Source organism: Pseudomonas saxonica, from assembly GCF_007858365.1.
Taxonomy (GTDB): Bacteria; Pseudomonadota; Gammaproteobacteria; order Pseudomonadales; family Pseudomonadaceae; genus Aquipseudomonas; species Aquipseudomonas saxonica.
Window position 1 is genome coordinate 173,015 of sequence record NZ_VFIO01000002.1, and the last position, 57,671, is coordinate 230,685.

General features: G+C 57.9%; 45 protein-coding genes, 2 tRNA genes and 1 riboswitch (1 of these 48 cut by a window edge). Of the genes, 17 read left to right on the forward strand and 30 right to left on the reverse strand.

From position 1 onward, the window contains the following. Positions 1 to 66: 66 nt before the first annotated feature. Both rlmB and rnr read right to left on the reverse strand, forming a co-directional pair. Complete coding sequence (gene rlmB / locus FJD38_RS07970) at positions 67 to 834, reverse strand: 23S rRNA (guanosine(2251)-2'-O)-methyltransferase RlmB (protein ID WP_122785066.1); 768 nt, start codon at positions 832 to 834, stop codon at positions 67 to 69. Beyond that, a complete protein-coding gene (rnr, locus tag FJD38_RS07975) occupies positions 831 to 3,500 on the reverse strand; it encodes a ribonuclease R (RefSeq protein ID WP_122785067.1) in 2,670 nt (889 codons plus the stop codon). Before rnr ends, rlmB begins: the two co-directional genes overlap by 4 nt. A 224-nt stretch (positions 3,501 to 3,724) precedes the next feature. Here rnr and FJD38_RS07980 point away from each other — a divergent pair. The 8 genes from FJD38_RS07980 (at position 3,725) to FJD38_RS08015 (ending at position 12,471) form a co-directional block, all read left to right on the forward strand. Continuing rightward, positions 3,725 to 3,811: transfer RNA gene (locus tag FJD38_RS07980), tRNA-Leu, on the forward strand. Between the two features lie 165 nt (positions 3,812 to 3,976). Next, positions 3,977 to 4,063, forward strand: a tRNA-Leu gene (locus tag FJD38_RS07985). 207 nt (positions 4,064 to 4,270) lie between these two features. Further along, positions 4,271 to 4,777, forward strand: a complete 507-nt coding sequence (locus FJD38_RS07990; protein WP_122785068.1) for a sigma-70 family RNA polymerase sigma factor — start codon at positions 4,271 to 4,273, stop codon at positions 4,775 to 4,777. Next, entirely contained in the window at positions 4,770 to 5,744 is a 975-nt protein-coding gene (locus FJD38_RS07995; RefSeq protein WP_146384763.1) for a FecR family protein, read from the forward strand. The genes FJD38_RS07990 and FJD38_RS07995 overlap by 8 nt, the downstream gene beginning before the upstream one ends. 143 nt (positions 5,745 to 5,887) lie before the next feature. Beyond that, positions 5,888 to 8,665, forward strand: coding sequence for a TonB-dependent receptor (locus FJD38_RS08000; protein WP_146384765.1), 2,778 nt, complete (start codon positions 5,888 to 5,890; stop codon positions 8,663 to 8,665). Further along, complete coding sequence (locus FJD38_RS08005; protein ID WP_146384767.1) at positions 8,662 to 9,771, forward strand: cytochrome-c peroxidase; 1,110 nt, start codon at positions 8,662 to 8,664, stop codon at positions 9,769 to 9,771. Before FJD38_RS08000 ends, FJD38_RS08005 begins: the two co-directional genes overlap by 4 nt. Before the next feature lie 121 nt (positions 9,772 to 9,892). Then, positions 9,893 to 10,918: an iron ABC transporter substrate-binding protein gene (locus FJD38_RS08010; protein ID WP_122785072.1), complete on the forward strand. Its 1,026-nt coding sequence runs from the start codon at positions 9,893 to 9,895 to the stop codon at positions 10,916 to 10,918. After that, positions 10,918 to 12,471 carry an ABC transporter permease gene (locus FJD38_RS08015; RefSeq protein WP_122785073.1) on the forward strand — a complete coding sequence of 518 codons (1,554 nt, stop codon included), beginning with the start codon at positions 10,918 to 10,920 and terminating at the stop codon, positions 12,469 to 12,471. Before FJD38_RS08010 ends, FJD38_RS08015 begins: the two co-directional genes overlap by 1 nt. A 129-nt stretch (positions 12,472 to 12,600) precedes the next feature. On the opposite strand, the gene FJD38_RS08020 is transcribed toward FJD38_RS08015, so the two are convergent. The 12 genes from FJD38_RS08020 to FJD38_RS08075 form a co-directional block, all read right to left on the reverse strand. Continuing rightward, the gene (locus tag FJD38_RS08020; protein ID WP_146384769.1) at positions 12,601 to 14,535 is read right to left on the reverse strand and encodes a methyl-accepting chemotaxis protein; all 1,935 of its coding nucleotides are present in this window, start codon (positions 14,533 to 14,535) and stop codon (positions 12,601 to 12,603) included. A 135-nt stretch (positions 14,536 to 14,670) separates the two neighbouring features. Next, positions 14,671 to 15,966 carry an adenylosuccinate synthase gene (locus tag FJD38_RS08025; RefSeq protein ID WP_122785075.1) on the reverse strand — a complete coding sequence of 432 codons (1,296 nt, stop codon included), beginning with the start codon at positions 15,964 to 15,966 and terminating at the stop codon, positions 14,671 to 14,673. 54 nt (positions 15,967 to 16,020) lie between these two features. Then, a complete protein-coding gene (locus tag FJD38_RS08030) occupies positions 16,021 to 17,208 on the reverse strand; it encodes an ATP phosphoribosyltransferase regulatory subunit (protein WP_122785076.1) in 1,188 nt (395 codons plus the stop codon). A gap of 325 nt (positions 17,209 to 17,533) precedes the next feature. Next, on the reverse strand, positions 17,534 to 18,412 hold the full coding sequence (hflC, locus tag FJD38_RS08035) for a protease modulator HflC (protein WP_146384771.1): 879 nt from the start codon (positions 18,410 to 18,412) through the stop codon (positions 17,534 to 17,536). After that, a complete protein-coding gene (hflK, locus tag FJD38_RS08040; protein WP_122785078.1) occupies positions 18,412 to 19,593 on the reverse strand; it encodes an FtsH protease activity modulator HflK in 1,182 nt (393 codons plus the stop codon). Before hflK ends, hflC begins: the two co-directional genes overlap by 1 nt. 66 nt (positions 19,594 to 19,659) lie before the next feature. After that, positions 19,660 to 20,991, reverse strand: coding sequence for a ribosome rescue GTPase HflX (hflX, locus tag FJD38_RS08045; RefSeq protein ID WP_146384772.1), 1,332 nt, complete (start codon positions 20,989 to 20,991; stop codon positions 19,660 to 19,662). Between the two features lie 21 nt (positions 20,992 to 21,012). Then, a complete protein-coding gene (hfq, locus tag FJD38_RS08050) occupies positions 21,013 to 21,273 on the reverse strand; it encodes an RNA chaperone Hfq (protein ID WP_122785080.1) in 261 nt (86 codons plus the stop codon). A gap of 89 nt (positions 21,274 to 21,362) precedes the next feature. Next, positions 21,363 to 22,343, reverse strand: coding sequence for a tRNA (adenosine(37)-N6)-dimethylallyltransferase MiaA (gene miaA, locus FJD38_RS08055; RefSeq protein ID WP_146384774.1), 981 nt, complete (start codon positions 22,341 to 22,343; stop codon positions 21,363 to 21,365). Further along, on the reverse strand, positions 22,343 to 24,256 hold the full coding sequence (gene mutL / locus FJD38_RS08060; RefSeq protein WP_146384776.1) for a DNA mismatch repair endonuclease MutL: 1,914 nt from the start codon (positions 24,254 to 24,256) through the stop codon (positions 22,343 to 22,345). Before mutL ends, miaA begins: the two co-directional genes overlap by 1 nt. After that, positions 24,256 to 25,677 (reverse strand): N-acetylmuramoyl-L-alanine amidase, encoded by a 1,422-nt coding sequence (locus FJD38_RS08065; protein WP_208727509.1) that lies wholly within the window; start codon positions 25,675 to 25,677, stop codon positions 24,256 to 24,258. Before FJD38_RS08065 ends, mutL begins: the two co-directional genes overlap by 1 nt. Positions 25,678 to 25,679: 2 nt before the next feature. Continuing rightward, the gene (tsaE, locus tag FJD38_RS08070; RefSeq protein ID WP_122785084.1) at positions 25,680 to 26,150 is read right to left on the reverse strand and encodes a tRNA (adenosine(37)-N6)-threonylcarbamoyltransferase complex ATPase subunit type 1 TsaE; all 471 of its coding nucleotides are present in this window, start codon (positions 26,148 to 26,150) and stop codon (positions 25,680 to 25,682) included. Beyond that, positions 26,138 to 26,998, reverse strand: a complete 861-nt coding sequence (locus FJD38_RS08075; RefSeq protein WP_146384778.1) for an NAD(P)H-hydrate dehydratase — start codon at positions 26,996 to 26,998, stop codon at positions 26,138 to 26,140. Before FJD38_RS08075 ends, tsaE begins: the two co-directional genes overlap by 13 nt. Before the next feature lie 62 nt (positions 26,999 to 27,060). Here FJD38_RS08075 and queG point away from each other — a divergent pair, with 62 nt between their 5' ends. Then, positions 27,061 to 28,164, forward strand: coding sequence for a tRNA epoxyqueuosine(34) reductase QueG (gene queG, locus FJD38_RS08080; protein WP_122785086.1), 1,104 nt, complete (start codon positions 27,061 to 27,063; stop codon positions 28,162 to 28,164). A gap of 70 nt (positions 28,165 to 28,234) precedes the next feature. Here the strand turns inward: queG and FJD38_RS08085 are convergent, their stop codons facing one another. Next, entirely contained in the window at positions 28,235 to 28,846 is a 612-nt protein-coding gene (locus tag FJD38_RS08085) for a trimeric intracellular cation channel family protein (protein ID WP_122785087.1), read from the reverse strand. A gap of 79 nt (positions 28,847 to 28,925) precedes the next feature. Continuing rightward, the gene (gene orn / locus FJD38_RS08090; protein WP_122785088.1) at positions 28,926 to 29,468 is read right to left on the reverse strand and encodes an oligoribonuclease; all 543 of its coding nucleotides are present in this window, start codon (positions 29,466 to 29,468) and stop codon (positions 28,926 to 28,928) included. Positions 29,469 to 29,574: 106 nt separating this feature from the next. Between orn and rsgA the strand changes: the two genes are divergently transcribed. Further along, a complete protein-coding gene (gene rsgA / locus FJD38_RS08095; protein WP_122785089.1) occupies positions 29,575 to 30,606 on the forward strand; it encodes a small ribosomal subunit biogenesis GTPase RsgA in 1,032 nt (343 codons plus the stop codon). A gap of 144 nt (positions 30,607 to 30,750) precedes the next feature. On the opposite strand, the gene motB is transcribed toward rsgA, so the two are convergent. Further along, on the reverse strand, positions 30,751 to 31,776 hold the full coding sequence (gene motB, locus FJD38_RS08100; protein ID WP_122785090.1) for a flagellar motor protein MotB: 1,026 nt from the start codon (positions 31,774 to 31,776) through the stop codon (positions 30,751 to 30,753). Positions 31,777 to 31,779: 3 nt separating this feature from the next. Then, a complete protein-coding gene (gene motA / locus FJD38_RS08105; protein ID WP_122785091.1) occupies positions 31,780 to 32,631 on the reverse strand; it encodes a flagellar motor stator protein MotA in 852 nt (283 codons plus the stop codon). Positions 32,632 to 32,794: 163 nt separating this feature from the next. Here motA and FJD38_RS08110 point away from each other — a divergent pair, with 163 nt between their 5' ends. Genes FJD38_RS08110 through asd form a run of 3 tightly spaced genes read left to right on the forward strand, consistent with a single transcriptional unit; the run spans position 32,795 to position 36,079 of the window. Beyond that, positions 32,795 to 34,333: an HDOD domain-containing protein gene (locus FJD38_RS08110; protein WP_146384780.1), complete on the forward strand. Its 1,539-nt coding sequence runs from the start codon at positions 32,795 to 32,797 to the stop codon at positions 34,331 to 34,333. A 42-nt stretch (positions 34,334 to 34,375) separates the two neighbouring features. Beyond that, positions 34,376 to 35,203 carry a thiosulfate sulfurtransferase gene (rhdA, locus tag FJD38_RS08115; protein ID WP_146384782.1) on the forward strand — a complete coding sequence of 276 codons (828 nt, stop codon included), beginning with the start codon at positions 34,376 to 34,378 and terminating at the stop codon, positions 35,201 to 35,203. A gap of 9 nt (positions 35,204 to 35,212) precedes the next feature. After that, entirely contained in the window at positions 35,213 to 36,079 is an 867-nt protein-coding gene (gene asd / locus FJD38_RS08120; protein WP_146384784.1) for an archaetidylserine decarboxylase, read from the forward strand. A gap of 160 nt (positions 36,080 to 36,239) precedes the next feature. Here asd and serB read toward each other — a convergent pair whose 3' ends face one another. Next, a complete protein-coding gene (serB, locus tag FJD38_RS08125; protein ID WP_167654254.1) occupies positions 36,240 to 37,454 on the reverse strand; it encodes a phosphoserine phosphatase SerB in 1,215 nt (404 codons plus the stop codon). 132 nt (positions 37,455 to 37,586) lie between these two features. On the opposite strand from serB, the gene FJD38_RS08130 reads away from it, so the two are divergent. Beyond that, on the forward strand, positions 37,587 to 39,119 hold the full coding sequence (locus tag FJD38_RS08130; RefSeq protein WP_146384788.1) for an AhpA/YtjB family protein: 1,533 nt from the start codon (positions 37,587 to 37,589) through the stop codon (positions 39,117 to 39,119). A 404-nt stretch (positions 39,120 to 39,523) separates the two neighbouring features. On the opposite strand, the gene FJD38_RS08135 is transcribed toward FJD38_RS08130, so the two are convergent. The 9 genes from FJD38_RS08135 to FJD38_RS08175 form a co-directional block, all read right to left on the reverse strand. After that, positions 39,524 to 40,231, reverse strand: a complete 708-nt coding sequence (locus tag FJD38_RS08135) for a PqiC family protein (RefSeq protein ID WP_122785097.1) — start codon at positions 40,229 to 40,231, stop codon at positions 39,524 to 39,526. A 170-nt stretch (positions 40,232 to 40,401) separates the two neighbouring features. Next, positions 40,402 to 42,666, reverse strand: coding sequence for a DNA topoisomerase IV subunit A (parC, locus tag FJD38_RS08140; protein ID WP_122785098.1), 2,265 nt, complete (start codon positions 42,664 to 42,666; stop codon positions 40,402 to 40,404). An 11-nt stretch (positions 42,667 to 42,677) separates the two neighbouring features. Beyond that, the gene (locus FJD38_RS08145; RefSeq protein ID WP_122785099.1) at positions 42,678 to 43,199 is read right to left on the reverse strand and encodes a retropepsin-like aspartic protease family protein; all 522 of its coding nucleotides are present in this window, start codon (positions 43,197 to 43,199) and stop codon (positions 42,678 to 42,680) included. After that, positions 43,196 to 44,176 carry an esterase-like activity of phytase family protein gene (locus FJD38_RS08150; RefSeq protein ID WP_146384790.1) on the reverse strand — a complete coding sequence of 327 codons (981 nt, stop codon included), beginning with the start codon at positions 44,174 to 44,176 and terminating at the stop codon, positions 43,196 to 43,198. Before FJD38_RS08150 ends, FJD38_RS08145 begins: the two co-directional genes overlap by 4 nt. After that, positions 44,176 to 46,080, reverse strand: coding sequence for a DNA topoisomerase IV subunit B (parE, locus tag FJD38_RS08155; protein ID WP_122785101.1), 1,905 nt, complete (start codon positions 46,078 to 46,080; stop codon positions 44,176 to 44,178). The genes FJD38_RS08150 and parE overlap by 1 nt, the downstream gene beginning before the upstream one ends. 51 nt (positions 46,081 to 46,131) lie before the next feature. Then, positions 46,132 to 46,740, reverse strand: coding sequence for a YqiA/YcfP family alpha/beta fold hydrolase (locus FJD38_RS08160; protein WP_122785102.1), 609 nt, complete (start codon positions 46,738 to 46,740; stop codon positions 46,132 to 46,134). A gap of 95 nt (positions 46,741 to 46,835) precedes the next feature. After that, the gene (gene cpdA / locus FJD38_RS08165) at positions 46,836 to 47,651 is read right to left on the reverse strand and encodes a 3',5'-cyclic-AMP phosphodiesterase (RefSeq protein ID WP_146384792.1); all 816 of its coding nucleotides are present in this window, start codon (positions 47,649 to 47,651) and stop codon (positions 46,836 to 46,838) included. A 53-nt stretch (positions 47,652 to 47,704) separates the two neighbouring features. Next, positions 47,705 to 48,157 (reverse strand): DUF1249 domain-containing protein, encoded by a 453-nt coding sequence (locus FJD38_RS08170; RefSeq protein WP_122785104.1) that lies wholly within the window; start codon positions 48,155 to 48,157, stop codon positions 47,705 to 47,707. Further along, positions 48,148 to 48,765, reverse strand: coding sequence for an NUDIX domain-containing protein (locus tag FJD38_RS08175; protein WP_122785105.1), 618 nt, complete (start codon positions 48,763 to 48,765; stop codon positions 48,148 to 48,150). The genes FJD38_RS08170 and FJD38_RS08175 overlap by 10 nt, the downstream gene beginning before the upstream one ends. Positions 48,766 to 48,987: 222 nt before the next feature. On the opposite strand from FJD38_RS08175, the gene FJD38_RS08180 reads away from it, so the two are divergent. Then, positions 48,988 to 49,725 carry an RsiV family protein gene (locus FJD38_RS08180; RefSeq protein ID WP_122785106.1) on the forward strand — a complete coding sequence of 246 codons (738 nt, stop codon included), beginning with the start codon at positions 48,988 to 48,990 and terminating at the stop codon, positions 49,723 to 49,725. Positions 49,726 to 49,843: 118 nt separating this feature from the next. Here FJD38_RS08180 and cytX read toward each other — a convergent pair whose 3' ends face one another. Together cytX and thiC are read right to left on the reverse strand one after the other, a co-directional pair. Then, the gene (gene cytX, locus FJD38_RS08185) at positions 49,844 to 51,106 is read right to left on the reverse strand and encodes a putative hydroxymethylpyrimidine transporter CytX (RefSeq protein WP_208727505.1); all 1,263 of its coding nucleotides are present in this window, start codon (positions 51,104 to 51,106) and stop codon (positions 49,844 to 49,846) included. A gap of 187 nt (positions 51,107 to 51,293) precedes the next feature. Further along, on the reverse strand, positions 51,294 to 53,183 hold the full coding sequence (gene thiC, locus FJD38_RS08190) for a phosphomethylpyrimidine synthase ThiC (protein WP_122785108.1): 1,890 nt from the start codon (positions 53,181 to 53,183) through the stop codon (positions 51,294 to 51,296). A gap of 154 nt (positions 53,184 to 53,337) precedes the next feature. Beyond that, positions 53,338 to 53,443, reverse strand: a riboswitch (TPP riboswitch). Positions 53,444 to 53,645: 202 nt separating this feature from the next. On the opposite strand from thiC, the gene FJD38_RS08195 reads away from it, so the two are divergent. Continuing rightward, complete coding sequence (locus FJD38_RS08195; RefSeq protein ID WP_122785109.1) at positions 53,646 to 55,082, forward strand: TolC family outer membrane protein; 1,437 nt, start codon at positions 53,646 to 53,648, stop codon at positions 55,080 to 55,082. Positions 55,083 to 55,207: 125 nt separating this feature from the next. Continuing rightward, on the forward strand, positions 55,208 to 57,671 hold the 5' portion of the coding sequence (locus tag FJD38_RS08200) for a dermonecrotic toxin domain-containing protein (protein WP_146384795.1). It continues 2,222 nt past the right edge of the window; 2,464 of the gene's 4,686 nt are visible here — the first part of the coding sequence; its start codon is at positions 55,208 to 55,210; its stop codon lies beyond the right edge, outside the window.

Consider the following 57,671-nt stretch of genomic DNA (forward strand, 5'->3'; position numbering starts at 1 on the left):
CTCGGCTTGACGGTTCAAGCTTGAAGGCCTGCGGCCTTAACGCAGCCTGGGGCAGCGGATAGATGATTACTTCTTCTTGGCTGGGGCCTTGGCTTTCACGCTGCGCTGGCGCAGGGCTTCGAACAGGCAGACGCCCGTCGCCACCGATACGTTCAGGCTGCTGACGCTACCGGCCATAGGCAGGCGCACCAGGTAATCGCAATGCTCACGCGTCAGACGACGCATGCCTTTGCCTTCGGCACCCATGATCAAGATGGTCGGGCCGGTCAGGTCTTGCTCGTACAGCTCCTGCTCGGCTTCGCCGGCAGTACCGACAACCCACAGACCGCGCTGCTGCAGTTTTTTCAAGGTCGCAGCGAGGTTAGTCACCGCCACCAAAGGAATCACTTCCGCAGCGCCGCAGGCTACTTTTCGTACAGTCGGAGTCAAGGTCGCTGACTTGTCCTTCGGCACGATGACCGCCAACGCACCGGCCGCATCGGCAGTACGCAGGCAAGCACCCAGATTATGCGGGTCGGTCACGCCATCCAGCACCAGAATCAACGGCGCGCCTTCGGTGCGATCCAGCAGCTCATTGAGCATCGCCTCGCCCCACACCTGGCTTGGGCTTACATCCGCCACAACACCTTGGTGAACGCCTTCAACCCAGACGTCCATCTCACGACGCTCGGCATTGCCCACCGGCACACGGCTTTCATCAGCCAGCGCGATCAGGGTTTGAACGCGAGGATCGCTACGACCCTCAGCCAACCACACTTGCTTCACGCGCTTGGGGTGATGACGAAGCAACGCTTCTACGGCGTGAATGCCGTAGATTTTTTCCAACTGACTCATGACTTGGCCTTAGGTTTGCGCGACCCGCTGCTTTTGGCAGCAGGCGCGGCGCCCGTTTTTGGCGGGCCTTTACGATGTTTGCTCGGCTTGGAAGGCTTGCCTGCATCTTTAGCAGGTGCCGCCCTACCCGACTTTCCCGGCTCCGATGTCCGACCGCCGCTTTTCGATTCGGCCAGCAGCGCCTGTTTCAATTCACGACTTTTGCGCAGCTCGGCATTTTTTGCCGCTGCATCGCCCGGGCGATAAGTCTCGTCCGTATTTTTTGCAGGCTTTTTGGCCGGCGCACTACGACGACTGGTTTTTGCTGGCTCAGCCGGCTTTTCAGTGTCATAACCGCTTGGCTTGCCTGCCGGCTTGGTCTTGGCTGCCGGTTTGTCAGTGCCACGATTCTTGCGACCAATCGGTGCGCTGAGGGTTTTCTCAGCCATTTCGAAGTCGATTTTGCGCTCGTCGAGATCGACACGCATCACACGCACTTCAACGGTATCGCCCAAACGGAAGCTACGGCCGGTACGCTCACCCGCAAGGCGGTGATGCACAGGGTCGAAGTGGTAGTAGTCACCCGGCAAGGCGGTGACGTGCACCAGACCTTCAACATAAATGTCGGTCAGCTCTACAAACAAGCCAAAACCGGTAACTGCGGTCACAACACCCGGGAACGACTCGCCAACGCGGTCCTTCATAAACTCGCACTTGAGCCAGTTGGTCACGTCACGCGTGGCTTCGTCGGCACGGCGCTCGCTCATGGAGCACTGCTCGCCGAGCTGCTCCAACGCAGCTTCGTCATACGGATAGATGCGCGCTTTCGGAATGGTCATCGCGCCAGCACGGCGAACGTGCGGGGTATCCATTTTGGAATGGATAACACTGCGAATCGCCCGGTGCGTGAGCAAGTCCGGATAGCGACGAATCGGCGAAGTGAAGTGGGTATAGGCTTCATAGTTCAGGCCGAAGTGGCCCTGGTTATCAGCACTGTACACAGCCTGGCTCAACGAACGCAGCATCACGGTCTGGATCAGGTGGAAGTCCGGACGGTCCTTGATGCTGGCCAGCAACGCCTGGTAATCCTTCGGCGACGGGCCGTCCTTGCCTTTATGCAGGCTCAGACCCAGCTCACCGAGGAAGGCGCGGAGCTTCTCAAGGCGCTCAGGTGGCGGACCATCGTGAACACGGTACAGCGCAGGAATTTCGTGCTTCTTGAGGAACTCGGCGGTGGCCACGTTGGCCGCCAGCATGCATTCCTCGATCAGCTTGTGCGCATCGTTACGAGTGGTTGGGCGAATTTCGGCGATTTTGCGATCGGAGCCGAAGATGATTCGGGTTTCCTGAGTTTCAAAATCAATCGCGCCACGGGTGTGACGAGCCGCCAGCAACACCTTGTACAGCGAGTAAAGCTGCTTGAGATGCGGCACCACATCAGCGTATTCGCTGCGCAGTTGCTTGGCTTCAGCAGTTTTTGGCTGCTCCAGAATGGTGCTGACCTTGTTGTAGGTCAGACGCGCCTGGGAGTGAATCACCGCCTCATAAAACTGGTAGTCGGTCATTTCGCCGGTTTTGGAGATAGTCATCTCGCAAACCATGGCCAAACGGTCAACGTGCGGGTTCAGCGAGCACAGCCCGTTGGACAGTTCCTCGGGCAGCATCGGAATCACGCGCTCAGGGAAATACACCGAGTTGCCACGCACTTGCGCTTCGGTATCCAGCGCCGAACCGATTTTCACGTAGCTGGACACGTCGGCAATTGCCACATAGAGCTTCCAGCCACCGGAGAACAAGCGCAGCTTGCCCGGCTTGGCTTCACAGAACACCGCATCATCGAAGTCGCGCGCATCTTCGCCGTCAATGGTGACGAACGGAAGGTGACGCAGGTCGATGCGTTTCTCTTTGTCTTTTTCTTCGACTTCAGGCTTCAGGCGACGCGCTTCCTTGACCACGGCTTCTGGCCAAACATGCGGAATGTCGTAGGTACGCAGAGCGATGTCGATCTCCATGCCCGGCGCCATGTAGTTGCCCACGACTTCAAGCACATCACCTTGCGGCTGAAAGCGCGGCGTCGGCCAGTGAGTAATCTTCACTTCAACAAACTGGCCAATCTTGGCGCCGGCATTGCGACCCGGCGTGACCAGCACTTCTTGCTGAATCTTCGGGTTGTCGGCCACGACAAAACCGATGCCGCCTTCTTCAAAGTAACGACCCACGATGGTTTCGTGAGCACGCGAAACCACTTCAACGATCACGCCTTCACGACGACCACGGCGATCAAGCCCCGAAACACGGGCCAAAGCACGGTCGCCATCGAACACCAGACGCATTTGCGACGGGCTCATAAACAGGTCGTCACTGCCGTCGTCCGGGATCAGGAAGCCGAAGCCATCGCGGTGACCGCTGATGCGACCCAGGATCAAGTCGAGCTTGTCGACCGGGGCATAAGTGCCGCGGCGGGTGTAAATAAGTTGGGCATCACGCTCCATCGCACGCAGGCGACGGCGCAGGGCCTCAATTTGGTCTTCAGTCGTCAGACCAAACTCTTCCACCAACTGTTCACGAGCAGCAGGCGAGCCACGCTCGGCCAGATGCTGAAGGATCAGTTCGCGGCTAGGGATAGGGTTTTCGTATTTTTCCGCTTCACGTGCGGCCTCGGGATCGAGGGTCTGCCAATCGGCCATTAGATAGTTTTCACCTTGTCTATATGCGGGTTAGTTTGGCATACGCGTATTGAAACGGGAAATTTCGGACTCACTCAGAGCCTTAATAGTCCTTTCTGACACGCTTTGACACTGCCGCCCCACCGTTCGCGAAATATTTTCAATATTTTTAATCACAACGCTTTACAGGTCAAAGGGTCATCCGTATAGTGCGCGCCATCGACAACGGCAACGTTGAAGATGCTGCCCAGATGGTGAAATTGGTAGACACGCCAGCTTCAGGTGCTGGTGATCGCAAGGTCGTGGAAGTTCGAGTCTTCTTCTGGGCACCAATTTAGAGTTGTAGATTAGTACAATCTTCACACTCACACAAAAACCCGCGAAAGCGGGTTTTTGCGTTCTAAGCCGCTGATTTAATAAAACTAAAACAGGGGTTTACAGATTTAAAACCTGTCCGTATAGTGCGCCACATCAACAGCGGCAACGTTGCTGATACTGCCCAGATGGTGAAATTGGTAGACACGCCAGCTTCAGGTGCTGGTGACCGCAAGGTCGTGGAAGTTCGAGTCTTCTTCTGGGCACCAATTCAGGTTACTCACCAACAGGTGACTGACCACTCTAAAAGCCCGCGAAAGCGGGCTTTTTAGTTTCCGCGATTTGACGTCACACACCCCTCTTCTCTCTTGGCCTGATGCCTTTCATCAGTACACCAACGTTGCATTTGATAATCCATCTCACTCGCACTAATATCCGGCCACCTTCAGATCGCCTATGCGTCTTCCTGGATTCGAGTGTCCGACAACAACGAAAGACTACAGCTCTACCTCATGCATCGACATGCTCTGGTGGACTATGCCGCACCTATCGTCGGCTGCCGGTCCAAAGCCGAAGATGTGGTGCAAGACGCCTGGCTACGTTTCAGTCAGGGCGCCGACAACCTCATGCCGCTCACGCAACCGGTGGGTTACCTTTATCGAATCGTGCGCAACCTGGCCTTTGACCTCAATCGCCGCGTCACCTTGGAAAATCGCCACACCTCTCGTGATGAGCTACTGGACGAGCATGCTTCCAACGCGCCATCACCTGAACAAGAAGCCCTGCATCTGGACGAGCTGCGCAAATTGCAACATGCTCTGTCGCGCCTGCCGGAACGCACTCGACAGGCATTTGTCCTGCATCGACTGCAAGGCCTGACGTTTCAACAAATAGGTGCCCAACTGGGTATCTCTGTGAGCCTGGCCCACCAATTGGTCCGCGACGCCCTGACCTACTGCGCGGAACAACTGAGTGATGACTGATAAACCGCCCCCGAACCTCATCTGGGAAACCGCACTGGACTGGCTGCTGCTGATTCAGGAAAACCCGGGCGACCCTGATCTGACCCTGCGCCTCAATCAATGGCGTAACAGTGCACCTGAGCATGAGGCAGCGTGGCGCAAGGCGCAGAAGGTCTGGAGCCTGAGCGGGGAAGCACTGAGCCTGCCGAACGAAGCGATGTGCGGCACGGTACACGTCACCCCGCCCAAGTCTGCGCCCCATCGCTTCAGCCGGCGCAGACGTTCATTGATAGGTGCCGCTGCTGCAGCCTGTGCCGTGTTTATGCTGCTGCCCGACTGGCAGGCCCTGCGGGCTGACTACCATAGCCCTACCGCGGAACACCGGGACATTACCCTGAAAGACGGCAGCCACATGCTGCTCGACAGCAACAGCGTGGCCGATGTGCAGTTCGACCCCCAACAGCGGCAAGTCACCCTGCTGCGCGGGCAGGCGTTTTTCTCGGTCACCTCCGAGCCAGACCGCGCTTTTTACGTTAATGCCGGTCAGGTTCGTGTTCGTGTCACAGGTACCGCCTTTGCGGTCAGCGTGGACAACGATGATGTGCATGTCAGCGTTGAGAGCGGCACGGTTGCCGTCAAAACCCCCTCGTCTTCCGAGTCTTCCACCCTGCATTACGGCGACCATCTGAGCTATGACGCAACGGCTCGGAAAACCCGTCTGGAACAACTGCCTATCGGATACGTCGCCCCTTGGCGCCGCTGGCAATTGGTGGTTGTAGACCAATCAGTCGATGACGTGATCAAGCAACTGCGCCGCTACCAGCCGGGTCTGATTCTGCTGACCGATAAAGCATTGGGCCAGCGCCGTGTCACCGCAGCGCTGAACATGCGCGACCCCAAACGCGCACTGCAAACCGTCATCGCCCCGCTGGGCGGGAACGTGCAAGACGGCGTGCCGTATACCCTGGTTGTGTCGGCAGAACGGTAGAGCGTTAAGACGTCGTTTTCAGCCGCCTAAAAATATTTTCATTTATTTATGGAAATCCCACACCGCCGAGAGTCTTTACTTACGAACGTCACTGATAAAGATTCGCATTAGTGACAAGAGCGTTTAATTTCGTAGGTCTTCTCATGCCTTCTCCGCGTTTGCGTTGCGTCAGCCTCTCTGGTTACCGTTCGTTGTCTTTGGCCGTGCTGCTTGGCATGCCCGCACTGACCCTCGCCGCCAGCCCTGGATCGAGCCCGCAGAGCCAGCATGAGCAACAACAGCATTTCCAGATTCCGGCCCAACCACTGGCCACGGCGCTCATTGCTTTTTCGCAGCAGTCAGGCTGGCAGGTCAGCGCAGAAAGTACGCTGCTGACCGGCCTCAATAGCGCGCCGGTGAACGCGACGACGAGCCCCGAAAACGCACTGGCTCGCCTGTTGCGCGACAGCGGCCTGCAGTGGGAAGTAACCTCGCCCGAGAGCGCCTCCATCCTGCCGCCCGCAGAGAGCGATGTCCTACAGATCAAAAGCACACCGATTACAGCGATGGATTCTGTTTTCCAGGGAGAACAGGTGATTGATCGGCAAATGATCGAGAGCCTGCCTTCAGGTAATGGCGACATCACCAGCTTGCTGCGTACCAACCCCAACGTGCAATTCGATAACAATCAGCTAAGCAGCAAGACGCCGGGCGAAATTGCTCCTGCCGACATCAGTATCAACGGCGCACGACCTTGGCAAAATCTGTTTGTGGTCGATGGCATGACCATGAACAACGACCTCGACCCCGGCAACAGCAATGACAGCTTCGCAGAGATTTCAGGGCGCAGTCAGGGCATGGCGCTCGACACCGACCTGCTCGAAGACATCAAGGTCTATGACAGCAACGTGCCCGTAGAATTTGGCGGATTTAACGGCGGCGTGGTCGAGGCCAACACCCGCGACCCCAAAAAGGACTTTCACGGCAAGGTGTCGGTGCAAATGTCGCGTTCGGAGTGGACCCGCTATCACCTCAACGAAGATGACCCGGATCTCGAGAACTTTGAAGCCGGCTTCGGAAACGACAGTCAGCCCGAGTTCAAGAAGATCATCACTCGCGCCACTCTCGAAGGATACTTAACCGACAACTTCGGTCTGATGGGCAGTTTTTCACGCAAAGACTCCACTATTCCGACCCGAGTATTTGCCGTTTCCAACCAGACCGAAACGGCCAATGTTGCCGAAACACAGACGCGGCGCATCGACAACTACTTCCTTAAAGCCGTCTGGCAGGTCAATGAAGATTGGAAACTCGATGTCAGCCTGACCCACGCCCCGGAAACCGCCAAAACCTTTGGCCCTAACTCGGTCTACTCCGCCCGAGACATGGAAGCCGGCGGCGAGAGCATCAGCGCCCGCCTGGTATGGAATGCGCCAATGGCCCGCGTCGAACAAAACCTCAGCTGGAGCGAACTGAACACGTCACGTTACTCAGACAGTGACTACCTGATTTTCTGGCGCTCCTCCACGACCAAAGACTGGAGCACTTCAGCAGTTGCCTCCGAAGGCGGCTTTGGCGACATCGAAGAAACCCAGAAAACGCTGGCTTACAAGCTCAAGGCCGACTGGAACAGTTTCAATTGGCTGGGGCTGGATCACTCCGTACAAACAGGCCTTGAACTGTCACAGAACTCGGCCAGCTATGAACGCAGCAAACCCCACAGCAGTTACACCGTGGCGTCCACCGGCACATGTGTGGGCAGCGATCCTTACTGCTCGATTGGCACCACCAAAGAGGGGTGGCCCGGGCAATACGCCAACAAGATGACCGTCAGCCAAGGCAAAGTTGCCTTTGACACTCGCTCTTGGGCGTTATACCTGCAAGACGAAATGCGCTATGGACGCCTAACCGTAAGACCCGGCGTACGGATCGACGGCGATGACTACATGAGCCAGACCACTATCGCGCCGCGCCTGGCCATCGAGCTGGACGTGTTCGGCGACAACAAGACCCGTATCACCGGCGGCGCCAACCGCTACTACGGCCGCAACCTGTACGCCTATCGCCTGCGCGACGGTATCGCCGCCATGGGCACCGAATACAGCCGTGCCAGCCAGTCTTCTGAATGGGTGAAAGGTAAGCAGAACGCCAATGACAGCAAGTTCAACCAGCTGAAAGTGCCCTATGACGATGAGCTGACCCTAGGCCTGAGCCATGTGCAATGGGACACCGAATTCGCCGTCAAATACGTCAAGCGCATGGGCCGCGAGCAAGTCAGCCGCGCGTGGGGCTCGCAGATTGGTGAGCCGTCCGAAGACACCAGTACGCTGGCCGCCAACTACTACACCTATTACAACGGCGGCAAAAGTGATGCCGACATTTACACCCTGACCATTACCCCGCTGCAAGCCTTTACGCTGGGCAGCACCCGCACCTCGGGTCAGTTCGCGATGGACTGGAGCAAAATCAATAACACCGGCCTGTCGAACTACAGTGCCAGCATCGGCGCAACCTACGTCGAAGACCCCACGATCCAGTACGACGGCAAGTTCATGAAGTACTCCGACATGCCCGCGACCAATTACAACCGCCCCTGGACCGCGCGCCTGACCACCATCACCGAAATCGAGCCACTGCACCTGACCTGGAGTAACTTCCTGCGTTACCGCGACGGTTACCGCCGAATCGCAGCCACTGGCAAAAAAGTCCAGCACGAAGGCAAGGACGCTTATGTGTGGGCCGAAACACCGTTTTCTGGCGCCTTGACCTGGGATACCCGCATTGCCTGGCAAGTGCCCACAGCGAAAGACCAGGCCGTGTTCGTTAACCTTGACGTGACCAACCTGCTGGATAAACAAATTGTCGGCGCTACCGAGAACAGCGGCTTGCCGACCTATGAAGTCGGCCGTCAATTCATGCTTGAAGTGGGGTACACCTTTTGAACCGCCTGATTTTCTGCTTCAGCGTGGGGGTGGCGCTGAGCAGCCTGAGTGCGACCGCAGCGTCGGCCTGCGATGAAAAGGCCAGCGATTACAGCACCTGCATAGCCCAGCTGTACCGCCAGCCTGTCGCCCAGTGGCCCGCTCCGCAGGTTGATGCCGACGTGGCCTGGCAGGAAATGGCCGCCCTGCCCGACCATGCGCCCGCGCCTCCCGAAAACCCGTTCAGCGAGGCCAAGGCCGAGCTGGGCAAAAAACTGTTTAACGACCCCAAGCTGTCACGCTCCGGGCAAATTGCCTGCGCATCCTGTCATGAAGCCGACATGGCCTTTGCCGATGGTCGCCGAGTGTCCTTTGGCCATGATCGCCAGAACGGACGACGAAACGCGCCTAGTCTGGTGATGAGCGGCTACAGCTCCCAGCTGTTTTGGGACGGTCGAGGCGGCAGTCTTGAGCAGCAAGCCATGCACCCCATCGTCGATCCGGTGGAAATGGCCTTCGATATACCGCAATTGCTTGAACGGCTCAATACCGACGCGGCCTACCACGATCAATTTGCGCAGGTTTTTGGCGACGGCCCGATTACCACCGAACGAATCGGGCAAGCATTGGCCACGTTCCAGCGCACGCTGGTCAAAAGCACTCGCAACACCCCTTTCGAGCAATTACTGCGCGGACGCCCGCAGCGCATGACTGACGAACAACTTTACGGCCTGCATGTGTTCCGCACCAAGGCCCGCTGCATGAACTGCCACTTCGGCCCAGCCCTGAGCGACGAACAGTTCCATAACGTTGGCCTGAGCTATTACGGACGCGCTAAATACGAAGACCTGGGGCGCTATGAAGTGACGCGCAAGCCTGAAGACGTGGGCGCCTTCCGCACCCCGTCATTACGCCTGGTGATGAAAACGGCGCCGTGGATGCACAACGGCCTGTTCGTCAACATGGAGGGCACGCTGGCCTTCTACAACATGGGCATGCCACGCCCGCGGCCCAACGCGCAGCAGGTCAACGACCCGTTGTTTCCAACCACCAGTGAACGCCTGAAAGTATTGAACATGGACAAGGACGAACTGAGAGCTTTGCGCAGTTTTCTCGACACACTTTGAGGAAGGACGCATCACAGTTCGTCGTAGGAGCACAATTGGACGCTGGGTCAAGCGCACTTGAGAAACAATATCGTTTATTATTGTTTCAAGTTTTGTTGTACCCCAGCGAGGAACCCAGCGAATGATGCTCCGAAATACCCAGCTTGCAACATTTCTACTGCGCAGTTTGTCCATCGCAACGCTTGGCCTGACCCTGCTCGCTCCCGCCGCTTATGCAGCCGACCCTGTCACCCTGACCTTGTATAACGGTCAGCACAAAGAGGTTGGCGACAACCTTGCCGCCGCCTTTGAAGCCAAGACCGGCATCCACGTCAATGTGCGCAAAGGCAGCAGCAACCAGTTGGCCAGCCAGATCGTCGAAGAAGGCGACCGCTCGCCTGCCGACGTGTTTTACGCTGAAGAATCGCCACCGCTCAACAGCCTGGGTGAGCAAGGCTTGCTGGCCAAGGCTGACGACAGCACCCTGCAAGCGCTGCCCAAGGAATACGTGGCGGCTAACGGCACCTGGATCGGCGTGACGGCGCGTACCCGCGTAGTGGCCTTCAACCCCAACAAGATCAAGGAAGAAGAACTGCCCAAATCAGTTCTGGATTTCGCGGGCCCTGAATGGCAAGGCAAGGTAGGCTTCGTGCCGACCAGCGGCGCTTTCCAGGAACAGGCCGTGGCCATTATCAAAATGCATGGTCGCGACGCCGCTGAAGAATGGCTGACAGGCCTGCGCGCCTTCGGCAAGACTTACACCAACAACATGGTGGCGCTCAAAGCCGTTGAGAATGGCGAAGTGGCAGCGGTACTGGTGAACAACTACTACTGGTTTGCCTTGCAGCGCGAGAAAGGCAAGTTGGACTCCAAACTGCACTATTTCACCGACGGTGATGCGGGCGGCTTGATTACCGTGTCCAGTGCCGGCGTGGTCAAAGCCACCAAGCACCCTAAAGAAGCCCAGCAATTGCTGGCTTACATGGCCAGCGAAGAAGGTCAGCGGGTAATCACCAACACCACCGCTGAATACCCGATGCGCAAAGGCATGGTCTCGGAACGCGGCCTCAAGCCGTTTGATGAACTGCAAGCGCCGAAAATCACCCCGGCCGACTTGGGCAACGCGGATGAAGCGCTGGAGCTCGAACAAGAAGTAGGCCTGCTCTGATGCTGCTTGCCGCCCAACCTGCCCGCTTTACCCTGAAACGCAAAAGGCCATCAATCTGGCTGTTGTTGCCCGTGTTGTTTCTGGTGGGCCTGAGCCTGTTGCCGTTGCTGTATGTGGGCACCAAGGCCTGGCAAGCCGGCTGGGCGCAAGCGGTGCATCTGTTGTGGCGGCCGTTTGTATTTGGCCTGATGCGCAACACCTTGATGTTGATGGTCGGCGTGACCGTCACCTGTGCACTGGTGGGCTTGTCGCTGGCTTGGTTGCTGGAACGCAGCAACTTGCCGGGCCGGCGGCTGTGGGGCGTGATCCTGTGTCTGCCGTTTGCCGTTCCGGCGTTCGTCAGCAGCTTCACGTGGGTATCGCTCAGCGCCAGCTTTGAGGGGTTGGGCGGCGCCATTCTGGTGATGAGCCTGTCCAAATATCCGCTCATTTTTCTGCCGGTGGCGGCCACCTTGCGCAACCTCGACCCGGCGCTTGAGGAGTCTGCCCGCACGCTGGGCCAGAATCGCTGGGGGGTATTCTTCACCATCACCCTGCCGCTGCTCTGGCCCTCGCTACTGGCGGGATCGTTGCTGATTGCCCTGCACATGCTGGTGGAGTTCGGCGCACTGTCGATTATTGGCTTGCAGACCTTCACCACCGCGATCTATCAGCAATTTGAGCTGGAATTCAGTAACGCCAATGCCGCCATGTTGTCAGCGGTGTTGCTGGTGATGTGCCTGAGCCTGCTGTGGCTGGAGCTGAAAGTGCGCGGTAAAGGCCGCCACATTCGCATCGGTCAGGGCGCGGCGCGGCGTGCCGAGCAAGTGCGGCTGGGCAAGTGGTCGCTGCTGGGCCAACTGTATTGCCTGGCGCTGGCAGTGATCGGCAGCGGCGTGCCTTTGGGCATGCTGGTGTACTGGCTGGTCAAGGGCAGCTCGGCGGCTTTTCCCATGGCTCAGATTGGCGAAGCGCTGCTCTCGTCGTTGTCACTGTCGCTGGGAGGCGCTGCGTTGTGTCTGGTGCTGGCGGTGCCGGTCGGCCTGCTGGTGGTGCGTTATAAAGGCCAACTGGCGATCTGGGCTGAGCGCTTGCCGTACCTGCTGCATGCCCTGCCAGGGCTGGTGATTGCCTTGGCGCTGGTGTATTTCTCGCTGCATTTCGTGCCTGTGTTGTACCAGACCTCGGCGTTGTTGCTGATTGCTTATGCGCTGCTGTTTTTGCCGCTGGCTCAGGCGCCAATCCGCACGGCGCTGAACAAGGCGGCCCCGCAGCTTGAAGAAGCGGCGCGAACCTTGGGCGCTTCGTCGTTCTCGGCGTTTTGCCGGGTGACGTTGCCGATCATCTTTCCTGCACTGGGGGCGGCGTTCGCGCTGGTATTTCTGGATGCGATGAAGGAACTGACAGCGACGTTGCTGCTGAGTCCTACAGGGCTGAATACCTTGGCGACGCAAGTGTGGTCGCACACCTCGAACATCGAGTTTGCGGCGGCGGCTCCTTATGCGGCGCTGCTCATTTTGGTGTCGGGTTTGCCGGTGTATTTGCTCACGACGCGGATGTATTTGAGCCGCTGAGTCCGCCTGCCCTCACCCCAACCCTCTCCCAGAGGGAGAGGGAGCTGGATCTAAGCGTTTCGTGAATCTGCTTTTGCCTTTAGTCCCCTCTCCCTCAGGGAGAGGGCTAGGGTGAGGGGGCTTTTGATCTTAAGCCCGAAACTGCCCCAAGCTCGCCTTGAGCTGCGCCGCCAAACCATCCAGCACCTTGCCACTGGCCGTGGTTTCATTCACCGCCTGCGCCGCCCGCTCGGACTGTGCATGGATCACTTCAACCCGCCCACGCACGGCATGAGCACCCTGCGCCTGATGCGCAGCGGCTTTAGTTGCATCTCCAATGGCGGCATGCACTTGCTCAACCGAGGCTTGCACCGTTTTTTGCAATTGCACACTGCCGCGTAACACCACCAAGCCCTCATTGGCCTGACGCCCCGCCAAACCAATCGCCGCCACCGCCTCTTTCGCGCCCTGCTGCAACGCCACGATGTGCGCCTGAATGTCACCCGTTGAGCGTTGCGTCTTGCTCGCCAGCGCCCGCACTTCATCGGCCACCACTGCAAAGCCACGTCCGGTTTCCCCTGCACGCGCCGCTTCAATGGCCGCATTCAACGCCAGCAGGTTGGTTTGCTCTGCAATGCCGTGAATCACCGTCAATACCACCTCAATTTGCTCGCTCTGACGGGCCAGCCGCTCTATCACCTTGGCACCCTCGCCCACTTGTCCGGCCAAGGCTTCAATCAAACCGCCGACTTGCGTCGAGGTACGAGTGTTTTCATCGGTGGCCTGACGAATCTCCAGCACCTGTTTAAGCGCCGCTTGCATTGCATGGCTCTCGGACTGCGCCGCATCGGCCATGGTCGACAGCGCTGCCAGACTTTGCGCAACCTCATCTCGCTGCAATTGCGCGGCGGCATTGGCCCCGGCATTGCGTACGGTCATCGCCCCAATCTCGACCCCGGTACGCTGCGCCACATCACCGGCCTCGCGCACGATGGGCTGGAGCTTGTCGATAAAACGGTTGACCGCCGCAGCCATGTCGCCAATTTCATCCTTGCTGTGAAGGCCGACACGCTTGGTCAAATCGCCATCGCCTGCTGCCAGATCATTGAGCGCGTTAATCAACAACAGCAATTTGTTCACTACGCGCCGGCCCAGTACCACGGCCAGAAGCAACAGTACGCCCAAGCCGACTATCGCCAAGCCCAGGCCAATCCGCCAGCGCAACGTATCCGCCGCCTCACGCACGGTCTGCGAGGTATTGGCTTGCATTTGCGCAGCGGCCGCCTGAGCCGACTGCAAACGTGCGCCCAACACCGCCGCGCTGTCGCTGGCAGCACCCTGCAAGCTTTCGCCGACCAACTGCTCACTGTTGACGATCAGTTTCGCAAAACGCTTATCAAGGGCCGCCAGATCCTCTTCTAACGACGCTGTGGAAACACCCATCAACACTTTGCCGATTTCGACACCGTTAGGATTGATGGGCGCTTCGAGGTAATACACCGCCGGGTCGTTGCGGGCCGCACTCAAGACCTTGTCCAGCGCTCGCTCACCCTGGCCCTTTTCCAACAGGGCTTTGTTGATCGGGTTGTCACGGTTGAGATAGCGCGTCAGGTGCTGACCTGACGCATCGTCATACACAACAAACAACACATTGGGATTATGTTGAGCGCGGCGGGCAAATTCAGACAGGGTTGGCACGTCGTTGTCCCAAATGGCCCGCGGTGCCACAGCCGCCAGTAACTGCGCCATGTCATTGGCTGAGTCCTTGAGATTTTTCTCCATCAAATCCCACAGCTGCGTCTGTTCTTCTTTCAAGCGCGGCGCCAAGCCCGCAGTCAGACGCTGACGAGTATGAGCAGACAGCTCATCAAGGCTGTTTTTGACCTCCTCACTGGCCTGCTGCAATTCAACCGTCAACTTTTGACTGTCTGCTCCCAGACGCGTGTCCAGATCGGCTTCCAATGCGGTGACTGTGCTCCGAGTCAGTGCAACCGCCACCAACACTTGCACCAAAAGAGCGATACCCAAGGTAACGAACACGGGTCTTAACAAGCGGCTTCGTAACAGTGAGAGAACGGCAGACACAGGTAACCCCTCCACATACGTGCCATTATTTTGATGGCACTTTTATTGACGGTTTCCACAGCAAGGGTCGTGCCGTTTAATACGACGCAAACAACAAAGGGCCCCGAAGGGCCCTTTGTTTTACATCGAGACGACTTAAGCGAACGGGTGACGCAGAACGATGGTTTCGTTGCGGTCCGGACCAGTCGAGATGATGTCGATCGGCGCACCGATCAGCTCTTCTACGCGCTTGATGTAAGCACGTGCGTTGGCTGGCAGGGCTTCCAGGGTTTTTGCACCCACGGTCGACTCAGTCCAGCCGGGTACAGTTTCGTAGACCGGTTGCAGGCCTTCGTAGCTGTCAGCATCGGTCGGGGCATCAACCAGCACAGTGCCGTTTGCATCTTTGTAACCGACGCAAATGTTGATGGTTTCCAGACCGTCGAGCACGTCCAGCTTGGTCAGGCAAATGCCCGAAATGCTGTTGACGTCGATGGCGCGACGCAGGATAACGGCATCGAACCAGCCGCAACGACGGGCACGGCCCGTGGTCGCGCCGAACTCGTGACCCTGTTTGGCCAGGTGAGCGCCAACGTCGTCGAACAGCTCAGTCGGGAACGGGCCCGAACCAACGCGAGTGGTGTAAGCCTTGGTGATGCCCAGGATGTAATCCAGGAACATCGGGCCAACGCCCGAACCCGTTGCAACGCCACCAGCGGTGGTGTTGGAGCTGGTTACGTACGGGTAGGTGCCGTGGTCGATGTCGAGCAGCGAACCTTGTGCGCCTTCAAACATGATGTCTTTGCCAGCGCGGCGCAGGCCGTGCAGCTCAGCGGTCACGTCCAGCATCAGCGGCTTGAGCAGCTCAGCGTATTCCTTGCACTCGGCCAGGGTTTTGTCGAAGTCGATGGCTGGCTCTTTGTAGAAACCTACCAACATGAAGTTGTGGTATTCCACCAGTTCACGCAGCTTGGCTTCAAAGCGCGGCATGTTCAGCAGATCGCCAACACGCAGGCCACGACGTGCCACTTTGTCTTCATACGCAGGGCCAATGCCGCGACCGGTCGTGCCGATCTTCAGCTCGCCACGGGCCTTTTCACGGGCCTGGTCCAGAGCAACGTGGAACGACAGGATCAGCGGGCAGGACGGGCTGATACGCAGGCGCTCACGCACCGGTACGCCTTTTTCTTCCAGCTTGATGATTTCACGCAGCAGGGCGTCGGGAGCGACCACGACACCGTTGCCGATCAGGCATTGCACGCCTTCGCGCAACACGCCCGACGGAATCAGGTGCAATACGGTTTTTTCGCCGTCGATCACCAAGGTGTGGCCAGCGTTGTGACCACCTTGGTAACGCACTACAGCGGCAGCATGTTCGGTCAGCAGATCAACGATCTTGCCTTTGCCCTCATCACCCCATTGGGTGCCCAGGACTACGACATTCTTACCCATAACACTTGTCCTCATTCGCGCAAACTTGGTGCCGGCAATTGCCGGCAGGAAAACTCAAGAAACCAGCGGCACTACTTGCCACAGGCCATTCTGCTGAATCAATTGGCGGTCGCAGTCAGCCTCTTGGGCCCCGGCCTGCTGCTGCCCAGGCAATGCCTGAACCACACGCTGACCTTCACTGCGAAGCTGGCAAACCTGCTGCCAGAGTGCCGCATCCGTGCTGTCGGGCATCCATATACCACCAGACGGCAACTCGACTTGCGCACGCCCCAGGGTCACCAGGGTTTTCAAATCGGTCGAAAAGCCGGTTGCCGGCCGGGCACGCCCGAAGACAGCACCGATGTCGTCATAACGGCCGCCCTGAGCGATGGAATCCCCAACGCCCGGTACAAATACCGCAAACACTACACCTGTGTGGTAGTGATACCCACGCAACTCGCCCAGGTCAAAGTACAACGGCAACTGCGGGAAACGCACAGACAACCCTTGCGCAATCGCTTGCAGGTCATCCAGCGCCGCCAGCACTTGAGCCGGAGCCTTTGCCAAACGCTCGCGCGCGGCAGCCAGAACCTCGTGACCGCCACACAAACCGACCAATGCCTGGAGCATGCCCGCCAAATCAGCTGGCAAACCTTCGGTCAAGGCCGTTACTTCGTCGATCGCCTTGCGTTGCAGGGCGTCGAACAATTGTTGTTCCACTTGCGCCGACAGGTTGGCCGCACGGGCCAACCCACGGTAAATACCGACATGCCCCAGGTCCATGTGGACATCAGGCACATCTGCCAGTTGCAGCATCGCCAGCATCAGGCTGATGACTTCGACATCGCTGCTCGGGCTGGCATCGCCATACAACTCGGCACCCAACTGAATCGGGCTGCGCGAGGAAGACAAGCCGCGCGGCTTTGCATGCAGCACGCTGCCGGCATAGCACAGACGGCTCGGGCCTTCACGACGCAGGGTATGCGCATCAATGCGCGCCACTTGCGGCGTGATGTCGGCACGAAACCCCATCTGGCGACCCGTTTGCGGGTCAATAACCTTGAAGGTGCGCAAGTCGAGATCCTGGCCTGCCCCAGTCAGCAAGGACTCCAGGTATTCGATATGCGGGGTGACGACGAACTCATAGCCCCAGCTCTGGAACAGATCCAACACCTGACGCCGCGCCACTTCGATGCGGGCTGCTTCAGGTGGAAGTACTTCTTCGATGCCATCTGGCAGAAGCCAGCGGTCTACTGTTGCCATTACGCCATTCCCCTATGATCCGGGCGGCTTGCCAGCAGGCGAGCCTTGAGTAAAGCAGAACGTGGCTGCGTCTTGAGCGCGCACAGCAAAAAAGCCTGAAGCAACAGGCTTACACAGCACATTCCTCGAAAAAATCTGCCGACGCTGTATCAGCCGTTCGGTCAATCAAACATGCAGACGCAAAAAAGCCGGGAATTTCCCGGCTGCCGCATCATACACACGTTTTCTAAAAGGATCACCCCGCCAGGCAATTTGCCCGCCCGGCGGAATGAATGCATGCGCCCGATTGTGATGCCAGAGGCCGGCAATCGGACGGCATGACGCCTTACTGTTGCGCGGGCTTGGATTTTTCCAGGTAGCGGAAGAAATCGCTGCTTGGATCCAATACCAACACGTCGCTCTTGTTCGCAAAGCTTTCGCGGTAAGCGCGCAGGCTGCGATAGAACCGGTAGAACTCTTGATCCTGGCCGTAAGCCTTGGAGTAGATCGCAGAGGCCTGGGCATCGCCATCACCGCGCAGTTCTTCAGACTGACGATACGCTTCAGCCAGCAGAACACGACGTTGACGGTCGGCGTCAGCACGAATGCCTTCAGCCAGTTCGTTACCCTTGGCCCGATGCTCGCGTGCTTCACGCTCACGCTCGGTGCTCATACGTTCGAAAACGCTGCGGTTCACTTCTTTTGGCAAGTCGATGGCTTTGACGCGAACGTCGACCACTTCGATGCCCAGCTCTTTTTCAGCCATTTTGTTCAGCGATGCGGTGATGTCAGCCATCAATGCATCACGCTCACCTGACACCACTTCGTGCAGGGTGCGCTTACCGAACTGGTCACGCAGGCCGGATTCCAGACGACGCGACAGACGCTCGTCAGCAATCTGCTTCATACCGGAGGTAGCGGTGTAGAAGCGCTCGGCATCTTTCACACGCCACTTGGCGAAGGCATCCACCATGACCGCTTTCTTTTCCAGCGTCAGGAAACGCTGTGTCGGCGCATCCAGCGTCATCAGACGGGCGTCGAACTTGCGCACCTGGTTGACGTAAGGAATCTTCACGTGAAGACCCGGCTGAACATCGGTCTGAACCACACGGCCAAAGCGCAGCAGAACGGCACGTTCAGTTTGCGAGACGATGTAGAAGCTGTTCCAGGCAACGATCGCCACGACAACGGCAACAATAAGGGCGATCAGCGATTTATTGCTCATCAGCGACTCTCCCTGGTACGCGGTGGTGTCGGCAGATCCGTGCTGGTGTGCGAGCCAGAATCACTGGTGCTCGACGCAGCTGCCGAACCCGTTGCCGGGGTGCTGCCATTACGGCCTTCGATCATTTTGTCCAACGGCAAGTACAGCAGGTTGCTCTGGCCGTTCTTGTTACCGGTCACGAGTACTTTGCTGGTGTTGCTGAAGACGTCCTGCATGGTGTCCAGATACAGACGGTCACGCGTCACGTCCGGAGCTTTGCGGTACTCGGCCACCAGCTTGGTAAAGCGGTCTGCCTCACCTTTGGCACGAGAAACCACTTCGTCGCGGTAACCGTTGGCATCTTCGATAATGCGCTGCGCCTGACCACGGGCTTCCGGCACTACACCATTGGCGTAGCTTTCGGCCTGGTTGCGGGCACGCTGCTCGTCTTCACGGGCACGAATCACGTCATCAAAGGCTTCTTGTACTTCACGCGGTGCGGCTGCGTTCTGTACGTTGACCTGAGTCACGGTGATACCGGTCTTGTAGGTATCGAGGAAGCGCTGCAAACGTTCCTTGATCTCGATAGCCATTTGCTCACGACCTTCGGTCAGCACCTGGTCCATCGAGGTAGAGCCTACGACATGGCGCAGGGCACTGTCGGTGGCTTGTTGCAGGCTGACTTCCGGCTGATCAACGTTGAGCACGAAATCGCGCAGGTTGCTGATCTTGTACTGCACGGTCAGCGGCACTTCGACGATGTTTTCGTCTTCAGTCAGCATTTGACCCTGCTTGGTATACGCACGCTCACGCGTCACGTTTTCCATGTACTTTTTATCGAACGGTGGGAAGTAGATGTTCAGGCCCGGCCCTACAGTGTCGTAGTACTTGCCCAGGCGCAGCACTACGGCTTGCTCCTGCTCATCGACTACATAGACTGCGCTGTACAGCCAAACGGCTGCCAATGCGACCAGGCCAATGCCCAGCAGTCCGAAACCGGCACCCTTGCCGCCCGACCCACTGTCACCACCACTGCCGCCCGTGCGTTTTTTTCCACCACCGAACAACCCATTCAGGCTTTCCTGCAGCTTTCGGAAGGCTTCGTCGAGATCTGGTGGTCCCTTGCGGTCGCCATTTTTAGGGCGTTTGCCACCCCAGGGATCTTGATTATTCGAGTTGCCACCCGGCTCATTCCAAGCCATAGCGCTCTCCATCTGATAAAGCAAAGACGCGCCCACGGCGCGCCGACCAATGCTACAGAATGCCTATCACAGCGGCACAGCCGCTTTGTCAGGCTTGTATTGCAAAGTGTGTTCTTCGATGAATTCCAGCGGCTGCATCCCTTCGCGGCTGACCAAGCGGTTGAGCTCGGCTCGCGGCAGGCGTACGTCCAACAAACTGGCCCCCTCATCGTCATGCGCTTCTTTTTGCACAACACCCAGCTCGAAGAACTGTGCCCGAAGTCGAGAAAATCGCTGCTCAAGGCGCAAGGTGCCTACGAACAAATCATTGCCCAGCAACTCGGCAATGGCTTGCTCCAGCAACTCCAGCCCCGAACCATCGCGTGCCGACAACCAGACCCGCTGGGGCTTGCCGTTGGCATCGCGCTGAATCTGCGGTTCGACCGCTTCAAGCAAATCGATTTTGTTGTAGACCTCGAGGATCGGCAAGTCCTGAGCGCCAATCTCGCCCAGAACGACCATCACCTGTTCAATCTGCTGCATGCGCTCAGGTTCGTGCGAATCAATCACGTGCAGCAGCAAATCGGAATTGCTCGACTCTTCGAGCGTAGACCGGAAAGCTTCAACTAGCTTGTGCGGAAGGTGACGAATAAAGCCCACGGTATCCGCCAGCACAATTGGCCCCAGGTCACCTAAATCAAGGCGACGCAATGTCGGGTCGAGCGTGGCGAACAATTGGTCAGCGGCAAACACGTCTGAGCCGGTGACCGCATTGAACAGCGTGGATTTACCTGCGTTGGTATAGCCCACCAGCGAAACCGTAGGAATGTCGGCGCGCTGGCGCCCTCTACGGGACTGCTCGCGTTGACTGCGGACTTTTTTCAGACGGGCCTTGATCTGGCTCATGCGAACGCGCAACAGGCGTCGGTCGGTTTCGAGCTGGGTTTCACCCGGGCCACGACTGCCGATACCCCCACCTTGACGTTCAAGGTGAGTCCAGCCACGAACAAGCCGCGTGCTCATGTGATCAAGCTGGGCCAGTTCGACCTGCAACTTGCCTTCATGGGTACGGGCGCGCTGAGCGAAAATGTCGAGAATCAGCCCGGTGCGGTCAAGCACGCGACACTCGAACACACGTTCAAGGTTACGCTCCTGACTGGGCGTGAGGACGTGATTGAAAATCACAATGTCGACCTTCTCGGCCTTGACCAGGTCGCGTAACTCTTCGACCTTGCCAGTGCCAATCAGGTACTTGGCCGATGGCCGATGACGCGGCACGTTAAAAAACGCGACGGTCTCGGCACCGGCCGATTTAGCTAACTCCTGGAACTCCTGCGGATCTTCGCGCGCCTCAGGGTCCTGTCCTTCCAAGTGAACGAGGATTGCCCGCTCACCACCACCGTGACGCTCAAAGAACAAAGGAAGCTCCTGTCTTATTTATTAGGCGTTACCTGGTTCCGCGTCAGCGAGCTCTGCTTCGGTTGCGCTAGGCAAGCGAATTGGACGCACAGGTACGACTGTAGAGATAGCGTGTTTGTAAACCATTTGGCTAACGGTGTTTTTCAGCAGAATCACGAACTGGTCGAAAGACTCGATGGTCCCCTGCAGCTTGATGCCGTTGACCAGATAAATGGAAACGCCAACCTTCTCTTTACGCAATGTATTCAAGTAAGGGTCTTGTAGCGAATGCCCTTTTGACATATGCCGCACTCCTGTAAGGAAAAAAATAGAAACAAAAATTAAATGGCTTATGTCGCCACATCCATAGGATAGACGGCATTCCCTAAGACTCAGGTCAATATGGAGACCGATTCCAGGTATTTCAAGGCTCGTGGCAGATTGTCGCAGTCGAGGCTGTCCAGCCAATGTAGACCATCCCAGCTGCGTAACCAGGTGAACTGACGCTTTGCCAATTGGCGCGTAGCAATGATACCGCGCTCCTGCATCTCGGCTGCCGTCAGTTTGCCGTCCAGGTAATCCCAGACTTGTCGATAACCTACTGCACGTATAGACGGCAACCCGGCATGCAGGTCACTTCTATTACGCAAGGCTACGACCTCGTCAATGAATCCCTGTTCCAGCATTTGCCCGAATCTTTGTGCAATTCGTTCATGCAACACCTGACGATTCGCCGGGGCGATGGCCAGATGCGCGACAGTATAGGGCAATTGGCTGCACCCAGAAGCCGCTGCTTTAGTAGATTGTTCAGATTGTTTTTGTCGATGGGCCGTCATGGTGAGACCACTGACCCGGTAAACCTCCAGCGCACGCGTCAAGCGCTGTGGATCATTGGGGTGAATGCGCGCAGCCGACTCAGGATCAATGGCGGCCAACTGGTCATGCAACGCTTGCCAGCCGAGCTGTTGCGCTTCTTCTTCGAGCTGGGCACGCACCTGCGGGTCGGCGGCCGGCATGTCGGCCAGCCCGTCGATCAATGCTTTGTAATACAACATGGTGCCACCCACCAGCAGAGGCGTATTTCCGCGCGCAGTGATTTCGGCCATGACTTTCAGGGCATCGGCCCGAAAGTCGGCCGCTGAATAGCTCTGCGCCGGATCAAGAATATCGATCAGTTGATGCGGGTGCTTGCCCAAAATATCTTTGGACGGTTTGGCAGTACCAATGTCCATGCCGCGATAGACCAGCGCCGAATCAACGCTGACCAGCTCGCACGGCAGCACCTTGCTCAGCTCAATTGCCAGATCGGTTTTACCGGCAGCCGTCGGCCCCATCAAAAAGATGGCCGGGGGTAAAGCGTTGGAACCTGTCATCAGCGACCGCGCAAAAAGAGTTTATCCAGGTCGTCCAGGCCCATTTGGGTCCAGGTCGGGCGACCATGATTGCATTGACCGCTACGCTCGGTGTTTTCCATGTCACGCAGCAAGCCGTTCATTTCCGGGATCGCCAAACGGCGATTCGCCCGAATGGCACCGTGGCAAGCCATAGTGCCGAGCAATTCGTTGAGGTGGGCCTGTATCCGGTCGCTGGTGCCGTACTCCATCAAATCGGCGAGCACGTCATGCACCAAACGCTGGGCCTCGGCCTGTTTGAGCAGCGCCGGAATTTGGCGGATCGCCAGGGTTTCCGGGCCAAGGCGTTGCAGCTCAAAGCCCAGACGTTGAAACCACTCGGCATGTTCCTCGGCACAATCGGCTTCACGCTGGCTGACGGCAATCGACTCCGGCACAAGCAACGGCTGACCGCTCAGGCCTTCGCTGGCCATAGCGATCTTGAGGCGCTCGTACATGATCCGCTCGTGCGCCGCATGCATGTCCACCAGCACCAGCCCTTGGGCGTTTTCGGCAAGGATGTAGATGCCCTTGAGCTGGGCCAGTGCAAAACCCAACGGCGGGATATCGCCCTGCCCGTCCGGCAACGGCGCCGCATTGGCTTCAGGCAAAGGGGCGAAAAACTCCCGATATGCATTTTTGGCTTCCGCCACAGGCACCGAAGGCGCTGAGGACTGCGGGCGATATTGGTACTGATAACCCGCCCCCGCACCTGAGCCCGCGACGTGTTGAGTCGGCGCCGACTGCGGCTGTTCCAGCACATTGGCTGCCAGACGCATTTCACCTTGCGGGCCGAACTCACCGGCGTCCTGCCCCGTTGGCCGCTCGGCCCCTGGCACAGGCGCTGGCGCAGCCAGTTGGTCTTCGGGCCTTACATCGCCAAGGGCGCGGTGCAAGGTGCCGTACAAGAAGTCATGCACCATGCGCCCATCACGAAAACGCACTTCGTGCTTGGTAGGGTGAACGTTGACGTCGACCACAGAGGGGTCAACCTCAAAAAACAGCACGAAGGTAGGGTGACGGCCATTAAACAGCACGTCGCGATACGCCTGACGCACCGCGTGTGCAACCAGCTTGTCGCGCACCGCACGGCCATTCACATAGAAATACTGCAAGTCGGCCTGGCTGCGCGAAAATGTTGGCAAACCAACCCAGCCCCACAAATGCAGGCCATTGCGCTCCACTTCGATGGGCAGCGCCTGCTCCAGAAACGCCGAGCCGCACACCGCCGCCACACGCCGGGCGCGGGCCGTATCGTCGCGGGCTTCATGCAGGTTGAGAATGGCTTTGCCGTTGTGGCGCAGGTTAAAGGCCACATCAAAACGCGCCAGCGCCAAGCGTTTGATGACTTCTTGCAGGTGATCGAACTCGGTTTTCTCGGTTTTAAGAAACTTGCGCCGCGCCGGAGTGTTGAAAAACAGGTCGCGCACTTCAACCGACGTCCCCACCGGGTGGGCCGCTGGCTGAACCCTGGGCGCCATGTCGCGGCCTTCGGTTTCGACCTGCCACGCCTGATCGGCACCACGGGTGCGCGAGGTCAGCGTCAAGCGTGCTACCGAACTGATGGACGCCAGCGCTTCCCCGCGAAAGCCCAGGCTCATGACCCGTTCAAGGTCTTCGAGGTCGCGAATTTTACTGGTCGCATGTCGCGCCAACGCCAGCGGCAAGTCGTCGCTGGAGATGCCGCGACCGTCATCGCGTACGCGCAAGAGTTTGATGCCCGCCTGCTCGACATCCACATCAATGCGCTTGGCGCCGGAGTCGAGGCTGTTTTCCAGCAACTCTTTAATCACCGAGGCAGGACGTTCAACCACCTCGCCTGCCGCAATCTGGTTAGCCAGTCGCGGGCTGAGCAGCTCAATGCGTGCACTGTCGTTCAACGGCCCGTCACTCATTATTGAGCCGCCAAGGTAGTTGCCGGGATGTGCAGGCCCTGGCCGATTTTCAATTCATCGGTTTTCAAGTTGTTAGTGCTGCGCAATGCCGTCACGGGCACTTGGTAGCGGACAGCAATCATCGCCAGCGTTTCGCCGGGGCGAACCGTATGCTCGCGTGCACCTTGGGCAATTTTGCCGGTGTCGCGCAGCCAGGCAATGTAAGTGCCCGGTGGCGGATTTTGCTGGAAGAACTGACGCACGCCGCTGCTGATCGAGCGGGCCAGCGCCTGCTGGTGGCTGCTGGAGGCCAACTTCGAGGCTTCATTAGAGTTCGAGATAAAGCCGGTTTCAACCAGGATTGACGGGATGTCCGGCGACTTGAGCACCATAAATCCTGCTTGCTCAACACGCTGTTTGTGCAGCGGTGTTACGCGGCCAATGTTGCTCAGCACTTTCTGCCCGACGTTAAGACTGGAGGTCAGCGAAGCAGTCATCGACAGGTCGAGCAACACGCCTGCCAGCATGCGGTCCTTGTCATCCAGGCTGACGTTGCCTGCCCCGCCGATCAAGTCAGAACGGTTTTCACTGTCGGCCAGCCAGCGCGCGGTTTCAGAGGTCGCGCCGCGCTCAGACAATGCGAACACTGACGCACCAAAAGCGGCCTTGGACGGCGCCGCATCGGCGTGGATCGAAACAAACAGGTCTGCACCCTTTTTACGGGCAATTTCGGTACGTCCGCGCAACGGAATAAAGTAGTCGCCAGTGCGGGTCAATTCGGCTTTAAAGCCCTTCATGCCGTTGACCTGACGCTGCAATTCTTTGGCAATGGCCAACACCACGTCTTTTTCGCGCTGCCCGGCGGAGCCAGAAGCCCCCGGATCTTCGCCGCCGTGGCCGGCGTCAATGACCACCACCACATTGCGCTTGCCGCTCGGAATGGGCGGCAAGGCCACGCTCGGTTGAGTCGGGGTCACAGGCACAACGGGCACCGTCGCCACGTTGGTGGCCGGTAAACTTGGCGTGAGGTCCGCGCCTTGATCGTACAAGTCGACCACCAGGCGATTACCGTACTGCGCGTTCGGCGCCAGAATAAAGCTCTTGGGGGTCACGGCCTTTTTCAGGTCGATGACCACGCGTAAATCGGTCGGGGTGCGCTGCGCCGAACGCATGCTGGTGATCGGCGTATTGGCGGTCTGCACATTCAAGGGGCCAGCCAGCGTCGCCCCATTGATATCAATAACCAGACGATCAGGGGCGGTCAGCGTAAATACGCTGTGCTGCACCGGGCCTGTGAGGTCAAACACCAGCCGTGTGTTGTCCGGGGCACGCCACAAACGCACGCTTTTTACTTGTGTCGCCGCCACCGCATTCACGGCCATGACACTCAGCAACAGACCCACGACACTCACTAACGCGCGAAAGCGCATACCTAACCCCATCATTAATTGTTTTCCGATGCCAATTTGGCACACCAGGATTCACCGCGTGAACCGTGGGGCGTCAGCGTCAGCTCCCGCCCGGTGTTATGCGGCCTAATGGTAATGGTCAGGTCGGGCTTTGGCAAAAAGCCTGCACCTTTATCGGGCCACTCAATCAAGCATAGAGCGTCATCGTCGAAGTAATCGCGAATGCCGAGATATTCCAGCTCCTCGGGATCGACCAAACGATACAGATCAAAGTGAAACGCTCGGATGTCGCCGATCTCGTAAGGCTCAACCAGTGTAAATGTCGGACTCTTAACCGCACCTGTATGGCCCAGGCCCCGAATCAGGCCACGAGACAAGGTGGTTTTACCCATACCCAAGTTGCCATCCAGAAAGATCAGGCCATGACCTTCAGTAACCTTTGCCAGACGCGCTCCAAAAGCGGTCATTGCCTCTTCATCGGCCAGTTGCAGTGTTATTTCTTGCACGGTGCGTGTTCCTCCAACAACTGACGAATGACTGGAATCAAATCACTGGCCGCCAGCCCACGGCCCAATTGTCCTTGCTGCTCGCCTGCACGGGCATGCAACCACACCCCCAGACAAGCCGCCTCATAAGCGTTCATGCCTTGCGCCAGCAATGCACCGACCACTCCGGCCAGCACATCACCCAGCCCTGCAGTGGCCATGGCCGGATGGCCGTGGTTGCACTGGGCCAACTCGCCTTGCAGTCCCGCAATCAATGTACCCGCCCCCTTGAGGACGCATACCACTGAGTATTTTTTAACCAGCGCTCTGACCGCCGCAGGGCGATCCGCCTGCACCTGCTCTGTGCTGATGCGCAACAAACGCGCGGCTTCGCCGGGGTGCGGGGTCAATACGGAGCCTTGAGCCAACGCCAAGTCGGTGTTGGACAACAAATTGAGAGCATCGGCATCCCACACCTGCGGCATTTTTGCCTGAGCGGCGGCCGACAACAGGCTGCGCCCCCAAGGCGCCTGGCCCAAGCCCGGGCCAACCACCAACACAGAGGCTTGCGCCAGCAGGCCCATCAGTTGATTGGCCGATAGCACACCCACGGCCATCACCTCCGGCAAGCGGGCCAAGGCGGCGGGTATGTGTTCAGGTCGGGTTGCCAGCGACACCAGACCCGCGCCACAGCGTAGTGCAGCTTGTGCACTCAGGGTAATCGAACCGCCAAAACCGCGGTCGCCACCGATCAATAGCACGTGACCAAACTGGCCTTTATGAGCATTGAGCGGACGAGCGGGCAGAGCTGGCAAGGTCTGCGCCATGAGCGGCTGGGGTTCAGAAAACAGGTGTTTGGTCTGCGGCATACGTGTCGTGCTCCGATGTCTGGCAGAATTATACGCATCTCAGCTCCGGTTTCTCTTGCCTCATGCCTGCTATTACTGCCGACCTCCCCGCTCTCGCTCAGTCCATCAAGGAATGGGGTCGCGAGTTGGGCTTTCAACAAGTCGCGATTGCCGGCCTCGATCTGGGCGAACACGAACAGCATCTGGAGCGCTGGCTGGCCGCCGGTTATCACGGCGACATGGACTATATGGCCGCTCACGGCAGCAAACGTTCACACCCCGACGAATTGGTGCCCGGCACTTTACGGGTGGTTTCCTTGCGCATGGACTACCTGCCTGGTGACACGCACATGGCGCAATTGCTGGCCCAGCCAGAAAAAGCCTACGTGTCGCGCTACGCCCTGGGTCGCGATTATCACAAGCTGATTCGCAAACGCGTGCAGCAATTGGCTGACCGTATTCAAGCTCAAATTGGACCGTTTGGTTTCAGGGCCTTTGTCGACAGCGCCCCGGTGCTGGAAAAAGCCATCGCCCAAAAAGCCGGACTGGGCTGGATCGGTAAAAACACCCTGGTGCTCAATCGCAAGGCAGGCAGCTACTTCTTTTTAAGTGAATTGTTCGTCGACTTGCCACTGCCTGTGGATGCGCCCCACGAGACGGAACATTGCGGGCGATGCACGGCCTGCCTGGATATTTGCCCCACCAATGCCTTTGTCGGGCCCTATGTGCTGGATGCGCGCAAATGCATTTCGTACCTGACCATCGAGTTGAAAACCGCGATTCCAGTGGCGTTGCGTTCGATGATCGGCAATCGGGTGTTTGGGTGCGATGACTGCCAGATTGTCTGCCCCTGGAACCGTTTTGCCCGCACGACAGCCGAGGGTGACTTCAAGCCCCGGCATAATCTGGACAACGCGGGCTTGGCCGAACTGTTTATGTGGGATGAAGATAAGTTCTTGAGCAGCACCGAGGGCTCGCCCTTGAGACGCGCTGGGTATGAACGCTGGTTACGCAACCTGGCGGTGGGGCTGGGCAATGCGCCCTCCACCATTCCCGTGCTCGAAGCGTTGAAAGCGCGGCGTGACTATCCGTCAGAGCTGGTGCAAGAACATGTGGAGTGGGCGCTTGAGCAGCATGCTAAGCGCCTGCCCTCACCCCAACCCTCTCCCGAAGGGACAGGGAGCTGATCTACGGTGATCTGGCGTCCGTGTGCGGTTAGTCCTCTCTCCCTCCGGGAGAGGGCTAGGGTGCTTTTAACTAATGCTCGTCGTTATAAACGAACTTGGGCATTTCCCAGTTAAAGCGTATCGCCAGCAAGCGCAGCAGTAACCCGCCGAACAAGGTGACAAAAATCGCCTGATCCTCAGGCATCCCAAAGAACGTACACAGCAAGAAACACCACGCCGCTGCAAACGAGACACTGGCATAGAGTTCGCGGCGGAAGATCAGCGGAATGTCGTTGCAGAAAATGTCCCGCAAGATGCCGCCGAATACGCCGGTGATCACACCACTGACCGATGCCACCAGCATGCCCTGCCCCATTTCCAGGGCGGTCATGCAACCGATCAGGGTGAAGGCCACCAGCCCTAGCGCATCCAGCACCAAGAACAGTGAACGCAGATGACGCATCAGCGGTGCGATAAAAATCGTTACCAGGGCGGCAACGGTGGTGAGCACCAGGTATTCAGGATGTTTGACCCACGTAAGCGGGTAATGCCCCAGCAACATGTCACGCACCGAACCGCCGCCCAGTGCGGTGACGCAGGCGATCAGCACCACCCCGAACCAATCCATCCCGCGCCTACCGGCAGATAGCGCACCGGTCATGGCTTCAGCCGTAATGGCCACTAAATAGAGCATCAGCAACATGTCGGCGATCCTTGCGATAAGGCGCGCAGTCTACTCATTTGCCGCATGCACCAACAGAGGGCAGAAGGACGGTCGCGCCTCAGAACTTGATGAAGTGCTTTCGGTAGTGCTGCAATTCGGCAATCGACTCGCGAATATCGTCCAGCGCCAGATGCGTGCCTTTTTTGACCAGACTGTCGCGCACTTCAGGCGCCCAGCGCGCCACCAGCTCTTTAAGCGTGGAAACGTCGAGGTTGCGATAGTGGAAGTAGCTTTCGAGGTCTTTCATGTAGGTGTACAAAAAACGCCGATCCTGACAGATGCTGTTGCCACAGATCGGTGATTTGCCTTTAGGCACCCATTGCTCAAGAAAGGCGATGGTCTGTGCCTCGGCCTCGGCCATGGTTGTGGTGCTGTCCTTGACACGCTGGGTCAAACCGCTGCCACCGTGGGTGCGGGTGTTCCACTCGTCCATGCGCGCCAGCACCTCATCGCTGTGATGAATGGCGATGACCGGGCCTTCGGCCAAGGTATTGAGGTTGCTGTCGGTAACGATGGTGGCCATTTCAATAATGACGTCGTTGTCAGGATCCAGACCGGTCATTTCCAGGTCGATCCAAATCAGGTTCTGCGCGTTTTGCATAATGGCCTCCAGTGCTTAGTCGCGCAGTTTAGCTTAGGCAGGTTGCCCACGTGCTAAACTCGCCAGCGTCTCACCCTCCTTATCGTTTTATCAACACGGAACACCCATGGCCAAACGCCAGCTCAACCGTCGCCAAAACTGGCGCATCGAAAAGATCCAGGGCGAGCGCGCTGCCCGCGCCGCTAAACGTGAATCCAGTGCGGTCGAAGCGCTCGAAGGCGGCGATTTAGGCGCTGAACAGCTGGGCCTGGTGATCGCGCACTTTGGTGTGCAGGTCGAAGTCGAAGCGCAGGAAGGTGAGCTTAAAGGCCAGATGTTCCGTTGCCACTTGCGCGCCAACCTGCCCGCACTGGTAACAGGCGATACGGTGGTGTGGCGCGCTGGCAACCAGGGTATCGGCGTTATCGTCGCCCAACTGCCGCGTAAAACCGAACTGTGCCGCCCGGACAGCCGCGGCCAGCTCAAGCCAGTCGCCGCCAACGTCGACATGATCGTGATTGTATTCGCGCCCATGCCCGAGCCGCACGCCAACCTGATTGACCGCTATTTGGTCGCGGCTGAGCACGCGGGGATTCGCCCTTTACTGCTGCTCAACAAGGCTGACCTGATTGACGAGCAAAACGCCCCGGCACTGAACGCTTTGCTGGGTGTTTATCGCCAGCTCGGCTACCCGGTGCTGGAAGTATCGGCGCATCACGGCGACGGCATGCAGCAGTTGCAGGCGCAACTTGACGGCCACATCAGCGTGTTTGTGGGTCAGTCGGGCGTGGGTAAATCGTCGTTGGTCAACAGCTTGCTGCCAGAGGTCAACCTGCGGGTGGGGCCGCTGTCCGAAATCTCGGGCCAGGGCACGCACACCACGACCACAGCGCGCCTGTTCCACTTTCCGGGCGGCGGCGACTTGATCGACTCCCCGGGTATTCGTGAATTTGGTCTGGGCCATGTCAGCCGGGCCGATGTTGAAGCGGGCTTTATTGAGTTCAACGACTTGATTGGCCGCTGCCGCTTCCGCGACTGCAAGCACGACCGCGAGCCAGGATGCGCGTTACTGATGGCGCTCGAGGATGGCCGCGTGCAGCAACAACGCATGAACAGCTACCGCTCGATTATTGCCAGCTTGCCTGAATCGAGTTACTAACGGCCAAAGCCCCTCACCCTAGCCCTCTCCCAGAGGGAGAGGGGACTGATTTGTGGCGTATGGCACATCTGCTTTAGCTTTTAGCTCCCTCTCCCTCCGGGAGAGGGGACTGATTTGTGGCGTATGGCACATCTGCTTTAGCTTTTAGCTCCCTCTCCCTCCGGGAGAGGGTTGGGGTGAGGGCAGCGCCGGGTCATCAAACAAATTCAGCTTCTGGCGCTCCTCATGCATCGGCGGCGGCTGTTGATCCGGCGGCAAGGTGATCGGGTCAACCGGCGCTTTGGGCAGCGACTTAGCCTTGACCGGCTCCGCACTCTGCCCTCCTTCAATCGCTTGCTGGGCACGCTTGTTCAGCACCACGATGTCGATACGGCGGTTTACCGGGCTCGTCGGGTTGGTCTTGTCGAACGGCACCGATGAAGCGTACCCCACTACCCTGGCGATCTGACTTTCGGGGTAACTGCCCGTAACCAGCGCACGACGGGCCGCATTGGCACGGTTTGCAGACAATTCCCAGTTACCAAAATCACCGCTCCCCGAATACTGCGTGGCATCGGTGTGACCGCTGATGCTGACCTTGTTCGGTACAGCTTTGATGGTGTCAGCCATGGCCAGCAGAATATCTTCGACGTACTGCTTAAGCCGCGCGCTGCCAACGTCAAACATCGGCCGGTTTTCATCATCCATGATCTGAATGCGCAAGCCATCCGGCGTGATTTCAAACAATAACTGGTCTTTGAATTTGCGTAACTGAGGGTTTTCTTCGACCTTGTTTTGCAACTCTTGCAACAGCAGTTCCAGGCGCTCTTTCTCCACTTGCTCAGCCACACTTTCGGCCTGATCAGGATCGATCTTCTCTTTGTTGATCATGTCGACCTGGGGTTGCAGTTTTTCTTCTGGGTTGAGCGTGTTGTCCGGTGCCAGGGCGGGTGTACCGCCCAAATCGATGGTGTACGGCGAACCGCTTTCAGTGAAGCCGACCGGGTCTTTGAAGTAGCCGCTGATGGCAAGCTTTTGCGCCGGGGTGGCCGCAGACATCAGCCACAGCACCAGAAAGAACGCCATCATCGCCGTGGCAAAGTCAGCAAAGGCAATTTTCCAGGCGCCGCCGTGATGGCCAACGGCAAAACGCTTGACGCGCTTGATAATGATCGGCTGATTGTTTTCCATAAATCAGCGACCGCGAACCACTTGCTCAAGCTCGGAAAAGCTTGGACGGTGCTTGGGGTACAGCACTTTGCGGCCAAACTCGACTGCCAGCGACGGCGGCATGCCCGAGGCAGAAGCGACCAGCGAGGCTTTGATGGCTTCGTACACGTTGATTTCTTCTTTGGCATCGTGAGCCAGCGACGTGGCCAAAGGGCCGAAGAAACCATAAGCGGCCAGAATACCGAAGAATGTACCCACCAATGCAGCACCTACGTGCTGGCCAATGGCAGTTTGATCGCCTTCACCCAGCGATGCCATCGTCACCACAATACCCAGAACGGCCGCCACGATACCGAAACCCGGCATGCCGTCGGCGATACCGTTGACGGCGTGAGACGGGTGCTCAAGCTCTTCCTTGAGGTTGAACAACTCCATGTCGAACAAGCCTTCCAGCTCGTGGGGCGCCATGTTGCCCGAGGACATGATGCGCAAGTAATCACAAATAAATGCGGTCATGCGCTCATCTTTAAGAATGGTCGGGTATTTGGCGAATATCGGGCTGGCAGCCGCATCTTCGATGTCGGCCTCAATAGCCATCATGCCTTCGCGACGGCTTTTATTCAGAATCTCGTAAACCAGGCCCAGCACTTCAAGGTAGAAAGCGTGGGAGAACCGCGAACCGAACATGCCCAGCGATTTTTTCAGTACGTGCAGGGTCATGTAGCCCGGATTGGCCTGCAAGAACGCACCCAGCGCTGCGCCACCAATGATCATGACCTCAAAGGGCTGGATCAGTGCCGCGATCTTGCCGTGGGAGAGCACGTAGCCGCCGAGTACACTCGCGATCACGACGATAATGCCGATAATTTTAGCCATAAATATAAAAGTACTTATTCAGTCGGGTTCGGGGTGATTGCAGCGTCACTAAAACTCTTCTTCTCCCTATCGGCAAATCTGCGCCAGACTGTAACGCGTAAAAGCGAAAAACATTCAGCCCGGTTCGGGCGTGCCCTCCCTTTATGATGATCGCGCTCCTTTTATGGCTAATAAAACCTCTGCATCGACATCAGTACCGACCACTCTGGACGCTTGGGTTCAGCGCCTGAACGACGCGCAGTTGCCCATCTCGCAATACAGCCATGCGCATGTGAGCGCGGCGATCAACGACAGCCGCCGCTCTTTGCGCGATATTGCCGAGATCATGCAAGACAGCCCGGCGTTGGCGTTAAGCCTGATTCGCGAAGCCAACCAGCATCTGCAAAGCAGCCTGAGTGAACCGGCTGAAAGCCTGGAAGTGGCCCTCAATCGACTGGGGTTGAAGCGCACTCTGGAAGTGCTTGAGAGCTTGCCCGCTCTGGCACCTGAGGATATGCCGCTGGCTTTCCGACAAATCCAGCTCATCAGCCAGCATGCGGCGCAACAAGCCATCGGCCTGTTCGGCAATCGCCTGGCGCGGCTCTGGCAAGAGATTTACTGGGGCAGTTTGCTGTTCCTCTCGCCCTTGTGGGCCATGGCGCTGACCCACCCTGATCAGCTCGAAGAATGGGAGCTGCGAGTGCTTCACCGAGGTGAGTGCGCCGCCAAGGTTGAGCTCAAGCTGTTCGGCGTACGCCTGTTTGAGATTTGCAGGGCGCTGGCCGAGTTATGGCAGCTGCCTGCCTGGGTACTGCACGGCTATACCGTGGTCATTGAGCAACAGCCTACGCTGGTCAGAGTGTTGCATATCGCTCGCGACCGGCATCATCCGCTTCGCCAGCAACAGCGTCTGGACGCCGATCCGGCCTTGCGCAGCTGGCTCAACCAGCCAGCCAGCAGCGTGCTGCTGGCCAATGGGTTGGCACTGTCGGCCCAAGCCGCATGGGATATACCGCACAATCGGCGCTGGCAACTTCTGACCAGCCTGTACCTGCAAATGCCGCTGGACGATGTGCAACAGCTTGTTCACCAAAACGCCGTCAGCAGCGGCCGATACCACTCTTTGCCAGACCTTTGGCACCCGGCGCAGGCACTGCTCTTGCCCTGGAATGCACGCCGCACGCTGCAAGGCAATCAACCCGCCGCGCCGCCTTCAGCCGAAGCGCTGGCCCTGTGGCGCAAACACTGTGCACAGCTTTTGGCCGAGCCAAGCACGTTCGCCAATGCGATGCACCTGACCACATGCGCCCGCGAAGCCTTGGTCGCCTGCGGTATGCGCAGGCTAATGGTGTTGATGGCTGACAAGACATCGAGCCATCTGCGGGTTTTTCAGGTCTGGGGACTGCCCAAAGAGGTGTTCGATCTGACTTTCAACATCAGCGAGAGTGCCGGCCTGCAGCGTTTGATGGCGCAACCGGCACAACTGCGCCTGACCCCCGATAACAATGGGGTGATCTGCGCAGCTCTGCCTGACGACCTGCGCGGCCTGTTTCCCGGTGAGCATCTGCTGCTACGCTCGCTGAGCAATAATGGCCGCGTGGTCATGCTCGTGCTGGCCGACCAGGGCGGCGGCGCGCTCAACGAGACCAGCGTGCAAGCGTTTGGCAAAACCGCGCAGTGCATTGAAAAAGCCCTGCACAGCTTTACCAACCGCGGGCGTTAGCGCTTGCGCTACAATCCCCTCTTTTTTCGCTCTGGAGAACCCATGCCTGACTTCTCTGGCTTGCCGTTGGTGATCGAACCCGGCGACCTGCTCGCACGGCTCGATGCCCCCAACTTGATTGTGGTCGACCTGACCAGCGCAGCACGCTACGGTGCCGGGCATATTCCGGGTGCTCGCTTTGTCGACCCCAAACGCACGCAACTGGGTCAGCCTCCCGCACCTGGCCTGCTGCCGACACACACGTCGCTGGAAGCCTTGTTCGGTGAACTGGGGCACACAACCAACGCGGTCTACGTGGTGTATGACGACGAAGGCGGCGGCTGGGCCGGGCGTTTTATCTGGTTGCTCGATGTGATCGGGCACAAGGCCTATCACTATCTTGATGGCGGCCTTCACGCCTGGATTGCCGAAGGTGGCCCGCTGTCCACCGACGTACCTGCGCCTGTCGGCGGCCCGGTACGGGTGACGCTGCATGAAGAACCGACCGCCACCCGCGAGTACCTGCAAAGCCGTCTGGGCGCAGACGACCTGGCAATCTGGGATGCGCGCAATCCCGCCGAATATTCGGGCGAAAAGGTGTTGGCTGCTAAAGGCGGTCACATCCCCGGCGCGATTAATTTTGAATGGACAGCAGGCATGGATAAAACCCGCGACCTGCGCATTCGGACCGATATGGCGCAGATCCTCAAGGATCTGGGGATCACACCGGACAAAGAAGTGATTACTCATTGCCAGACCCATCACCGTTCTGGCTTTACCTATCTCGTTGCCAAAGCACTCGGTTATCCGCGTGTCAAAGGCTACGCCGGCTCCTGGGGCGAATGGGGCAACCACCCCGACACCCCCGTCGAGCTGCCTGTCAAACACTAAGGACCTGTAATGAAAAAGCGTTTGTTTCTATTGAGTCAGTACCTGCTGCCCCATCACCTGCTGTCGCGTCTGGCCGGCTGCATTGCCGAGTGCCGTGTGCGCTGGTTTAAAAATGCGTTCACCACCTGGTTCGCCAAACGCTACAACGTGGACATGTCCCAAGCGCTGGTTGAAGACGTCACCGCGTACGAACACTTCAACGCCTTCTTCACACGCGCCCTGAAAGACGGCGCTCGCCCGCTGGACCAAACCCCCGGCGCCGTCTTGAGCCCGGCCGATGGTGCAGTCAGCCAATTGGGTGCCATTGAGCACGGTCGTGTATTCCAGGCTAAAGGCCACAGCTACAGTGTGCTGGAACTGGTGGGCGGCGATGCGGCCGTTGCGTCGCAGTTCATGGGCGGCGAATTTGCCACCATTTACCTGTCACCCAAGGATTACCACCGTGTGCACATGCCGCTGGCCGGTACTCTGCGAGAAATGATCTACGTGCCAGGTCGCTTGTTCTCGGTTAACCAGACCACCGCTGAAAACGTGCCGGAGCTGTTTGCCCGCAACGAACGCGCCGTGTGCATTTTTGATACCGAACGCGGCCCGATGGCCGTGGTATTGGTGGGTGCCATGATCGTGGCATCGATTGAGACGGTATTTGCCGGTTTGGTCACGCCGCCTAAACGCGAGCTGAAAACTTTCCGTTACGACGAAGCCGCGCGTGCGCCGATTCACTTGGAAAAAGGGGCCGAACTGGGTCGCTTCAAGTTGGGATCGACAGCCATCGTGCTGTTCGGCCCAGAGCAGGTCAAATGGGCCGAAGGCCTGAGCGCAGGCTCGCCGGTGATGATGGGGCAGAGCATTGGCGCCCCGGCTCACGCCGAATAACCTGCGATCCATACTGACTCCGTAGCAGCTGCCGAAGGCGGCGTTCGGCGGCGCAGCCGTCGTAGAAACTAAAATCGCGGTGAATCAAACACACCATGAATTCAGATTTCACGATCGCTTCGCAATCGGACGCGGCCTTGGACCGCTGCTACGAAATCATTTAGCCCTGGCTGTTGCGGTCACGCTGGCCCAGCAAATACAGCACGCCATCCAGCCCCAAGGTCGAAATGGCATGTTTGGCCGATTTTTTAACCAGCGGCTTGGCACGGAAGGCGACACCCAGCCCCGCAATCGCCAGCATCGGCAAATCGTTGGCACCATCACCCACCGCAATGGTCTGTTCCAGACTCAAGCCTTCCTTTTGCGCCAGTTCGCGCAGCAAATCAGCCTTGCGTTGTGCATCGACAATCGGCTCGACCGCCACGCCTGTCACTTTGCCATCTTCCACGGCCAGTTCATTGGCGAATACGTAATCGATCCCCAATTTGGCCTGCAATTGCTTGGCGAAGTAAGTGAAGCCGCCTGACAAAATGGCTGTTTTGTAGCCCAAGCGCTTGAGTTCGGCGAACAGCACTTCAGCGCCTTCGGTCAAGCGCAGTGACGCGCCGATCGAGTCCAGTACGCTCACGTCCAGACCTTTAAGCAGCGCCAGACGTTCTTTGAAGCTGGCTTTGAAATCCAGCTCACCGGCCATCGCGCGCTCGGTGATTTCGGACACTTGATCACCCACGCCGGCCGCTTTCGCCAGCTCGTCTATCACTTCGGCTTCAATCAGGGTGGAGTCCATGTCAAACACTGCCAGCCGGCGATTGCGTCGGAACAGCGTGTCTTCTTGCAGAGCGATATCGACACTGAGTTCCTGGGCCAGATCAAAAAACGCTGCTCGCAGAGCGTCGATATCAGCCACGTCACCGCAGACGCGCAACTCGATACAGCTTTTGCTCAGTGCAGTGGGCGCGTCCAGTGACACTCGACCCGACAGACGATCTGTTTGCTCGATGTTCAACCCATGCTGACTGATGACCGACGTCACGCGCTGCAATTGCAGGGCCGTCACTTGGCGGCCCATCACGGTCACGACATGGCGTTTCTGGCTTTGCCCATTGACCCACTGTTGATAGCGCTCTTCAGTAATTGGGTCAAACACCAACTGCAGCCCTTCTTTAGCGATCAAGGGCTGAAGGTCTTTCAGCACAGCCGACACTTGATCGGCGTGAGGAATGTCTACCAGGAACCCCAACGACAAAACGCCGTGAATGGCGGCCTGACCGATGTCGAGAATATTCACCCCATTGCTGGCCAGCACGCCAGTAATGGCAGCGGTGAGACCTGGACGGTCTTCACCAGTGATGTTTATCAGGACGATTTCGCGCAAGGCACACCCCCATTCGCTAAAAAAAACGCATTCTACCCCCATTCAGTGACCATCGGGCATCGCCAAGGCTTTGCCGCCTCAGGGCTGATCGCTATACTGCGCTCCAACTTAACGGACTAAGAGCCGCGCTCAGTGAACCGGCCATTGCCTGTCAAAAACGATAATTTCTTTCTGCTGATCTTCCGGGCCTTGCGCGATCGTCGCGTTCCGATAGCTCTGCGCATTGCCACCCACAACGTGATTCTGGTCGCGTTGGCGCTGGTCATTTATGCCGTGGTCATGGGCCTGCAATTCAAGCAGGCCATGCACGAGCAGGCCGATGCGTTGGGGCAGAGCCTGACCACGCAGACCGCCACGTCGGCGACCGAGTTGCTGGTGTCCAACGACATCCTCAGCCTCAACGTGCTGCTCAACAACCTGACCAAAAATCCCCTGGTGGCGCACGCTGCTATTTATAGCGTGGATAACCGCATCCTCGCGGAGGCCGGGCAACGCCCTAAAAACAGCCTGCTGGGTGAAACCGAAGGCGTGTACCAGACCAAGATCACCTTTCAGGATGTGACGGCCGGGCACCTGCGTATCAGCCTGGACATGAACCAGTTCGAACAGCCGATGACCATCAGCTTGCAGAGCATGGGCATTCTTAGCGCTATTTTGCTGGCCCTTGCCTTGGCGCTGAGCCTGCGGCTGGGCCGCAACATCACGACGCCCCTGTTGCAACTGCGTGTGTGGTTGCGCGAACCGGATCCTTACACGCCGGCGATTACCCGTCAGGATGAAATCGGTGATCTGGCCCGCCAACTGCACACCCGCCTGGCGCCGCCTGCTCCAGAGCCTGAGCCGGAACCCGAAGAAGCTTTCGACGACAGCGAGTATGAAGACGCTGACGACAATGAGCCTACCTTCGAAGTCCGCAACCTGAGCGACCCGACCTTCGATGAAAAACCGGCTGTGCCAGCACCCAAAGCGGCACCTCGGCAAGTGATCATTACCGAAGAAGACGAGGGCGACGAAGACCCGTTTTCTGATTTGCGCGATACCGGCGCCGCCAGTGTGGCGCCAAAAGCCGAAGTCAAAGCTGAGCCGACTGCGCCGCAGCCAAGCGCGGTACTGGCCGTGCAACTGGGGGCGCAAGAGCAACTGCGACGCTTGCCTCGCGCACGTTTGATGGAGCTGCTGGAGCGTTATCGCGACTGCCTGAACCAGGCGGCGTCGCTGTATCAAAGCGAGTTGCATACGCTCAATGATGGCAGCACGCTCATGCTGTTCCACAGCGAAGACAGCGGTGAGGACTACCTGACCAATGCGATTTGCTGTGGCGAGTTGCTGCGTGCCCTGGGTCATGCCTTGCAGATCGAAGTGGCTGACAGCGGCATTACGCTGCAATTGCAGTTGGGTCTGGTGCTGGGCGAAGGCCTGAGCGGGTTGAGCCAGATTGATTTGTTGCTGACTGAAACGGCGCAGGATGCACTGGCGCTGTCGCAACACAGCCGTAACTTGTTGCTGGTAGAGCGCAAGATCAGTGACGACCCGCTGATTCGCCAACGCGCCCGCATCCGCCCGATTGCCAGCCCTGAAGGGGCGTGCTGTGTAGAGCGCCTGATGGAGCCTTACCCTTCCATGCTAGAACGCCAGTTGGCGCGCATGCATGAGAATCGTGGGTAAGGCGCACAGCCCCTCACCCTAGCCCTCTCCCAGAGGGAGAGGGGACTGATTGGGGGATGCTTCAGGTTTGCTGCAGCCTGACTGATCACCAGTGAATTCGAAAACACATAGGCCAGTTCACTCTCCCTCCGGGAGAGGGCTAGGGTGAGGGGATGCTTTAGGTTTGCTGCAGTCTGACTGATCACCAGTGAATTCGAAAACACATAGGCCAGTTCACTCTCCCTCCGGGAGAGGGCTAGGGTGAGGGGATGCTTTAGGTTTGCTGCAGTCTGACTGATCACCAGTGAATTCGAAAACACATAGGTCGGTTCCCTCTCCCTCCGGGAGAGGGCTAGGGTGAGGGGCTTTTGCCCTGACCAAAAAAATCCCGCACACGTGCGGGATTTTTTGTTATCGCCAAACACTCAGAACCTGAATACTTCCATATCTGTGCGAATCGGCGACGCCATCGGTATCTTCGGTTTTTCGCTGTCCTGCTTCGGTGCCGCTTTCTTTTCCGGTGCACGGGGTTCAACCAGTGGCGGCTGGTTAGCCAGCGGCTTGAGCGCCACGGCTAATTGCTCGCTCAACTGTTGCAACAACTCACCCTGAGCCTTGACCTGATCTGCAGTAGTCCCCGCATGCGGCTTTTCAAGGTGAACCATCCGGTTGTCACGCACCTGCCCACGGCGGTCAATCAAACGCCATTGAGCATCCAGAATTGCTGGCTGGTCTTTACCCGAATCCAACCGAGTAATTGACAACAGCACTTGCACATCCGGGCTGAAACCCGCAGGCGCAGGGGCCAGCACTACGCGCTGGCTGTCCAGACGCCACGCCAGCTGACGCAACAGCAACTGATCGATGTCTGACGACAAGCTGCCCGCCCAACGCCCGTCCGGTGCTGCACTCAGGCTGCCATCGGTCTGACGTTGCAGCAGGGTTTCACGTTGCAGGTAATCGGCCACAGTCACCGGGCCAAGTACCACCGACATGCCCGCACTTTGCTTGGGCTGGCCGGGGGTGCCGCTGTCCAGCTGGTACAAGGCCGCGGGCTGGTGCACGCTGCACCCCACCAAGCCAAGCACGCCAGACAGCAGCGCAATTAAAGGAAGACGTAGAACGTTCATCATTCCATCCAGGTGGCCGCCATGTGGCGCGCCTCAATGTGATTCCAATTCATAGGAAGTTTCTTACACGTCGTTTCACAATCGCGGCATATCATCCGCGAATATCGACCGTGACTCCAGTGCTGTTGCGCCGATCTACGCGATAAAACGCAGACCGGGCGCTCTAAACAACCTTAATTGGGCACTTCTACCAGCAAAGCATCAACACGCTGGAAGCCTCGCGGTAACTTGTTACCACGCCGACCACGCTCTCCTTTGTAATGTTCAAGGTCGTCAGCTTTGAGCGACAACGTACGTTTACCCGCCTGTAACACCAATGTGGCGTTGTCTGGCAATACGGCAATGTCAGTCACATATTCATCACGGCTGGCCACGCGATCGCCGGGAATACCGATGATTTTATTGCCCTTGCCTTTGCCCAATTGCGGCAGGTCGCTGACTTTGAAGATCAGCAGGCGCCCTTCGGTGGTCACCGCTGCCAGCCAGTTGTGCTCTCGGTCTGCCACAGGCCGTGGCTGCATGACGTGCGCGCCCTTTGGCAGGCTAAGCAGCGCTTTACCCGCCTTGTTTTTGGCTTGCAGGTCTTCACCTTTGACCACAAAACCGTAACCGGCGTCGGAGGCAATCACGTACAACGCGTCGTCTTCAGGCAACAACACGCACTCGAACGTCGCGCCCGGCGGTGGCGTAAGGCGACCGGTTAGCGGCTCACCCTGACCACGGGCAGATGGCAGCGTATGTGCCGCCACCGAATAACTGCGCCCGGTGGAGTCAATAAACACGGCAAATTGGTTGGAACGCCCCGCAGCAGCGGTTTTATAGCCATCGCCCGCTTTATAGGACAACCCGGTCGCGTCCAGATCGTGACCTTTACCACACCGAACCCAACCTTTTTCTGACAAAACAACCGTCACCGGCTCGGTGGGTACCAACTCGTTTTCCGACAGAGCTTTGGCTTCAGTCCGCGCAACGATCGGTGAGCGGCGATCATCACCGTAGGTTTTCGCGTCTTCAATCAGCTCAGTGCGCACCAGCTTTTTGAGCTTGGCTTCGCTGCCCAGCAACGCTTGCAACTTGGCTTGTTCTTTACGCAGTGCATCTTGTTCGTCGCGCAGCTTCATCTCTTCAAGACGAGCCAACTGGCGCAAACGCGTATCGAGGATGTAGTCAGCCTGGGTTTCAGTCAGGCCAAAGCGCGCAATCAGCTCGGCCTTGGGGTGCTCCTCGGTACGAATAATGTGGATCACTTCGTCGAGGTTCAAGTAGGCGGTGAGCAAACCGTCCAACAGGTGCAGACGACGCTCGACTTTATCGAGGCGGAACTGCAGGCGGCGGCGCACGGTGTTGATGCGGAACTCAAGCCATTCGACCAGCAGGGCTCGCAGGTTTTTCAGCTGCGGCTTGCCGTCCAGGCCGATGATGTTGACGTTGACACGGAACGTGGACTCCAGCTCGGTCACGGCAAACAGGTGCTGCATCAGCTCATCGAGATCCACCTTATTGTTGCGCGGGATGATCACGATGCGGCACGGGTTTTCGTGGTCCGATTCGTCACGCAGGTCAGTCACCATCGCCAACTTGGTCGGCTTGGCCTGCATCAGCGCAGCAATCTGCTCCAGCACCTTGGCGCCCGAGACTTGATGCGGCAAGGCGGTGACGACAATATCGCCATCTTCAACGTGATACACCGCCCGCATGCGCACCGAACCACGACCCGTCTGATAAATCTTCAGCAGATCAGCGCGCGGTGTGATGATTTCGGCTTCGGTCGGGTAGTCAGGACCTTGAATGTGTTCGCACAGTTGCTCGACCGTGGCTTTCGGCTCGTCGAGCAAACGCACGCACGCCGCCGCCACTTCGCGCAGGTTGTGCGGCGGCACGTCGGTGGCCATGCCCACGGCGATGCCGGTGGTGCCATTGAGCAGGATGTTGGGCAAGCGCGCCGGCAATACAGCCGGCTCGTCCAGCGTGCCATCAAAGTTCGGTACCCAGTCTGCGGTGCCCTGCCCCAGTTCGCTGAGCAGCACTTCGGAGTAACGCGACAAACGCGCCTCGGTGTAACGCATGGCCGCGAAGGACTTGGGGTCGTCCGGCGCACCCCAGTTGCCCTGACCATCGACCAAGGTGTAGCGGTAGCTGAACGGCTGCGCCATCAGCACCATTGCTTCGTAGCAGGCCGAGTCGCCGTGGGGGTGAAATTTACCGAGCACGTCACCGACGGTACGCGCCGATTTTTTGTGCTTGGAGTCTGCATCCAGCCCCAGTTCGCTCATGGCGTAAACAATACGCCGCTGTACAGGTTTAAGACCGTCACCGATGTGCGGCAAGGCCCGATCCATGATCACGTACATGGAATAGTTGAGGTAGGCCTGTTCGGTGAAGTCGGCCAGTGACCGGCGTTCTACGCCGTCCAGGCTGAGATCAAGGGAGTCGCTCATGCGGACCTCATTCAGTTCGTTGTCTGGCGCAGCAGCATGGTGCCACCGCGCTGGGTAAATTCGAGTTTGTTCAACGCACTCATGCCCAAGAGCACTTGTTCGCCTTCAAGCCCTGGAGCGGCCACTGCACGCACGTTGCGCAGCACAATGGCCCCCAGTTGCAGGCGGTCGATTTGAGTGCGAAAGCCCTGTGCGCGGCCATTGGCCGTGCTCAAGGTGACAGGCGCGCCTTTGGGCAGCGCCAGTTGTTCTGCCAGATCCAGCGGAACCGCCACATCGGTGGCTCCGGTATCGAGTAAAAATTCCACTGGCACGTTATTGATACGGCCACTGGCAACAAAGTGCCCCTGCACATTGGCGAGCAGTTTGACTTCGATGAAGCCCTCGCCTTGTTGCGAGATGACTTCAGTGTTGGGGTTGTCCTGACGCTGTTCCCAGCGCCCAAAAAATTGCGTCGCCAGATACAGGCCGGCGCACCAGGCGACGATCATGAACACGCGCCCCATGCCTTTGCCCGGTGCTTGCTGGCTCATGGCTTAGCGCTCCAGCCACCTTGCGGGGCAGCAAAACGCCAGACGATGGGGCGCTTTTCGCCATCGGCACGTATGTGATTGCCATTGTCCACCCCGACCCACACGCCTTTAGCGTCCAGACTCAGCGCCTCGGCGGTGCCATAGCCGGAGTTGTAGCGCCGCGGTTCGGTCAATGCATCGTTGGCAAACGACCAGCAACGCTCTACCTCACCGGTGGCTGGCGTACGTCGGCAAATACGGTAGGCCATGCGCTCAAGGGTAAACAGCTTGCCATCGAACAGCGCCAGATCGGCAAAGTCCTTTTGTTGCGCCTTGGCCTTTAATTGAGCAGGCGGCTGTTCAAGCCCGCCCTCGCTCATCACCACACATCCGCCTTCGCAGTTCCATACGCTTTGTTGCTTGCGCAGGGTCATCAAGCCACGGCGTTCACGCTCGGCCGCCAGCCACAGTTGGGTGCCTTGCGGGTTGACGGCAATGCCTTCAAACAACGCATTGAAATGCAGCAACATGCCACTGCCACGCGCCTGACGCACCAACGCCGGGTCGATCTTGAGCCACAAAGGCTCACCGATGGGTGGCACTTGCAGTACCGCCGCATGGGTTTCGCTGACAACATAACGGTTGCCCGCCGCGTCACAACTGATGCCTTCGAAATCCAGATTGCCGCCCCGCAACGGGCTGACGGCTTTGTGCATCATGCGCACGCCCCACGGCAAACCGCTTTCGGGGGGCGGTGGCACTTGGATACTAACCGCTTCGGCTTGCCATTCGGCATAACGGGTATCGAGACGGTAAATCTGATCGTCATCACGGTCAGACACCGTCCACATCTCGCCTTCACAGAGCGCCAGCCCGGACAGATTGCCCCCGAGCATGCCTTCGACAGGATGCTCAGTTTGAAGCACCAGCTCAGGCCATGTATCGGCCATCACCGGCGCAGCGCTCAAGCACAGGCCCAGCAGTAACGCTCTGCCCATCAAGCCAGAACCTGCGCCAGGTTACCTTTGGACTCCAGCCAGCTTTTACGGTCACCCGCGCGCTTTTTGGCAAGCAGCATGTCCATCATTTCAGAGGTGGCAGCGAAGTCTTCCAGCGTGAGTTGCACCAGACGCCGGGTGTTCGGGTCCATGGTGGTTTCACGCAGTTGCGGCGGGTTCATCTCACCCAGCCCCTTGAATCGAGTGACTTGTGGTTTGCCGCGTTTTTTCTCGGCCACCAGACGATCAAGAATCCCGTCGCGCTCGGCTTCATCGAGGGCGTAGTAGATCTCTTTGCCCAAATCGATACGGTACAGGGGCGGCATCGCGACGTAGACATGACCGGCATCCACCAACGGGCGGAAATGCTGCACGAACAAGGCACAGAGCAAGGTGGCGATGTGCAAGCCGTCGGAGTCGGCGTCGGCGAGGATGCAGATTTTGCCGTAGCGAAGCTGACTAATGTCAGCAGCGCCCGGATCGACGCCAATGGCCACGGCAATGTTGTGCACTTCCTGGCTGGCCAGCACTTCGCTGCCATCGACTTCCCAGGTATTGAGGATCTTGCCGCGCAACGGCAGGATCGCCTGAAACTCTTTGTCCCGCGCCTGCTTGGCCGAACCGCCAGCGGAATCACCTTCCACCAAAAACAGCTCGGATCGCATCGGGTCCTGCCCGGCGCAATCAGCCAACTTACCCGGCAAGGCCGGGCCTTGGGTGATGCGCTTGCGCTCGACTTTTTTACTGGCCTTGAGACGACGACCGGCGTTGTTGATCGCCAGCTCTGCCAATTGCATGCCCAGTTCAGGGTTGGCATTGAGCCAGAGGCTGAACGCATCCTTGACCACGCCGGACACAAATGCCGCCGCTTCGCGCGATGACAAGCGCTCCTTGGTCTGACCGGAGAACTGCGGTTCCTGCATTTTCATCGAGACGACGAAGGCAATGCGTTCCCAGACATCTTCGGGCGCCAGCTTGACGCCACGGGGTAGCAGGCTACGGAATTCGCAAAATTCACGCATGGCATCAAGCAAGCCCTGGCGCAAACCGTTGACGTGCGTGCCGCCCTGGGCCGTGGGGATCAGGTTGACGTAGCTTTCCTGAACGCTGTCGCCGCCTTCGGGCAACCACAGCAACGCCCAGTCGATGGCTTCTTTGTTTCCGGCCAGGCTGCCGCAGAACGGTTCATTGGGCAGGCGTTCGAACTCGCTGACCGCGTCCACCAGGTAGGAGCGCAAGCCGTCTTCGTAATGCCACTCGATCTTTTCGCCAGTGTTTTTGTCTTCAAAGCTGACCAGCAGCCCCGGACACAACACGGCCTTGGCCTTGAGCACATGCTTGAGGCGGCTGACCGAGAACTTGGGCGAATCAAAGTATTTTGGGTCCGGCGCAAAATACACGCTGGTACCGGTGTTGCGTTTGCCAACGGTGCCGACGATTTCCAGGTCGGTGGCTTTATAGCCATCGGCGAAGGTCATCTGGTATTCGTTGCCGTCACGCTTGACCTTGACCCTGACCTGCGTCGACAGCGCGTTGACCACCGAAATCCCCACGCCGTGCAGGCCGCCGGAGAACTGGTAGTTTTTGTTGGAAAACTTGCCGCCCGCGTGAAGCTTGGTCAGGATCAGTTCGACACCTGAAACACCTTCTTCGGGGTGGATGTCCACGGGCATGCCGCGCCCGTCGTCACTGACTTCCAGCGAGTGGTCAGCGTGCAGAATGACTTGCACCGATTTGGCGTGACCGGCCAGGGCCTCGTCGACACTGTTGTCGATGACTTCCTGAGCCAGGTGATTGGGCCGGCTGGTGTCGGTGTACATGCCGGGGCGCTTGCGCACCGGGTCGAGGCCCGAGAGGACTTCGATGGCGTCGGCGTTATAAGAGCTAGCGCTGGGAGTGGCCATAAGGTCTCGTCGTTAGTCGTAAATTAAGAATAAAGGCCATTGCCGGGGCGCCTAAAGGGCCGCAAAGTCGATGGCTTGATAACGGTGTGCACTGATCCCGGCAAATGTCAGGAGATCGGGCAGTTGCTGGGCGAAACCTTGGTAGCTGTGATCACCGCCTGCCTGAATACGTAAGGTGCACGCCTTGTAGTACTGCTCAGCGTAGCGGTAGTCCAGGGTTTCATCGCCTGTTTGCAACCACACGTGATAACGCTGCGGGTCCTGAGGGGCTGGCACTTCAAGCTCGGCGAGGGCCGCCACGTGGTCGAGAGTCAGTTCCCAGGTTTCGCCGCTGTAATGGTTGGTTTGCGTACCCAGATAGCCGTCGAACATCCGATGCGGGCTGACGGCCGGGTTGATCAGCAAGGCCTTGAGGCCCAACTGTTCGGCCAGATACGTCGCATAGTAGCCGCCGAGCGAGCTGCCGACCAGCAGTGGCCTGCCAAGCTCATCGATTGCCGCCCGCAATTGGGCAAGTGCCTCACGTGGATGGTGGTGCAAAGCCGGCACATGCAATTGATGACCGAGGCCGATGCGTTGCATCACCGAGGCAAGCTGGCTGGCTTTCGTGGACTCGGGCGCACTGTTGAAACCGTGGATATACAAAATGGAACCGGACATGCAATCACTCCCGAGTACAGGTTAGCCAACGCTACATCAACAAAGACGCGCAGTTTAGCCTGACTCGGCATCTGGATATATCCGGTCTGCAACACTCAGTAATTATTGGCGCTGTAATCGGGCTCGAACGTGAAATCTGCTAGCCGCGAGATACCCGTCTGCACATCGCCATCCGGCAGCAGGCGCAACCAACGATAACCCGGCGCCTGGTTGCTGACCTTGAAGTCCGTGCTGCCTGGCTCGAACTGAAGACAGGTTGAGGGGGTGGCCAATAGCCTCACATCGTTGCGCTGCTGATCAAATGCTTGGTGCACATGCCCCCACAGCACCACTCGCACCTGCGGAAAGCGGTCAACGACGGACCAGAACGCAGTGGCATTGTGCAAACTGATTCCGTTCATCCACTCACAGCCGATAGGCACGGGGTGGTGGTGCAGGCAAACCAGATGATGACGCTCGGGCGCCTCACTCAGGGCTTGGGCGAGCAGTTGCAGTTGATCGTCTTCCAGGTAGCCGTGAGCTTTGCCGGCAACAGACGAGTTGAGCAGCGTAATGCGCCAATTGCCAATATCGACCACAGGCTCCAGCAAACGGCTTTGCACGGCGGCTTCGGCCATGGGGGCGAGGTCATCGTGATTGCCAGGCAGCCAGCGCGCAGAGGCTGCAAGCGCTTGAGTCATCTGACGAAAGCGCTGATAGGCCTCAACGGTTGAGTCCTGAGTCAGATCGCCCGTTGCCAATAGCAGGTCGATCCGGGGTTGTTCGACGCGCACAAGATCGATGACCCGTTGCAAGCTTTCAGCCGTTTTAAGCCCCAGCAGCGACCCGTCTGTGTCGGCAAACAAATGGCTGTCTGTCAGTTGCACCAGCAGCACCGGATCGTCGGTGGTCAGCGTGGAGACATTCGGCAAGGGGATTTCTCCGGAGCACGTTTATAAAAAGAGCGAAGACATGCAATAAATCGTTATCGGACTTGCGCGTATTCATGACCGCAGGTCAGGCAATGACTGAGCCACTCGCCCAAAAAGATATTGAGCTGGGCCTTTTCATCAGGCTGATGCATGGCCACGTTGGGGTAAGGATAAATACTGCGAAAACGCCGCGCATGCTCTGCGCCGATCACTTCGGCCATGCGCGCATCGTGGTAAACCTGCACCTGCAATTCCGGCACGGGCAACCAGGGCAAACTGTGTTCCTGGCGCACGCGCAGGGTGCTGGTGTACGGGCAGTCGAGCATCACTTCAAGGGTCAGGACGCCGAGCATCTGGTCGCCCTGAGTCACCGCAATTCGCCGCGCGCTGGGCTGTTCACGCATATCGGGCAACAAGCGCATCAAGCGTGCAAAGTTAGCCTCGCAGGCGGCCTGCAAGCCAATCAAATCGACCCTGTATCGATCACGTCGCGCCGTTACTGCCATAACCCCCTCACTTCAGCGCGATTAAGCGCCAGCCATTGCAGGGCAATAATGCTCGCTGCATTGGAAATACGTCCATCCCGTACTGCTTGAAGCGCATCTTCGTACGCCCAAACCGTCACTCGAATATCTTCGGCCTCTTCTTCCAGTCCATGCAAGCCGCCCACGCCTTCAGTGCTGCAACGGCCCAGGTACAAATGGACAAATTCGGTGCTGCCGCCTGGCGACGGGAAATAGCGCGTGATAGGCCATAGCGACGTAAACGTCAGCCCCGCCTCTTCTTCGCCTTCGCGGTGAGCCACTTCTTCGGGCTCTTCAGCCTTGTCGATCAGCCCGGCGACCAGTTCGATCAACCACGGGGTATCGGTCTTGCCCATCGCACCGACGCGGAACTGTTCGATCAGCACCACTTCATCGCGTTGCGGGTCATAGGGCAGCACACACACGGCATCGTGGCGCACAAACACTTCGCGACTGATCTCACGGCTCATGCCGCCGGCAAACAATTCATGGCGCAGGTGTACACGATCGAGCTTGTAGAAGCCTTTGAAGCATTCTTCGCGTTTTACGACCTCGACAGCGCTGGGCGTGGCGCGGGTGATATCAGTCATTGCAAACCTCTGGCTGGCGAATTCTTACCGGGGCGAACCCCAAGCATCGCGCATCCTAACGCGCCTGAGGTTCAGCATGTAGCCTCTTTTTTGCCACAGGGATAGACGGATCGCCTGCAAACCCTCTCTAATTGACTGGCTTAAGCTTAGTGTCGAACTGACGCCTTTGTTGGCAGTCGAACACGCATAATTTCACCTTTTATTCGTTAATGAAGGACGACCATGTCGCTTTTAAAATTTGCCTCCATGGCGTGTATAGCCCTGACACTGGGCGCTTGCCAGAGTGTTTTCCAGCCCAAGCCAATGGCATTCACCCAGGACGCTTCGGAGCAGGTCAAGACAGGTTGCGAGGGCCAGGATTGCCCGCTGGTGAATATTGACACTTTGCACTTTGCCAATGCGCCGCAGCTCGACGCTCTGATCGAAAAGCGCCTGCTGCAAATGACCGTGAACTCGCCTGACGAGAAACTGGCGCCGTCACTGGATGCCTACCGCGAGCAGTTTCTGCGCACCGCGCAGCCTCGCAACAGCACCTACTTGCAGGCCAAAGTACGCGAACAGCATGACGACCTGGTGGTGATCGAGCTGTCCAGCTACCTGGACACCGGCGGCGCACACGGTATGCCGGGTCGCGGGTTCATCAACTACTCGCGCACCGCCCAGAAAGAAGTGACCTTGCAGGACATGCTGCTGCCGGGGCAGGAGCAAGCCTTCTGGGGCGCGGCCAAAGTGGCTCATAACAACTGGCTGATCAAAACCCACTACGGCAGCGACCCGGAATACGTGAAGAACTGGCCTTTCCAGAAAACGCCGAACGTGGCCCTGCTCAAAGACAACGTGGTGCTTAAATACGACGTGTACAGCATTGCACCGTATTCCGAAGGGCATGTTGAGCTGAGCATCCCTTACTCGCGCCTGCGCGGGATTTTGAAGCCGGAGTGGGTTCCAGCGCAGGGTTAAACCTGAGCGACCCTCACCCCAACCCTCTCCCAGAGGGAGAGGGGGCTGATTTGCAGTGTGCTTGAGGCCGTGCTCGGTCAGTCCCCTCTCCCTCCGGGAGATAGGTGGTGAGGGGCTTTTAGCGTTGACGCCCCAACACCCACTGCAACGCCCCCGCCAGTAACAGGGCCGGCAAGGTCGCGCCCACATCCGGCAGCAGATTGGCCAGCACGTGATACGTCACCACCCCGCCCAACCAGGCCAGTAACGCCGAACCGCTAAATAACGTGGGCGCCACCTGAACACTGCGTTTACGCACGATAAAGTGGTCCACCAGCACCACGCCAAACAACGGCGCAAACACTGAGCCAATCAACAGCAGAAAGTTCTGGTACTGCGCCAGCGGCGCGAAACAGGCAATCAAAGTGCAGATAACACCGATGATCAACGCCAAGTGTTCAACCTTCAACCGCAGCAACAACCCACTGGAGACCGCCGCCGAGTGAATATCGGCAAAGGCGTTTTCAGACTCGTCCAGCAGAATCAGCAATAACGGAATCCCCAACCCGGCCCCGGCCAGCGCCAGCAATAGGGCATTGACTTCACCGCTCGGCGCGAACGCCAGGGTGTAGGCCACACCCAAACTCATCAGCCAGAAGTTGCCAATCAAAAAGCCCAGCGCGGTGCCGCCAAACACACTTTTGGCGCGCTTACCGAAACGTGAATAGTCGGCAATCAAGGGCAACCACGACAGCGGCATGGCGATGGCAATATCAAAGCCCACGGCAAAGGGTAGCGAACCATCACCCTTTTGCGCCCACAGCGCAGGCAAGTCAGCTTTGCTGAAGAGGTTCCAGGTCAGCCACAGGCACGCGCCCAACAATAGCCAGATACCCCATTTGCGCAGAATTTTACGCACAAAGGTCAGCGGCCCACTGACTGCCAGCAAAGTTGCCAGAGCACCGAAGAACACCGTCCATAACAATGGCTGGCTCCACAGGCTGGTGTCACTGAATGCCCGCGCACCCAGCAGGCTGGCGGCGTCACGCATGACAATGATTTCAAACGAACCCCAACCGATCAGTTGCAGTACGTTAAGCAATGCCGGGAGCATTGCACCACGGCTGCCCAGACTGAGTTTAAGCGCGGCCATGGACGACAGGCCGGTGTCGCTGCCGACCACGCCCACCGACGCCAGCAACGACACGCCCACAAGCGTACCGAGAAAGATTGCCAACAATGAACCCGATAGCCCCAGACCTGGCGCCAGTAGCGCGCCGGTCTGCAACACCATCAAGCCAATGCCGAGGGAAAACCACAGAGAAAACAGATCTCGACCGCCGAGGACCCGCTGACTGGCAGGTACCGCGACGTCCGGTGAGTAAGTATTGGGTGTGTTCAAGGCATGAATCTCAAGGAGAGCAGGATAAACACTTATCTCGTAGCAGCTGCCAAAGGCGGCGTCCGATTGCGAAGCGATCGTAAAACCTGAAAATGCGGTCTAACAGATGTTCCGCGATCTCTGAATTTACGACGGCTAAGCCGCCGAACGCAGCCTTCGGCAGCTGCTACGGAGTTTGCGGTTTAGATCACACTTTTTTGTAGAGCTGGCTGCCTTCTTGCTTGAAGCGCTCTGCTTGCTCGGCCAAACCTTTGGCCACGTCGACGTCGATGGCCTCGATACGCTGGTTGGCCGCGTAAATACGCACTTCCTGTGTGATTTTCATCGAGCAGAATTTCGGACCGCACATGGAACAGAAATGCGCGACCTTGGCCGAGTCTTTAGGCAAGGTTTCGTCGTGGTACGAACGCGCGGTGTCCGGATCAAGGCCCAGATTGAACTGGTCTTCCCAACGAAACTCGAAACGCGCCTTGCTCAGGGCGTTGTCACGGATTTGCGCACCGGGATGGCCTTTGGCCAAGTCGGCGGCGTGGGCCGCAATCTTGTAGGTGATAATCCCGGTCTTGACGTCATCTTTGTTCGGCAAGCCCAAGTGCTCTTTAGGCGTCACGTAGCAGAGCATGGCGCAACCAAACCAACCGATCATCGCCGCGCCAATGCCCGAAGTGATGTGGTCGTATCCCGGCGCAATGTCGGTGGTCAGCGGGCCGAGGGTGTAGAACGGCGCCTCGTCGCAGCACTCAAGCTGCTTGTCCATGTTCTCTTTGATCAACTGCATTGGCACATGGCCCGGGCCTTCGATCATGCATTGCACGTCGTGCTTCCAGGCGATTTTGGTCAGTTCACCGAGGGTTTCCAGTTCACCGAACTGCGCCGCGTCATTGGCGTCGGCGATCGAGCCGGGCCGCAAGCCGTCACCCAGCGAGAAACTGACATCGTAGGCCTTCATGATTTCGCAGATGTCATCGAAATGGGTGTAGAGGAAGTTCTCTTTGTGGTGCGCCAGGCACCACTTGGCCATGATCGAGCCACCACGGGAGACAATGCCGGTCACACGCTTGGCGGTCAGCGGCACATAGCGCAGCAAGACGCCGGCATGAATGGTGAAGTAGTCAACGCCCTGCTCGGCCTGTTCGATCAGGGTGTCGCGGAACAATTCCCACGTCAGGTCTTCGGCCACGCCGTTAACCTTTTCCAGTGCCTGATAAATCGGCACGGTACCGATCGGTACGGGAGAGTTGCGGATGATCCATTCGCGGGTTTCGTGAATATGCTTGCCGGTGGACAAGTCCATGACCGTGTCCGAGCCCCAGCGAATGCCCCAGGTCAGTTTGGCCACTTCCTCTTCGATGGAAGAACCCAGTGCACTGTTGCCGATATTGCCGTTGATCTTCACCAGAAAGTTACGGCCGATGATCATCGGTTCCAGCTCAACGTGGTTGATGTTGGCCGGAATAATTGCACGACCACGGGCGATTTCATCGCGCACGAATTCGGCGGTGATTTCTTTAGGGATATTGGCGCCGAAGCTGTGGCCTGCGTGCTGCTGGTCGAGCAGACCAGCTGCGCGGGCTTCCTGCAATTTCATGTTTTCGCGGATAGCGACGTATTCCATTTCCGCCGTGATGATGCCCTGACGCGCGTAGTGCATCTGACTGACGTTGGCGCCCGCCTTGGCCCGACGTGGGTTCTTCACGTGGGCGAAACGCAGTTTGGTCAATTCAGCGTCTTCAAGACGCATTTGGCCAAAATTCGAACTCAGGCCCGGCAAACGCTCGGTGTCGTTGCGGTCATCAATCCACGCTGAACGCACATCGCCCAGCCCTTTGCGCACATCAATCTGCACAGACGGGTCGGTATACGGGCCGGAGGTGTCGTAGATCAATACCGGGGCATTCACTTCGCCCCCAAAATCGGTGGGCGTGACATCCAGGCTGACTTCACGCATCGGCACCAGAATGTCAGGGCGCGAACCTTGTACGTAGACTTTTTGCGAGCGGGTAAACGGCTTGACCGACTGTTCATCGACCTTGGCCGAATCACTGAGGTTGATTGCGTTTTTTAGTTTTGTACTCATCACGGCTCTCCAGACTGCATCCAGGCGGATTGTCGGAGGAAGAACCTGAAAAAAGCACGGATGCACCCCATGGCTGGGTGCTGAGTGACGGCCTCGAACAACTGATCATTTTTTGATCAACTGATCCCGGACAGCACTCAAGAGGACTCGCCGGGAGACGAGAAATCTTGTTCCCTACGCAGGCGTTAACCTGATCAGGTTCAACGGGATCCGAAATTATTCGATCTCAGCCTCATAGCAAGGCACCCCGACAAGAACGTGGCCAGTCTAGGGGAGTGGTAAGTATTTTGCTACACGTTGCCAGCTACAAGCGGCAAGCTTTAGAAGTTGATCCAACTTGTAGCTTGCAACTCGCAACTTGCAGCTGCCCTCTATCTACAAAACTACTACACTCGCTACGTCTTGAAACCGCGAGTCGGACTCGGGCCATCATTTTTCGCACTCTTGAACTAGGGATCGCTCATGCTGCGCAAACTATCACTGGCAATCGCCGTGTCTTGGGCGACCAGCGCAATGGCTCTGGACACCATTGCCCCGTTGTCCAGCCAAAACGGCCTGGTCAGCGTTTACCACGAAGCGGTCGACAACAACGCTGATCTGGCCGCTGCCCGCGCCGATTACGCGGCACAAAAGGAAGTGGTGCCACAGGCCCGCGCCGGTTTGCTGCCTAACTTGTCCGGTGGCGCCGAGTCCAGCAATGTGCGCACCGCCATTGACCAGCCCTCGCTGACCACCAACCGCAGTGCGATGGTGTATCAGGCAACGTTGGCACAGCCGCTGTTCCGGATTGATCGCTGGTTCCAGTTGAAAGCCGCCGAATCGATTAATGAGCAGGCTGCTTTGCAACTGTCGGCGACCGAACAGAATTTGATTCTGCAATCGGCCAATGCCTATTACTCGGTATTGCGCGCCCAGGACACGCTCGCCGCCACCAAGGCTGAAGAAGAAGCCTTCAAGCGCCAGCTGGACCAGTCTCGAGAACGCTTTGACGTGGGCCTGTCGGACAAGACCGACGTGCTGCAATCCCAGGCCAGTTACGACACCGCACGCGCCAACCGGATGCTGGCTCAGCGTCAGGTGGAAGATGCCTTTGAAGCACTGGTGACGCTCACCAACCGCCAATACAACTCGATTGAAGGCATGCGCCACACCTTGCCGATTCTGCCGCCATCACCCAACAACGCCAAATTGTGGGTCGACACCGCCGGGCAGCAGAACCTTCAACTGCTTGCCAGCAACTATGCGGTGGATGCAGCAGAAGAAACCCTCAAGCAGCGCAAGGCCGGCCACGCGCCGACGCTTGATGCCGTGGTGCAGTATAAAACCGGCGATAACGATGCCTTTGGTCTGAGCAACCCCAATGCCCTCAACCAGCGTTATGGGGGTGACGTATCGCAACGCAGCATTGGCGTGCAACTGAATATCCCGATCTACAGCGGCGGGCTGACCAGCTCACAAGTGCGTGAGTCTTATTCCCGTCTGGATCAGACCGAGCAACAGCGCGAGCAATTGCGCCGCCAAGTGGTCGAAAACACGCGTAATTATTTCCGCGCGGTCAACACCGACGTTGAGCAGGTCTCGGCACGCAAACAGTCGATCATCTCCAACCAGAGCGCACTGGAAGCCACCGAAATTGGCTATCAGGTCGGTACACGCAACATCGTTGACGTCCTCGACGCCCAGCGCCAGTTGTACAACTCGGTGCGCGACTATAACAACAGCCGCTATGACTACATCCTCGACAACCTGCGACTCAAACAGGCAGCTGGCACGTTGAACCCCGGCGATCTGCAAGCCTTGGCTCAGTATTTGAAAGCGGACTACAACCCGGACAAAGACTTCCTGCCACCCGACCTTGCCAAAGCGGCTGAAGCCAACTTTCGCTCGCCGGGCAACTGAAGCGCTGATTTCTTCGCAGCAAGCGCAGAGTCACCATAACCCGCTACCACCGTTCCTTGAGAGCACCAGAGGTTAATACGACATCACGGTCGTTTGACCTCTTGGAACTCAGTACAGGAACACTCATGCCTACCTCAACCTCACAGCAAGTTGTGCCCCCGGAAAATGCCGTGCGTGCGCAATTCAGCGGTTCGCCGACACTCGAATCCGTCACTCAACAACTGCTCGCCGATGCCATAGCCCAGCAATACCCGTCACTTGTGATTGACCTCGATCACACCCGACTTGCCACCCCTCAACCGATGGGTGGATGGACACTTGAACCGTTCATGGCAAGGGTCAAGCAGTTCCTGGGCAGCGGAACAGACCTTGATTTCAGCCCGATTTACGGCGAATCCTACTATTTAAGCGATCAACACTACGCATGGCTCACTCTGCAAGAGGGTGAACTGGATATGAAGGTCATTGAAAAGCTAGTCAAAGAACTCGCCTGGCGTTTACCCATTGGCCTGCAAGACGCGCTGAACGAGTTCTGGGGGCAAGATTGCGGAGCTGGCGGTAATCGCTGGAGCTGGCTAAGTGATGTTATTAAAGACATCCAAACCATTCGTGCACTTCAACAACCCGACCTGAATAAAGAGATACTTCAAGCCATTAGCCAAGTGATCAACGCGCCGGTGCGCGAGGATCGAATACGCCTGTATCAGGACAATGCGGTTAGGGCTTACTGGATTAAGGTTTCATTGATTAGCGCTGGCGTCATGAGTTCAGGGTTAAGTGCGCGCATTGCATTGGCTACCCGGGATCGGGTTTTTGTGTTCCAGCCCAACGGCAGAACCCGCACCTATAAAGACATTGACGCCCTTAGCCAGAGCTGGAGTGCAGGCGTCAAGCGCCGTTATGCCGCAGAAGAAATCCGGCTCACACGCTTTGAGCTTGAAGGCAATGTATTTGAGGCCAGCGCCGCCGCCATCCTCAATCAACAACTGGAACGCATCGGCTTGTTGAATCTGCCCGCCAGCATTGGATGGCAAGCGCTGGACAATGTGTATAGGGATATCATCGACACCGCAGCACTGTTCGAAGATTCACCACAAGCCAATCTCGATACACTTGAAACACTCAAAACTCAACTGCCCGACTGGCTGGCCAATGCCTCCCTTGGGGATCAAGCGCTCTATCGCCAATACAGTTTGTCACTGTCCGCAACCAAAAAAATCAACAAAGGGCAGACTTATCTCTACGGCATTACCGATCTGCACACCTATGCCGTCGATGTACTTCGCGAGCAAATGCGAGCCGACCAGTTACGACTCGAACTGAACACCGACAAGCATGTATCGGATGCCGTACTGGACCCCGAGGCGCTTGAGCTGACGTTTACCACAGCAACAGGTTTGCCAGATGCAGTGGGCATCATAGAGTCAACGGCCATGAGCCTGACCGAATTGGCGTTGAACAATCTGAAGGGACGCCCCAAAGGCAGCGTGAGACTGCGTCATCGCTATGGATTAACGCTACCTGACTGGCTCACAACCGACTACATCACGCGCCGAAATGGGCTGATTGAACAGGTGAATATTGGCAAAGCGTATCCCGAGAGGCTGGAGGATCTACTGCTCAGCAGTTCGGCGCTAAGCACGCGTGAAAAGATATTCGCCGAACACCTGAGCGCGCAACTGCCCCTGGAAGCACTGGAACACAGCCTTAAAAAAGAAAACGGTGTGACCGCTCAGGGCGCGCGGTATGTCGCAGCATTGGTACAACCGGGAACCAGTGACAGGGTCGTCGACGAAAACATCATCGTCATTCGCCACTTGGCGCTGGTGCGTAAACACGAGGCGTTGCCTGATGTCGTGGCTAACATGTTCATCATTGAGCCCCAGGACGTAGAGCAAGGACCGCACCTGCTTTACCGCCCCTTTTACGCCCAGTCATTACTGGAATACCCCACCCGCGCCGCACTGCTGGACGCTATTGCGCAACCGGGTGAGTTGCAAAAGAGCGTATTGACCTGGTTAAGCGACCGTGCACGTCCCGTTTATGATTATGGCGGCTTCAAAGAACCGCATATCGTGCATTTCACGCTCGGCGATGAGTTCGCACCGATTGATACGCCAGCCCCTGCGCAGCTGGCGACTAATGGCACCAGCAATGAATTGATGCAATATCTGGCGAACGGCCAACTGATGCTGTTTCTGTATGGCAGCAATGCCAGAGGACTGGTGGAACAAGCCAATGCAGAGTCCGTTTCCAACAGTGAAAGTCGCTGGGCAGTACTCCTTGAAGGTGCCAGTCTGATTTTTAACAGCTTGCTGTTGCTCCCGGAACTGCCCCGCCCCCTCATGCTTACAGCCGGCCTCAAAAGTTTGGCAGAACTGGCCGTCAGGAACATTCCAGCACTGGCCAGTCCCGATAAGGCCGTGCGCGAAAATGCGGCAGCAGATGTTCTGATCAACCTGAGCCTGCTGCTGTTTCACCCGATTCTGGATGCTCTGCCACGCCTCACAAAATTGCCGCCAGGCCTGAAGTCCAGCATCATGCGGCCCTTTGCCCCCCCACATTTCAAGGAGAACTGGCCCGCTTCCC

Bases quoted from the DNA above. Each gene is read 5' to 3' on its own strand.
- FJD38_RS08145 (WP_122785099.1), bottom strand. From the start codon at position 43,199: ATGAGCCAGCAAGCACCGGGCAAAGGCATGGGGCGCGTGTTCATGATC.
- motA (WP_122785091.1), bottom strand. From the start codon at position 32,631: ATGGCTAAAATTATCGGCATTATCGTCGTGATCGCGAGTGTACTCGGC.
- asd (WP_146384784.1), top strand. From the start codon at position 35,213: ATGAAAAAGCGTTTGTTTCTATTGAGTCAGTACCTGCTGCCCCATCAC.
- mutL (WP_146384776.1), bottom strand. From the start codon at position 24,256: ATGAGTGACGGGCCGTTGAACGACAGTGCACGCATTGAGCTGCTCAGC.
- hfq (WP_122785080.1), bottom strand. From the start codon at position 21,273: ATGTCAAAAGGGCATTCGCTACAAGACCCTTACTTGAATACATTGCGT.
- FJD38_RS08075 (WP_146384778.1), bottom strand. From the start codon at position 26,998: ATGCCGCAGACCAAACACCTGTTTTCTGAACCCCAGCCGCTCATGGCG.
- FJD38_RS08010 (WP_122785072.1), top strand. From the start codon at position 9,893: ATGATGCTCCGAAATACCCAGCTTGCAACATTTCTACTGCGCAGTTTG.
- FJD38_RS08170 (WP_122785104.1), bottom strand. From the start codon at position 48,157: ATGGCAGTAACGGCGCGACGTGATCGATACAGGGTCGATTTGATTGGC.
- FJD38_RS08135 (WP_122785097.1), bottom strand. From the start codon at position 40,231: ATGATGAACGTTCTACGTCTTCCTTTAATTGCGCTGCTGTCTGGCGTG.
- FJD38_RS08195 (WP_122785109.1), top strand. From the start codon at position 53,646: ATGCTGCGCAAACTATCACTGGCAATCGCCGTGTCTTGGGCGACCAGC.
- queG (WP_122785086.1), top strand. From the start codon at position 27,061: ATGCCTGCTATTACTGCCGACCTCCCCGCTCTCGCTCAGTCCATCAAG.
- FJD38_RS08065 (WP_208727509.1), bottom strand. From the start codon at position 25,677: ATGGGGTTAGGTATGCGCTTTCGCGCGTTAGTGAGTGTCGTGGGTCTG.
- motB (WP_122785090.1), bottom strand. From the start codon at position 31,776: ATGGAAAACAATCAGCCGATCATTATCAAGCGCGTCAAGCGTTTTGCC.
- FJD38_RS08000 (WP_146384765.1), top strand. From the start codon at position 5,888: ATGCCTTCTCCGCGTTTGCGTTGCGTCAGCCTCTCTGGTTACCGTTCG.
- FJD38_RS08030 (WP_122785076.1), bottom strand. From the start codon at position 17,208: ATGGCAACAGTAGACCGCTGGCTTCTGCCAGATGGCATCGAAGAAGTA.
- orn (WP_122785088.1), bottom strand. From the start codon at position 29,468: ATGCAAAACGCGCAGAACCTGATTTGGATCGACCTGGAAATGACCGGT.
- FJD38_RS08085 (WP_122785087.1), bottom strand. From the start codon at position 28,846: ATGTTGCTGATGCTCTATTTAGTGGCCATTACGGCTGAAGCCATGACC.
- FJD38_RS08150 (WP_146384790.1), bottom strand. From the start codon at position 44,176: ATGGGCAGAGCGTTACTGCTGGGCCTGTGCTTGAGCGCTGCGCCGGTG.
- FJD38_RS08025 (WP_122785075.1), bottom strand. From the start codon at position 15,966: ATGGGTAAGAATGTCGTAGTCCTGGGCACCCAATGGGGTGATGAGGGC.
- rhdA (WP_146384782.1), top strand. From the start codon at position 34,376: ATGCCTGACTTCTCTGGCTTGCCGTTGGTGATCGAACCCGGCGACCTG.
- thiC (WP_122785108.1), bottom strand. From the start codon at position 53,183: ATGAGTACAAAACTAAAAAACGCAATCAACCTCAGTGATTCGGCCAAG.
- FJD38_RS08175 (WP_122785105.1), bottom strand. From the start codon at position 48,765: ATGACTGATATCACCCGCGCCACGCCCAGCGCTGTCGAGGTCGTAAAA.
- hflC (WP_146384771.1), bottom strand. From the start codon at position 18,412: ATGAGCAATAAATCGCTGATCGCCCTTATTGTTGCCGTTGTCGTGGCG.
- hflK (WP_122785078.1), bottom strand. From the start codon at position 19,593: ATGGCTTGGAATGAGCCGGGTGGCAACTCGAATAATCAAGATCCCTGG.
- FJD38_RS08160 (WP_122785102.1), bottom strand. From the start codon at position 46,740: ATGTCCGGTTCCATTTTGTATATCCACGGTTTCAACAGTGCGCCCGAG.
- FJD38_RS08110 (WP_146384780.1), top strand. From the start codon at position 32,795: ATGGCTAATAAAACCTCTGCATCGACATCAGTACCGACCACTCTGGAC.
- miaA (WP_146384774.1), bottom strand. From the start codon at position 22,343: ATGACAGGTTCCAACGCTTTACCCCCGGCCATCTTTTTGATGGGGCCG.
- parE (WP_122785101.1), bottom strand. From the start codon at position 46,080: ATGGCCACTCCCAGCGCTAGCTCTTATAACGCCGACGCCATCGAAGTC.
- rnr (WP_122785067.1), bottom strand. From the start codon at position 3,500: ATGGCCGATTGGCAGACCCTCGATCCCGAGGCCGCACGTGAAGCGGAA.
- FJD38_RS07995 (WP_146384763.1), top strand. From the start codon at position 4,770: ATGACTGATAAACCGCCCCCGAACCTCATCTGGGAAACCGCACTGGAC.
- FJD38_RS08015 (WP_122785073.1), top strand. From the start codon at position 10,918: ATGCTGCTTGCCGCCCAACCTGCCCGCTTTACCCTGAAACGCAAAAGG.
- FJD38_RS08180 (WP_122785106.1), top strand. From the start codon at position 48,988: ATGTCGCTTTTAAAATTTGCCTCCATGGCGTGTATAGCCCTGACACTG.
- rlmB (WP_122785066.1), bottom strand. From the start codon at position 834: ATGAGTCAGTTGGAAAAAATCTACGGCATTCACGCCGTAGAAGCGTTG.
- rsgA (WP_122785089.1), top strand. From the start codon at position 29,575: ATGGCCAAACGCCAGCTCAACCGTCGCCAAAACTGGCGCATCGAAAAG.
- parC (WP_122785098.1), bottom strand. From the start codon at position 42,666: ATGAGCGACTCCCTTGATCTCAGCCTGGACGGCGTAGAACGCCGGTCA.